Source organism: Paenibacillus uliginis N3/975, assembly GCF_900177425.1.
In the GTDB taxonomy this organism is placed as follows: Bacteria; Bacillota; Bacilli; order Paenibacillales; family Paenibacillaceae; genus Paenibacillus_AQ; species Paenibacillus_AQ uliginis.
Genome location: NZ_LT840184.1, coordinates 2,161,580 through 2,219,250 on the forward strand (window position 1 = coordinate 2,161,580; position 57,671 = coordinate 2,219,250).

Here is a 57,671-nt window from a genome sequence, read left to right on the forward strand (position 1 = left end):
TCGTAAATTATATTGAAGGACTTCATTTCACAGAAGAAGACATCTTCTACCTCTCCAAACAGGAAGAGAAATATGACAAGGCTTTTCTGGATGAACTGCGTCGCTTCCGGTTTGGAGGCAGTATTCATGCCATGAAAGAAGGTGCACTCGTATTCCCGAATGAGCCCTTAATTACTGTGGAAGGTACCATATTTGAAACCCAGCTTGTCGAAACAGCGATACTTAACTTCATGAACTTTCAAACGTTGATCGCAACGAAAGCTTCCCGAATCCGTCAGGTGGCAGGTAATGATATTTTGCTGGAGTTTGGTACACGCCGGGCTCAGGAAGCAGACGCTGCGGTCTGGGGAGCAAGAGCGGCCTATTTAGCCGGATTCCATGCCACTTCCAATATGCTCGCAGGTGAAAAGTTCGGAATTCCGACGAAAGGTACTCATGCGCATTCATGGGTTCAAACGTTCCGCAGTGAACAGGAGGCCTTTGACATTTTTGCCAAGGTGATGCCGGATCAGGTGACTCTCTTGGTTGATACCTATGATACATTGGGGAGCGGTGTTCCCCATGCCATTATGACAGCGAAAAAGCTGGAAGCGCAAGGCAAGCGGATGAATGCCATTCGCCTCGATAGCGGCGACTTGGCTTACTTGTCCATTCAGGCACGTAAAATGCTAGATGATGCCGGACTCCATTATGTTCAAATTGTTGCATCGAATGATCTGGATGAAGGTACGATCCTTGATCTAAAGGCACAAGGAGCTCGGATTGATACTTGGGGCGTAGGCACACAGCTTATCACTGCTGCGGACCAGCCGGCGCTTGGTGGAGTATATAAACTGGTGGAACGTGAAGTAGATGGTGTTATGGTACCGACAATCAAGATCTCCGGAAATCCTGAAAAGGTGTCGACACCAGGGAAAAAAGATGTGTATCGTATTGTTTCCAAGGGTAGCGGTAAAGCAATTGCTGATTATATCAGCTTTCCTGAAGAAAAAATGCCGCCGGAAAACGGAAAGTTAAAACTCTTTAATCCGCTACATCCTTATATGCGCAAAAACGTGCGAGATTTTGATGCTGTTCCTTTGCTTGCACCTATTTACGACAATGGAGAGCTGGTCTATGAGCTTCCAACCTTGGAAGAAATTCGTGCTTACCACAACAGCCAGTTGAACCAGTTCTGGCCGGAATATTTGCGAAAGCTCAACCCGGAGATTTACCGTGTCAATCTGAGTGAGGCTGTATGGGAAATGAAGCAAAAGCTCATCGCGGAGTATATGGAAGAACATCAAGAAGAAAATCACGACGATTAAATTCAGATAGTGATTTAGGATTGTAAGCAAATCATATGCTAATGGCAGGTCAAGACAGCAGCTCTTGGCCTGCCATTTTTGATTGGAAGACACAATTATTTCTCGGGAAAGCGCAGGAGATGTCAAAAGGTCCTACATAATCACACGCTTCGACAATGGACTTTTTTAATAGCGATGGGATCGGGTAGTATTTATCATAGAATGGTGAAAGAAAGGGGTAAAACTATGAATGCAGACACAATATTTCAGGCGTTTGTTGTCCGTAATGATGATCAGGGTTTTCGTAGCGGCGTAGAAGACTGGCGTATGGATCAGTTGCCGGAAGGGGATGTAACCATACGTGTTCTGTATAGCGGTGTCAATTACAAGGATGGCCTTGCCAGCACTCCGGAAGGAAGGATCGTCAGAAGGTATCCGTTTATTCCGGGGATCGATCTGGCGGGAACGGTAGTGGAATCATCTCATCCGTCTTTTAAAGAAGGTGATGAGGTACTCTGTACCGGCTATGAGCTGGGGGTTTCTCATGAAGGAGGATATAGCCAGTACGCACGAGTTAAAGGAGACTGGCTGCTGCCGTTGCCAAAGGGGCTTAGCCATAAAGAAGCGATGGGTATCGGTACGGCCGGTTTCACTGCCGCTCTATCGGCAGCCAGTCTGCTTCTGAACGGCGTTCAACCCTCGGATGGACCGGTCCTGGTTGCGGGTGCGTCAGGTGGCGTAGGGAGCTTCTCGGTGTCTATTATGTCTAAGTTAGGATTTGAAGTAGTTGCATCTACCGGCAAAATTTCTTCTCAAGGAGATTGGTTGAGAGGAATTGGCGCTCATACGGTTATATCGCGGGACGAAACGTCAGCGGAGTCAAGGGGCGTGCTCGCTGCTGAAAAATGGGCTGCTGTAATTGATCCGGTTGGCGGCGCTCAGTTAACAGGACTGTTGAAACACGTCAAATACGGTGGTGCAATTGCACTCTCCGGTTTAACAGGCGGTGGTGACTTTGCGGCTACGGTATATCCGTTTATATTGAGAGGCGTAAAGCTTTTGGGCATTGACTCCGTCTTTTGTCCGATGAACATACGTAAGGAAATATGGAGCAAACTGGCCGGTGAATGGAAACCTGATACGGCGCTGAAGTCAGGGATACATGTGCATCCTCTACATGAGCTTCCGGAAATATTAGCCAATATACTGAAAGGCGGGGCGACCGGCCGAAGTATTATATCTCTCTTCGAAGAATCTGAAGTCGAATAATCAGCTTCTCCGTCAGGCATTCTATTCCTAAGACGTCATGCAGGCTTTGCGTGACTGGAAAGGATGGATGAAGCTTGGTGAATCGATGGGCGATAGGGCTGCTTTCATTTTCTTTGCTGGCTGTAATCATGGGATGTACGAGAGATGCAGCCAAAGAAGAAATGAAGAAATATAACATGCAAGCGTATCAGGAAGGGAATAAAGAGGCAAAAACGGAAGGATCCGGACTTAACGGGCAGCTTCTGAATACGATGAAGGATTTATTTAAGGACCATAATATTCGTCTGACAAATGACACGTATGCAGAAGATGATGCTGGAAACATGTCGTACCTATACCGAATGAATGATGACTCTAGCCAGTTAATTACAGTGCACATCTTTACAGATGAACAGGCAAGAATTAATGGCATTAAAGAATTATATGGTGCTGGCGGACTGAACGAAACCGGAACAATGGATAATATGATTTTCACGCAACGTGAGGCCGCGCTGGTATATACATCGGCAGGAAAAAAGAAAGACCAATACACGGAGCAAGTGAAAAAAGTAGCTGCTGACGTGCTTAACCAACTGCCACGTCGATCCAATGACAAACCCAAATGAATACACTGAAATAAAGGCGGGCAACTGAGGTTAATCAGTGCTCGCCTTTTTATATATACATCAATTCTGTCTATTCGGAACTTTGTTTTTCATCGCTGCTTGTTCATCTCTCGTACGACATGCCGAAGCTCTGGCAGAAGGATTCGCTCCATCGCAAGCCGGACAGCTCCACGTGAACCAGGCATGGAAAAGACAGCTGTGTTACCGACCGTTCCACCGATGGCGCGGCTCAGGATTGCGGCAGCCCCGATCTCTTCAAAGCTTAAATAGCGGAAAATCTCGCCAAACCCACTCAATTCTTTGTCGAGCAAGGATGACACCGCCTCATAAGTACTATCACGGTTGGAGATTCCTGTTCCCCCGGTTAATAGAAGAGCCTCAACTGTCGGATTGCTGGAGGCCTCATAGATCAACTCACGTATAGCATCATAGTCATCCTTCACAATGATATGTTTAACTACGCTATAACCAGCTTCTTCAAGGGAAGTTTTTATCAATTGCCCGCTCTCGTCAGTTTCGGGCGTTCTTGTATCGGATACCGTAACAATCATGCACGAAATAGTCTCAGGTGATTGCTGGCGATGTTCATCTACAGAGTTCATCATGTATACAACTCCAATCTTTTAAACTTTTGATTTTTCGTTAAGTCTACCCGCTTCCTTGCTGACAGAAGCTTAAGTGTAGTACACTCGCTAACATAGAGCATTGCAGAAAGGACGATTACATATGAAAAACGGAGTTACACCCATATATATATTATCAGGTTTTTTAGGCAGTGGTAAAACAACCCTGTTATCGAGGATGATAGCATACTGGAAACAGCAGGGATTAAAGCCTGCTATCGTGATGAATGAGATCGGCGAAGTAAATATAGATGGAATGATTGCTGGAGAGGATGTACCAACCGCAGAAATGCTAAGTGGCTGTATATGCTGTTCAATCCGAGCTGACCTGTCTTCAGAGATTGCAATGCTGATTCAGAACGAGAAGCCTGATGTCATCGTCATTGAGGCTACAGGGGCAGCCAATCCTATGGAAATTCTCGATGCAGTCGCTGAAGCATCACTGTATATCAAAATTGATGTTAAAAATTTGATCACCGTAGTAGATTCCGCACATCTTCTTCACTTGCATGAAGTGCAGAAAGGGAAGACATACCGTCTGATGCAAGAGCAGATTCGCTGTGCTTCAACATTGATCCTAAACAAAATAGATCGGATTAGCGAAGAAGAACAGCAGGAGGCGGCCCGGATTGTACGAGGATGGAACGCTGTTGCATCCATACTTCCTGCTGTACGCTGTGATGTAAACCCGGATGTGCTTCTCAAGGAAGTATCGGTTATAGCAAAAGATCGAAATTCTGATAATCGAACAGATACTGAAGTCACTGAGAAACATCACGCCCCTGATAACGAGCACAATCATGACCATACACATGATCACGTTATGTCATTCACCTATTATTTTAAGGGACCCGTCAATAGTAATGATTTTGAAGCTTTTGTAGCCGGTCTTCCGAGAGAAATATATCGTGCCAAGGGGATCTTAACATTTAGCGATACGGCCAGTCGGTTCCTTTTCCAATATGCATATCGAGAATCCGATTTCATGAAGATCAATCCTCAAGGTCAACTGTCTGATGTGGTCGTGTTTATCGGTGAGCATTTCAGCAAGACATGGATTAAAGAACAATTAGTTGAGTTGGAAGCAAAAGCGACCTCACAGGGATCAAGATAGAAGTGATTGGTTCAGCCAGCAGCCAAATGGTTTAATACAATGACAGAGCGAAATCGTGCCTAGGAGGTTTACGTAATGAATAACGAACTACAATATAAAGATTGTATTGAAGCTTGTCACCAAACCATGAATGCATGTAATGTGTGCTACGTCTCCTGTCTAAAAGAATATGATATCGCCATGCTGCGTGATTGTATTACTCTAACCCGGGAATGTGCGGGCATCTGTTCTTTTGCAGCTGAAGCTATGACCCGAATGAGCCCATATGTTGCTGATATTTGTGCTCTTTGCATTAAGATGTGCGAGTCTTGCGCGGATGAATGTGAGAAACAAATGCAGGATCACTGTAAACATTGTGCAGAAGTTTGCCGAAAATGTGCTCAGATATGCCGTGGAATGTGTTACGTTGCTTAAATAACCATATACTGTCATTGAACAGCCTTATGATAGACTGCCAATTCGGCATTCTGCTCATCGGGCTGTTTTTAAGAAAAATGAATTACATACGTTACCGTTCAATAGCGATAGATGTTCGCTATTGAGCGGTTTTTTTATTGTTGAAATATGCAATGCTGGACTGAATGGACTGATATCTGATGAAGATCCGGTTTGAAAATGGAGTGAAAGGGATAATATAAGGGATGCTTTTCTAACGAAGAGAGGAGATTACGGGATGCAAGATTCAAAAAGAAATAGCACCCCTTCAACATTTGTCCCATACGTACCCGCTTCAAAATCAATGGCCGAGCTGACTGCTTTTGCGATCGTGTTGGGGATCGTTCTAGCCGTCGTGTTTGCAGCAGCGAATGCCTATCTGGGATTAAAAATCGGCTTGACCGTTAGCGCGTCCATTCCGGCTGCTGTCATCTCTCTTGGTGTATTAAGAGGGATTTTCCGTCGCAAGTCGATTCTTGAGAACAATATCGTACAGACCATGACCACTGCTGGTGAAGCAGTTGCTGCCGGCGCTATTTTCACTTTACCGGCTCTGTATATGTGGGGGCATATCCCTTCCATGGCGACCATCAGCTTTATTGTTCTCGTTGGTGGGTTCCTTGGCGTGGCCATGATGGTTCCTCTGCGCAGATTACTCATCGTAAATGAGCATGCTACTCTCCCTTATCCGGAGGGAACGGCTTGTGCTGAAGTGTTGATGTCCGGGGATACCGGAGGAAAAAGTGCAAAAATGGTTGTGTACGGCTTCTTGATCGGCGGCGCGGTAAAAGCGATGGGTGATGGATTCAAATGGTTTCGAACCGAGATCGAAAGTACCATTTTCCGATTTAAAAATGCGGTAGTAGGCATGGATATATTTCCGGCTTTGCTAGGGGTCGGGTATATAATCGGACCACGGATTGCCGGACAGATGCTCGCTGGGGGTGTTCTTGCGTGGTTGGTCATCATCCCAGTCATCGGATTTATCGGTGCTGGCAGCATTGCTGTCGTAATCCCGTCAGCTAGTCCGATTGGCGAATTGGATGCATGGGGAATCTGGAGTGATTATATCCGTTATATCGGTGCAGGGGCAGTAGCAGCAGGCGGATTGATAACGCTTGTAAAGACGCTTCCTATGCTGTTCAGTTCACTTGCGGCGACGCTGCGAGGTTTACAAAATAAAAACAGCGGCAAAGTGACGCTGGATCGTACTAATTATGACATTCCAGGCATATGGGTATTCTCTATGATCGCTGTGCTGATTGTCATCATCGCGTTTGCTCCATTAACCGATGTGGGGATTGTGGGCGCTTTAGCTATTGCCATCTTTGGGTTTCTGTTTGTGACGGTAGCTTCACGTATCGTCGGACTTGTAGGTAGTTCGTCTTCTCCAGTATCGGGCATGACGATTGCAACACTGCTTGTCGTAACCTTTGTGTTCAAAGTGACTGGTATGACAGGTATGAGTGGTATGATTGCTTCTTTGACTGTAGGGGCCATTGTATGTGTCGCACTTGCAGTATCTGGTGATATTTCACAGGATCTAAAGACCGGTTATTTGGTTGGCGGTACACCATGGAAGCAGCAGATTGCTATGATGATCGGCGTACTCGTTTCAGGTCTTGTGATTGGCTTTATTTTGTCGGTGCTGAATGAAAGTTATGGATTGGGATCAGAGGACCTCCCGGCACCGAAAGCAGTACTGATGCGGATTATTGTCGAAGGGATTATGGCAGGTAATCTTCCCTGGGAACTGATATTTATAGGGGCGGCATCAGCCGTAGTCTTCGAATTGCTCGGTCTGAACTCATTGACGGTTGCTGTCGGCATCTATCTGCCCATCCATGTGAGCACACCAATTATGACGGGCGGTGTTGTCCGGTGGTTCATTGAGAAGATTTCACGTAAAGACGGAGAAATGCTGAAGGCAAGAGTAGAAACAGGGACATTGCTGGCTTCCGGTCTTATTGCTGGAGAGTCGCTGATTGGTGTCATTATTGCTGTGCTAATCTGGATGAATGTGGATATTCCTGGCAGCATATTGATCGAAAACAACTGGCTACCGTTCCTTATATTCCTGCTTGTTACAATAATCTTGACTTGGAGTACTTTAGCCAGTAAGAAATCACCTGTATCCCATAGTCAGGAGTGAGTCTATTGGGTCGAAATCGAAATAAAAAACACAAAGAAGTTCAGAACCTGCTCAGTATGGTACCTTTACTTAAAGATGGTTTGACTATGGATAACGGGAATATGATTGTTTTTGTTCCACGTCAGTCCTGGGTCGAACGCCAAGCCGTTCGATTTCTGAAGCAACCGGCTGTTATTCAGGTGAAGCTTGATGATTTGGGGGCAGCGGTGACCACGATGTGCGATGGAAATCACTCCGTATCCGATATTGCTGCAGCAATCCGAGCCGAATTCGGGGATGACGCAGAACCTCTTTTGCCCCGCCTAGTCAAGTTTATCGAACTCATGGAAGTAAACAACTGGCTCGAATGGAGTTGGAGGCAATGATGACGGGGTATTGTATCTGTCTGTGATACAATAAGCTAAAAAGACGATACAGGAGTAATAGGATCTATGAAGGAACTAATTGTATTAGACAAGGTCAGTAAATTGTTTGGCAGGCATGAGGCGATACGGGATGTTTCCTGGCGCATAAGCCGAGGGGAATGTGTTGCGGTTACCGGTAGCAATGGAGCGGGTAAGAGTACTCTTCTGCACCTGATTGCAGGTCTTGCTGTTCCTTCCCGCGGAAAGAGAATTGTAAGTGTGAGCAACCTGCGAATTGGATATGTGCCTGAGCGTTTCCCGGGTCTGCGCTTTTCCCCTGAAGAATATTTGGTTCATGCTGCAAGGATTCAAGGAATGAGCAGACAGGAAGCACTACGCAATATAGAAGGTGTCCTGTCTTTGTTCCAAATGCAGCAACATGCCAAGCGAAGGATGAATCAATTCTCTAAAGGAATGCTGCAAAAGGTGAACCTCATGCAGGCCATGTTGGGTGCACCTGACTTGTTAATGTTAGATGAGCCGTTGTCGGGTTTGGACGAGCCTTCACAGCATGATATGATCACGGTTCTGGGTGAAATCAAAAATCAAGGGACAGCTATAGTGATGTCTGTACACGAACCGCTGCTGACCGCAGCATTGGCTGATAGAGTTGTTGTCATGAAGCAAGGGTTGATTATACGTGATGCATTTTATGAAAATGGTGAAGTGGCAGCAGGAACAAAACTGGCTTTCCGTGGCATTTCGCCTGAAGCAATGCGGAATCTAGAGATGATGAACGGTTTCTTGTACTGGATATCGAGAGGATCTCCGTCTGAAGCCGTGGTTAAAAAAGAAAGTTCGGATGATTTTTTGTTATATGTGCTTAGGGCAGGCGGTTCCGTGATATCGCTGCAGCCACTGCCTGAGGAACAGGCTAAACGGCTGGAGTATGCACTTCCCGCTTTAAGAGAGGCGGTGGAGGGATGATCAGCTGGCCGCTGCTTCGATATTTGCTGGCGAGTTATACTCGATCAAATCGTTATTTTCCACCGATCGCTTTCATAATTATATCCGTATTGATTTTGTACTCCTATAAGCCAAACCCGGTGATGGACAGTTATGCAGTGACGTCTTCTTTACTGTTTATCGGCTGCGCTTGGTTAGGCACAAATTTTCTCAATCACGATCAAGGCCGGCAGAATGTTCTGCTTATTTTACATACCGGAAGTGCGAAAGTATTTTATGTTACGCAGTATGCTGTGCTTGTTCTGATATGCAGTATCATTAGCACTGCAACGGTTGTCTATCCGATGTTTACAGGCATGTTTGACGAGCCAGTAGGCTGGTCACGTTTCGTCATTGCTCTCATGGCTCATATTTCACTCTCAGGGCTTGGAGCGGCAGTTGCACTGTTTTTTCAGTCCGGGTGGATCGAGAATCAGGGAAGAGCAACAGGACTAATGTTAATTCTTATTGTGCTGTCTATCGCAGGACTATCGCTTGCCGATTCGCTACCGGCTAGCATCAGTATTCTAGTATATTTACTTCCTCCGGCATCGCCGATGATTGATATGCTGATGCATTCGGATCAGCGCGGGATAGCCCGCAGCATATACACGCTTCTTTTTTCATTCGGATATACAGCTGTACTGCTCATAATTTATCTTAAAGCCGCTCTAGCGAAGGATGCTGCGGAATTAATTAGAAAAGCAGGTTGATGAAGGATGAATCTTCCTTTACGATAAAGGAGTAGGAAAGGTGAACACGAAAAAGCAGCCTATTTAACAGGAGGAAATGATGAAACAGACACGACTGCTGGACAGTGACCACTCCAAAGAGCTGTTTGCCTATTTCGGATTGGCGGTATACTACTCACAGGCCTTGGAGCAGCAGCTGGCGAACCTGCTGATGCTTATCAAGCTGTCGAAGGGTAAGGTACCTTCGGAAGAGGACATTGCACAATTGTATCAACGTAAACTGAGCAGCTCCTTAGGTCAGCTGGTTCAGGAAATACAGCATTACTTCCCTTTTTCTGAAGAAGAAACTCTACAGCTGAAAGAAGTATGGAAACAGCGTAATCATATCGTTCATGACTATTTTAAAGAACGGATTCACGAAACATTCAGTCCTGCCGGACGGTCGCGGATGATCCGGGAGCTAACGGCCTTTAAGGATCAAGCCCAAGCTCTGGAACAGAAGCTACAGGGCTACTCCAGAGAAATGTATGTCAAATTAGGATTAGAAGCAGATAAAGAAGGCCCCCTGTTTTAATTGTATTTTTATGAAACAATTTCCATGAACCTTGCGTCAGAGATTATAGGAGGTGTAAGTTATGACAAAAACTACAAAAATAATATCAGCTTTACTCATCACATCTTCGCTTCTTGGCGCAGGGGCTGCCTCAGCATCGGCGTTCTCAGATATCGAGGATAGTGGAAACCAAGCTATTGTGAAATCTCTGCAGGATAAAGGAATCATTCAGGGCATAACCACTGATAAGTTTGCTCCACAAAAAACGATTACGTCAGCCCAGGCTGTTCAAATGGTCGTAAAGGCCACAGGGCTTAAAGAGTTACCCAATTTCAGCGGAAAATCATTCAGCAGCGTTCCGGACGGCGCATGGTATGCGGATGCCGTTAATATTGCCGCCCAGCACGGTCTACCGGTTTCGGCTGATACGAAGTGGAACGAGCCGATGGCCCGTGAGGATTTTGCAAATCTGCTTGCGACTGCGGTTCAGAAGACGGGTAACTATCCTGTTATTATGATGTACATCAATATTGCGGACGAAAGTCAGATGAAAGAAGAGAACCGCGGTGCTGTGCAATTTTTGCTCCTGACCAAAATTGCTGAGCTGGATAAGGGAGGCAAGTTCCACCCACAACAGAAATTAACTCGTATGGAAGCAGCCAAGCTAACTCATGCGGCAATGCAGTTTATTAAAGATCATAAGCAGGATAACGTCGGTAAGGTAGAGCAGGATGGAGACGATATTTCGACTCAAATTGTCAAAGTCAACGATAAGGTGAACAAGGTTGTCATTACAAAAGACAATCTTCCTAATCCAGGTTACGGAATTGCTGTTACATCGATTGATTTTATAAGTGACAAGCAAGCGATTGTCTACTATAAGGTAGTTCAGCCGGATCCGAATAAAATGTATCCGCAGGTTATTTCTAAATCATCAGCAGAAGTTTATGTGTCATCACAGTACGACATCAAGGTTAAAGGAGTGTCGATGAGGAATCTTTGATTCATCACACATTTAACAGACAGAGGGGGTGACCCAGGTCAATGGACCTTTGGGACACCCCCTTTTTCTTTTTCAATACGTATTAAGCATTTCCGGTTGCAAGGTTTACAGCTGTGCCTGCAGCGACTGCTTCTTTGTCGTCTTTGGGCTGCTGCACAGATCCTTGCTGAAGCTGGTACATTTTATAGTAACGGCCGCGAAGCTCCATGAGATCATCATGCGAACCTTTCTCAACAATTTCTCCCTGGTGGAGGACGAGAATCTGATCCGCGCTGCGGATGGTAGACAGGCGGTGAGCGATGATGAATGTGGTGCGCCCTTTCTTGAGAACTTCAAGCGCATCTTGAATCAGTGCTTCTGTTTCTGTATCGATATTGGCTGTCGCTTCATCCAGGATAAGGATTGCCGGATTAAATGCTAAGGCACGTGCGAAGGAGATCAGCTGCCGCTGCCCAGCGGAAAGCGTGCTGCCTTTTTCGATGACAGGTTCATCAAATCCCTGCGGAAGGTGTGCAAGCAGTCTATCCGCTCCAACATCACTCAGCGCCTTGTTGACCTGTTCACGGGTGATTTCTGCATCTCCGAGACTTACGTTGGAAGCGATCGTGCCGGTGAACAAATACGGGTCTTGCAGAACGATCCCCATATGCTGACGAAGCCACTGCTTCGGAATGTCGGTAACAGGCTGACCGTCAATGGTAATGGTCCCTTTCTGGGGATCGTAGAAACGGAACAGCAGGTTGATGATGGAGCTTTTGCCTGATCCCGTATGTCCTACGAGAGCAACCGTCTGTCCCTGTTTTGCTTCGAAAGAAATATCCTTCAGAACATAGTCTTTTTTATAGGCAAAAGACACATTCTTGAACTCCACATTGCCCAAATAGCGGGGCATAGAGCCGTCGGTAACTCGTTCGCCCGTTTCATCCATCAGTTCAAACACCCGTTTCGCGGATACAATGGATGAATCCAATGCAGCGAGCTGATTGACCATACCCGTAATAGGCTGGAACATCCGGCCCATGAGATCCACGAAGGCGTACAGCACACCGATGGAGACGATGCCTGTGCCATCCAGAGAAGCTGCTCCGAAATACCACAGGATGACAACAAGCGAAATATTGCGAAGTACATTCACCAGGTTGTGAGTTGTTAGCGAGTTCAGATTCAGCATCTTGTTCTGATGAGCCATATAATCTTCGTTTAAAGCTTCAAACTCTTCCTGAGTCGCTTTTTGGCGGCGGAAAACACGTATAATCGGCATTCCTTGAATGGATTCGTTGATGATGGCGTTGATCTCACTTAAGCGAGATCGGATAATGACATTGTATTTTGTTGCAAATTTACGATAGAGGACTGTCCATATGATAAGCATCGGAATGACGAACAAGCTGATCAATCCAAGCTTCACATCCAGAAGGAACAGGGCCGCGTATACTCCAGTGATGTAAATGATGCCAGATGCGAAGTTCGAGAGTACGGCAACAAAAAGATCTTTGACTGCTTCCGTATCGTTGGTTACCCGTGAAACAACCTTTCCAGCTGGAAGGTTATCAAAGAAATGTACGGGCAGCCGCTGAATATGGGCGTACACATCGGTACGAAGCTTTTGGATGACACGGTTGGCGGAAGACTGCAGCCAATAGGTTTTGGCAAACACCGTAATCATGGATACAAGTATGGCGATCAGAAATAGGCCCACCAGCTTGTAAATGTCAGGTAACTCCGGCTCATAAAATGCGAACAATTCGGAGGTGGACAGCTTGCCAGCTGGGTACTGAGCGCTTTCACTCCCATAAGTTATCGTCATTGTCCCGTCACGAAATGTACGTTCACCTTCTGCGCGAACAACTTGTTCATTAATGAAATAAAAGCTTTTTCCGGCTTGAAGAATACGAACTTCCTGGCCCTGAGACTCACCCTCCTTGAAGCGATCCCCCCGTTTATAGTACTTGCCGTTATAGGAGGCAGCCTGTTCGGCGCTCGTTGTTTCGTAATAGGGTTTCTCAATGCCTAAGACATGATTGTCGATCATGTTCTTGGCGATGAAAGGACCAGCGAGTTCAGCCGCCACACCAATGGCAAGCATGATCAATGCGGCAATAAAAGTTCCTTTAGCAGTTAGTGCATACCGGAAAAGCCTTTTGGCAATTCCAGAATCATTCGATATCGTTTGATCGGTCGGAGTCAATTAAGACACCTCCTCAGAGGTCAGATTGTTTTCGACTTGCTGGCGTTCAAATTGCTCACGGTACCAACCATTCATTGCCAGCAGCTGTTCGTGAGTACCCTGCTCAGTAATGCGTCCATCATCAAGCACAACGATCCAATCGGCATGCTGTACAGCGGATAAGCGGTGGGTAGATATTAATGTTGTTTTTCCTGCGCGTTTGCAGCGAATATTCTCGATAATTCTTGCCTCTGTCCGGGCATCAACCGCGGAGAGAGCATCGTCCAGAATTAATATATCCGGGTCGGAAATGAAAGCTCGTGCTAGTGACACGCGCTGCTTCTGACCGCCGGAAAGAGCAACGCCTTTTTCACCGACAAGAGTGTCAAGACCGTCAGAGAGAGTATTTAGGTCCCGGTCAAAAGCTGCTGTTGAAATGGCATCCATAATCACGTCGTCTGAGGCATCTTTTTTACCGAACTGAATGTTTTGTCTTACCGTTTTCGAAAAAAGGATTTGCTCTTGGGGAACATAACCAATCCAACTGTGAAGACGGTCCTTGGACAGCATTTCAATAGGTGCGCCGGAGATGAGAATTTCTCCCGATCCGGTAGGATATTCGTGCAATAGCTGTTTCAGAAGTGTTGATTTGCCGCTGCCGGTACGTCCGACAACTCCGAGTGTCTGGCCTTTCTGGAGCGTAAGTGAAACATCACTCAGATTATCGACTGTTGAGGTCGGATACCGGAACGTTACTTCTTTAAGCTCGATCGAATCCGGCGAGACGATATCAACTGGTTCTGCAGGATCTACAACATCAGGTGGCACGGATAGAGTGTCGTTCACACGATCCAACGAAGCGTTACCACGCTGCATGATATTAATGAGTTCTCCGATGGCGAACATGGGCCAGATCATCATCCCGAGGTACATGTTGAAGGATACGAGATCTCCTAAGGTGATTTGATTCTGGAATACCATATATACGCCATAAGCAAGGCCAATCACGTAACTTAAGCCAATTGAGAAGTTAATGGTGGGCTCGAATAGGGCATCTACCTTGGCGACAGCTAGGTTTTTGCGGTAAACATCATCTGTTATTTCCTGAAAACGTTGCTGATCTTCGCGTTCCTGCACATATGCACGAACAACACGGATGCCGGCTACGGATTCCAACACCTGATCGTTCATAACGCCAAAAGCATCCTGAGCGGCAGTGTAACGCTTGTGGATCGCCTTACCGTAGATAACCATTCCTACTGCGATAATAGGAAGTGGAAGAATGGCAGCTAGCGTCAGCTTCCAGCTGACGATGAATCCCATAGCGAAAAGAATGACAATGAGGTAGACCGTTGAGTCGGTCATAACCAGCATGCCGAAACCGGCGGTTGCAGCAACGGAACGGAGATCGTTCGTAGCTTTTGCCATCAGGTCTCCGGTACGGTTCTTTTCGAAGAATGGTGGAAGCATTCCGAGAAGATGGTTCATATAACGTGTGCGAAGCAGTCGTTCCACAAGGTTGGCACCGCCAAAAATACGGTGCATCCATATGTATGTACCGAGATAGATGACTGCAACGGTTCCCATAATCATCAGTAAATACTTGGCGAGAGATGCCCATGATATCGTGCTGGTTACGATATCATCGATGGCGTTGCCAAGCAGAAGCGGTGGTATCAGTTCAAGCAAGCCGCAAAAGATGAGAAAGAACAAACCAATCAGGTATCTTTTCTTCTCAAGCTTGAAAAACCATCCTAAATTTTTTAGTACAGCGAACAAAATAATCCCTTCCTTTCGTATGCCGGGTTGTAAATGAAGTTCTCCTGTTAAACCCAAAAAAGCATACCATCCCGAAAACGGACGATATGCTTCAATCATTAACTTATCATGCGCGCGGTTATAGTAACGGCAACCGTGCGTTAGAGATACTTACAGTTCAACATCAATCCATGATTACACTTTAGAATTGAGGGTTCACCAGCAGGGTGTCGTCAGTATTCAGTTGTGAGTTATGGCCCATAGGACGATGAGCAAAAACAATAAATTGATTGAACACTTTAACCACCCTTTCGTTTAAATTTACAATTAATTGAAGAAGACTTCGTATGGACTGAATTCTATCATCGCAAACCCGAAAATGTCAAACCTATTTTTTGAAATATCCGGAAAAAGCCGTGCAGCCTGATTTATTCATTTATCGTACATAAAAGATTTGTAACCCCGTTCGGATATGCGTTATGATACATATACAATACAAAATAAAAGACCTGGGAACAGGCAACTAACTCAAAGGAGAGTGTGTTAGCATGATTATAGAGGTCAGCAATGACGCGGCGCGTTGGTACAAGAGAGAACTGGAACTGAACGCCGGCACGTTCATTCGCTTCTATCCACGCTACAGCTCCGGCGGCGGATTGCATCCCGGTTTTTCTCTCGGCATTTCCGTAGAAGAGCCGAATGATCCAGGAATTACGGAGCAGGCAGAGGATCTAACGTTTTACATGGAAGAACACGACATGTGGTATTTACAGGGATTTGATCTTCATGTGGAATATGAAGAATCCTTGGATGATATTTCTTATGTGTATAGAGAAGAAGGCGCAGTAAACTGACGAGTGTTGTGAGCTCGTGGCGCGCTACCCTAGGGGAAAGGAGGTTCCCGGGATGAGCGTATATCACCGTGATGTCCGTCAGTACATCGGCAAGAGGACGACGGTCGGAGTTAAAGCGGCTGTTATCGTGCAAAATGGCGATGGAGAGATTTTGCTTCTGAAACGACAGGGGAAGGAGGAATGGGGCCTTCCGATTGGCAGTATGAAGCCAGGCGAATCTATGGAGGACGCCGCATCGAGAGAACTATGGGAAGAGAGCGGTCTTATTGCGGATGATATGCGGTTAATCGATCTGTTATCAGGTCCACAGTATTTGAAAAAAAATTCAGGCGGAGATGAAGTGTATTATGTCATCGGTGTTTACGCTGCAATTGGGCTGCGCAGCGCCATTGAACTCCCTTTTGAGAGTGAGTTATCTCTAAAGTACTATGATCTGGAGAAACTGCCGATTATGGAACCCATTTCTGTTCATCTGATGGAAAAAATCAAAAAACAGATACGCTGAAGTTCTGTTTGATGGTATTACCATCTGGCGTTGCGATTCCCCGAAAGGGGAATTTTTCGTGTAAAATAGTACCCCTTGCTTTTTCAAAGAGCAAGGGGTACTATTTTATGTTGGTTCTTCTAGAGCGAAGTCAAAGTCATCAATGTCATAAACCTGAACTGGGATAGATGCATCTATAATACGTTGAATCAACTCATACTGATCTGTAAGTATAGGGGCTTCAATTCGCTGTGCTGCCATGATAAGCTCGGTTTCTACGGGATCAAACAATTCCCCATAAGGAGCCGTGTCCAGAGCGTTCAGAATGGTTACGATGGTCATGTCACCAACTGGAATAGAGGGGCTTTTTGCCCAAGGTAGCTGAAGGGCCCGATCAATCTTTTTTTTGTTGAGCGGCTCTTCGAAATATTGGATGAGCTCATTAATCTTCCTCCGGACATGCTGGTCATCCGGACCGGTGTGCATGAGCGGCTCGTCGCTGCTTTTCAACTCGTATAATTCCAGGACTGTTTTATAGGGAATGATGTATTCTACGGGCTTTGTAGGCACCAGAAGTTGTCCATAAATTGCGAGCATAACGGCTTCTGTAACAAATAGTGTACTCATGTTTATCCTCCTGCTGGGCACTGCATTTATAAAGTAAGTTTAAAGATAATAAAGCATTGAAGCGGGCAAAAGTCAACAGCGGGTCTTATTCGGGTAATGAAAGGTGAAGCCTTTGACTTGTGATTATTACATACCGCAGCTAGAAAGATGCACAAGAAAGGGGTCGTTATTGCCTTTGAAATCATGGAAAATTTACTATCCATTCGTTAAGCCTTATCTTAAATGGATCATATTGACACTTATCATCGGGATGATCAAGTTTTCAATTCCGCTGCTTCTCCCAATGATTATGAAGTATGTGGTCGATGATCTTCTCATTAGCTCTCAGATGGACGTGCAGCAGAAGCTGGACCAGCTCATGCTTGTGCTCGGGGGTACCTTGGTGTTATTTATCGTTGTCCGTGGCCCGGTAGAATATTTCCGGCAGTATTTTTCCTCCTTTATTACGAGCCGTATTTTATTTGATATGCGAAATCGTCTATACGCTCATCTTCAGCGCCTGTCCCTGAGATACTATCAGAATACGAAAGTAGGGGAAGCGATATCCCGATTCATTAACGATGTGGAGCAGTCGAAGAACCTCGTTGAAGTTGGAATGATGAACATCTGGCTGGATATGTTCACCTTGATATTTGTCCTTGTTGTGATGTTCTTGATGAGCCCGGTTTTGACGCTCGTTGCGATCTCGGTTCTGCCGCTGTATGCCATTGCGGTTAACCTGCTGTACAAACGCCTTAAAAAGCTGACAAAAGACCGATCGCAGGCGCTTGCGGGAATCCAGGCTTATCTGCATGAGCGAATTCAAGGCATTTCGGTCATCCGAAGTTTTACGCTTGAGCGTTATGATCAGGCAAAGTTCGAAAAGATAAACGGCAACTTCTTGGAAAAAGCGATGGCTCAGACACGATGGAACGCATTGACGTTCTCTATTATTAATACCTTGACGGACATTGCGCCAATACTCGTTATCGGTTACGGGGGGTATCGGGTCATTCAAGGGGATTTGACCTTGGGTACGTTCGTTGCGTTTTTCGGATATTTGGACAGGCTTTATGCACCTTTACGCAGACTTATTAATTCATCTACAGTGTTAACACAGGCAACAGCTTCATTGGAGCGTGTTAAGGAACTGCTGGACGAGCCGTATGATATCGTGGACGCACCCCATGCTAAAAAGATTTCATCCGCAGGCCGGATTGAATTTGACCACGTCTGGTTTCAATATAACGAAGATGCGGGTTGGGTGCTGAAGGATATTAATCTTACGATAGAACAGGGTCAGACAGTCGCTTTTGTCGGGATGAGTGGGGGAGGAAAGTCCTCTTTGATTAGTCTTATACCAAGGTTTTACGATGTCCAGCAGGGCAGTGTGAAAATTAACGGAGACGATGTCCGGATGGTCACCCTTGACAGCCTGCGCGGCTCCATCGGGATGGTGCTGCAGGACAACTTCTTGTTCAGCGGTTCCGTCCGTGAGAACATTTTGTTTGGTAATCCTAATGCGAGTGAAGAAGAAATCGTTGCAGCTGCAAAATCAGCTAACGCGCATGAGTTTATAACCAACTTACCGCAGGGGTACGACACCGAGGTCGGGGAGCGGGGCGTGAAGCTGTCCGGTGGACAGAAACAGCGGCTCGCGATTGCACGCGTATTTCTGAAGGACCCGGATATACTTGTTCTGGATGAAGCTACATCAGCTCTGGATTTGGAATCCGAGCATCTGATCCAGCAGGCGCTTCAATCACTGTCGACGAACCGGACAACATTGATCGTTGCTCACCGTTTATCTACGATTACTCATGCCGATATGATTGTCGTGTTGGAGAATGGGCAGATTACAGAGAAGGGGACTCATAACGAGTTGATGGAAATGAACGGAAGCTACGCAAGGCTGTATAATGTGCAGTATTTGGAATCCTAGAATGAGTATGATGGAATCATATCAATGGTAGTTTTAATAGAATCATGAATATTCATAGAGTTTAATATATGTTAAAACGTGCCGGCCAATGATTCTTGGCCGGCACGTTTGATTTTGTGTTTCACGATTCGTACTCGTAGCGTCTCATAACAATCAAGGATTACTTATCCTGCTGCGTAATGACATCCGTATACGAGGACTGGATAATGTCCAGCGTTGCATTCTGCTTAACGATATTGTTAGCGAGTGTAGTGAGCAGAAAGAGGGCAATCACGCCGAGCATGACTCTTTTGACAGTCACATTTCGAATGCTAGAAATAAAGCCAGCAGCAAGAATAAAGAAAGCAAACAAATAGTGCCCTGCGTATAAATACAGGTCATATTGGAATGTAGTAAGTCCGAATCCGACAACGATATGAAGAACAAACGCGAACAAGATATAAGTAGCAATAGCCCATGTTTCCCGAGTCTTGATTCCTTTTATGAATCCAAGCACTGCAAGCAAGAATAGGCCAATTCCTACAATATGTACATAGAAGGGATAAGGCTTGCTAAGATCGGTTGCAAAAGCAACGATTCCTGGGTCAATCAAGGCAACGTCTGGTGTCAAAACAGGACTCACAACGAGCATATAGAATGCTTTGGCGTGGTGCGCGAATGAGAATGGTGTTACATAACCTAGAGCGCCATTCGATAGTCCGCCAAAAACATTCGATAGCCATGTCTTACCGGAAAACAGCACATATTGCAGCGCTGTAAAACCGATGATCATCAGCAGGGCGCTGATCATAATGGTCATAAACCGCCGGAACGTTGTTTTTTTGCTTCTGAGGTCAAAGAGGCTGAAGAAAAGAGCACCGGCAAACGTGACCACATTCGTTGAGGTGATCCCCAAATTAATCAGTGTAAAAGAAGCATTCGGAATGATTGAGAAAGACTGTTCTGCTCGGCACTTCTGTAAGTATGCAGCTGAGAGTACAATTACAAATTGAGCGTAAGAATAGGAGTCTGGAATTAAGGACGTAAAGATACTATACGAGCTTACTCCGAAAAAGGCCGAGAACAGCAGCGAAACCGATATATCTGAACCGCTTCTGCGCAACATAAAATAAACAATTGTCGTTGTAAGTGCATTGATCCCAGATTGCAGTAGCAGGTATAGCATGTTGCCTATGGAGTGGCTTGATAAGTATGTCAGTGGTGCTGTAAGGAAATTGATAAACGGATGAATGATCGTGGCCGCCTGTTTTCCGTATTCCATAGATGGATCAAAATTAAACAGATTCAGCGGAAATGGTGCACCGTAAAAGGGGCTGTAAGTACCTAACATCTCCGCGTTATCTTTAATGTACTGCACATAAGGCATATTTAAAAAGATATAAAACAAACAAAAGATGATCCATAAAAATAGGGCTGTATAATTATCTTTCCTGTCCCTAAAAAAATAATTGTTAAAAGTCATGTTAACCACCAATCTTTAAACGATTTTATATTTACCATATCAAGAGCAGCAAACCTGAGATAATAAAGGCAACACCTGCAATCTTGATAATTCCGATCGATTCTTTAAAAATGATTTTGGCAAACAACAATGCCCACAGAAAGGTTAAGGCATTAGCCGGCATAACGATCGTATATGGGAGCTCTTTCAGCAGATATATGTTCAATAGTGCGCCGATTCCATAAGACGCAAAGCCGAAGAACAGCAGGAGGAGTTGTTTTTTTGAGGTGTAGCCTTTAAAGAATACACTGCCGAGGGAACCGAATAAGGTCATCGCGAACAAAAGAGCGTACAAAAGCGGTTCATTTTTCATAAGAGGTTAAAGTCACCCCGATCCCGAGGAGGACAACAGCCGCCGTCTTTTTTATTGTGATAGGCTCTCCAAGAAACAGGTCTCCGTAAAACAGAGCAACAATATAGCTAATACACATCAGCGGGTAAGCAACTGATAGTTTTTCCAGAGCTAACGACTTAATCATAAAAATAGCGCCCAAACCATAACAAACAAATCCGATAGCCATATATATCAGGTCACTGTGGCCCCATTTCCAAAACAGTTGACCCGTTGCGGTCAGAAATGCGGACACTATCATCAACCATTTACCGATATGGCGGCGATGGCCTTTCTTGTTTATAAGCTCCATGTTAATCCCTCACACCCCGCTGTATGTTTATGACGATTAATCATATACTTTTGGTTCACTAATTGCAGCATGGGCATATCTGAGACGGAATCGGAGTATGCGCAGGATTGATCGTAGTCGATCATGATTCCCTTTTCATTGAGATAGGTTTTAATGCGAGTAACCTTCTCCTCACCCTTGCAGTTGTTTCCTTCAATCATATGGGTAAACTGCTCTCCACGTTTGACCAAATTCGTACCGATCACCCCATCCAGCTCGTCAAACTGGTTAAAAAATTTCATGTAAGCGTAAGGGGAAGCCGTGACCAGGAGGATATGATAGCCGTCCTCTTTTTTGTTTTTCATTTCCATTAAAGCTTCCGGGTATATATAAGGCTTGATCATCGTATTAAAGAAATGCTCCAGATCTTGTTCATTCATGTATTTTATAAAACGAAAATAAGAGCTCTTTGCCCGTTCTGCCTTCATCCATTTGAGTTTATAGAAAACAGAATAGATAACGACTAGAAATATGAGATAAAAGGAAGAAGGTTTTTTTTTCAGGCCAAAAAGCAAAAATTGAAACATCGAATCCTTCTGGATAATGGTCTTGTCGACATCAAATAAGGCAACCTTATGAGTCATTAGTACATACCCCATATCATTTAATTATTCAAAATAAGCTAAAATCCCGATTACACTCGCCACATAAATGAGCACGGTAACCAGTATATGCATATCTTCAAACAGGATACGGTCTGGTGAGCCGCCCTTTTTTTCAATATGAATGAGATAAAGATATCGGAACATCCCATAAATAACGAGCGGTATGGTCCACATCAGATGAATCGTTCTGCCGGATGTAAAGGTGAACAGAGAATAACTGATGATGGTGGCCGTTGTAACAATTCCGCTAAATTGATCCAGTAGCTCCAGGGAGTAGTGATCGAGCACTTTTCGATGGGATCCCTTTTCATTTTGAAGCAATACGAGCTCATGACGTCGTTTTCCAATCGCGAGAAAGAGAGAAAGCAGCATGGTACACAACAAAAACCAAGGTGTAAACGGAACATGAATGACTAATCCGCCGGCGATAGCACGCAGAACAAATCCTGCAGCAATGATCATAATATCGATAATGACAACATGCTTTAACCGTAAAGAATAACCCACGTTCATTACGAAGTACAATCCAAGAAGCCCGGTAAACAAAGGGTTAAGCACATAAGAGATCACCAGAGAAGACGTTAGCAGCAAAGCTCCAAACATCAAGGCTAGTGTAGGGTTTAGTCTACCTGAAGCCATGGGACGATGCCGTTTCACCGGATGATTCCGGTCAGCCTCTCGATCCATGTAGTCATTCACGATATAAACGCAGCCTGATACGAAGCAGAGAAGGAAGAATCCAATAATGCTATCGATCAGAGTAGATGCACTTACCGTTTCGAAAGAAAATAAGGGTGCTGCAAAAATAAGTAAGTTTTTCGTCCATTGTTTCGGCCTCAGCTGTTTAATAAGCAGAATTGGACTTTGTGAGTGAAAAACCGGTTGGCTAGCGTGTTTGTTTTGAGGGTGTTGCACGAGCTTTAGCCTCCTATAAATCTTCTAAATATAGTGGGTCGGTAAAATAGAGATATACTTCCAATATGTTCGTTATCATACCATAAATATACACAACATAAACAAGAGGCTGTCCCATTAGGTTTATTCCCAAGTGGGACAGCCTCTTGTACTCAGTGATTTCTATGACTTGCCAATTAACAGTGATAAAATACCGGCTGCAATGAGTGGTCCTACTGGAACACCGCGGAACAGAGCGACACCAAGGACCGTTCCGATCAATAGGCCGGCAACGATCGTTGGATTGGTTCCCATTAGCGTAGCTCCGCGCCCGCCTAAATAAGCAACCAGCATGCCTATGCCGATTGCGAGGAGGGATTTCCAGTTGAGAAAGGACTCACCAATGACCTGTAGGCTCATTTTTCCACTGGCTAAAGGAGACATGACCCCAATCGTCAGAATGATAATACCGATCGTAAGGCCGTATTTCTCCAGCCACGGAAAAGCTTGCTGGAAGCCGGTAACCCGAAGAAACAGCAGTACCAACATCGCAATGGTTATGGGAGAGTTACTGCTGATGATCCCAAGTGCGGCCATAGCCAGCAGGATGAGTGAGGTGACATCCATGGTGTACGCAAACTCCTTTGGTAAACTAATAATATTTGCAGTTTATGACTTGGTCATGAGGTGCTCGGCGATTAAACGTCCATGCAAACGTCCGGTTTCAATGAAAACTTCATTTGCATTCCGTCCAGATGCAATAACACCGGCAACATACAGTCCGGGAACTGTCGTTTCCATCGTCTCCGGATTGTAGTGCGGTTTTTCCATGTCTTCGTCCAGCTCCACACCGGAAGAAGCAAGTAGTTTACGGTCCGGCCGGAAGCCGGTCAGAGCGAGCACAAAATCATTATCAATCGATTGCTCATTACCATCATTAGAAGTAACGGTAATGGATGTTTCGCGAATCTCCGTAACACTAGACTCCACGTAAACCTTAATCTTTCCTTTAGTGACCAGGCCCTCGAACAGAGGGCGCACCCATGGCTTGATATTCTCGGACACTTCCTTGCCCCGGTAAATGACCGATACGTCCGCCCCGACGCGAATTAGTTCCATGGCCGCATCTACGGCAGAATTGCTACCGCCGATAATCGCTGTTTTCATGCCGGCATAGGGGTGAGCTTCCCGGAAATAGTGGGTCACTTTTTCCAAGTCTTCACCAGGAATGCCGATATAATTCGGATGATCGAAATATCCGGTGGAAATGACGACATTTTTGGCTTCACGATAGCTTTCTACGCCGCTGCGTTTGCGGGTATGTACACGAAAGGATCCGTCAGGAAGCTTCTCAATGGAAGTAGCTTCCTCGTATGGTGAGAGGTTAAGGTTGTAGTGCTTGGCGACTCTACGGTAGTATGCGAGTGCTTCGTCCCGATAGGGTTTGTCATTGGATATGGCAAATGGAATATTTCCGATCTCAAGCATTTCAGCAGTACTGAAAAATTGCATATGAGTCGGATACAGATAAATGGAGTGAACTACATTGTGTTTATCGATAAGTTCAGAGGACAGGCCACGCTTGCCGCATTCGATAGCTGCGGACAAACCACAAGGGCCGGCGCCGATGATTAGAACGTCTTGCATGATGAACCTCCTTAAGAAATAAACGTACATGAACAATCAGCACTAATAATCCTACCGCAATTATGGAGATAAATCCACCTTGAACGGCTGAGTTCGGACGATATTTCATCATAATTGAAGGATGTTGACAGGTTATTCTAATTTTATTATTATCTAATTAGATTGATATCGAATTTCAATGTTTTTAACTATTTTTTTAACCATTATCAGATGTTTGGAAGGAGGCGGATGTGTCAATGCAGCTCGAAAAGATTGTTAATGTCCATAAACTGTTAGGCGATCCTAACCGGATGAAAATATTAATGCTCCTAAATAGAGGAGAAATTAACGGCCAAGCCTTGGCCGAGAAACTGAGCTTATCACAGCCTACGGTTACACACCATGCTACTAAGCTGAGGGAGGCTGCATTAATCCGTGAACGAAGGGACAAGAACACCATTTATTTTTCCCTGAATCCGGAATTTATTGAGCAGGTTCATCAAGCGTCCTTGACGTTTATATTCGGGAAGGAGAGAGGGGATATTCCGATGGAAGATAAAGCATCCTCAGTAAAGGCAACCGTTCTAAGAAACTTTTTTGCGAAAGACGGGAGTCTGCGTCAAATACCGGCACAGTACAAGAAGAAACTGATTGTACTGGAGCATTTGGTCGAGAAGTTGGAATTCGGTAAAGAATATAGTGAGAAAGAAATAAATGAGTTCATCAAACAGTACCATGAAGACTTTGCAACGATCCGTCGCGAGTTTATCATGCATCATTTCATGTACCGGGACAACGGGATCTATGTGCTGAACCCGCGTGAAATGTGGAGCAACTGGGAAGAAGTGAAATAACTGTGCGGGTGATCATTTGTATGAACTAATCAACAAAACACCTTCCTTGGTTCGCTCTAATCGAATGAGGAAGGTGTTTTTCATGGTTATGGTGTTTTCTTAAGGAAGCTTAATATCGATATCGCCAGAATAGGTATCTGCTTTAATGGTATGTTTGCTTTCCTTAGGGGATTCCGGAATATTGACCGAACCGGAAAGAGTCTTCGTCTCATAAAAGCCGTTAAAACCTGGATCTGGTGTGATCTCGACATCTCCTGAGATTGTTGTTGCTGTAATGGATGATACAGCACGCTGACCGATCTCTACATCACCTGAGTAGGTCTCTAAATTTGCGGTACCTTCAATCTGTTTAAGATCAATCTCCCCAGAGAGGCTTGATGCTTGAACAGATGATCTGATATCGTCTCCTATAATATCTCCAGAGTGGGTATCAAGCTTCAATCCAGTTGCTTTAAGGTTTGTTAAATAGATACTGCCAGATAAGGAGGAAATATCGATGTTATTAGAAGTAGCTCCTTCAAGTTTAATATCGGCTGACATCGTCGAGATCGCGAGATCCTCCAGCTCCGTCTCTTTCGGGAGTGCTACATTGATTTTCCCCTTGGGTGATTTCAGATTAACGCTGAGAAACTGAGTGGTAGAAGGGGGAGTCAAGTCAATGGAGAACTCGGGTCCAACCGCAGTCAGCTCCTTCAATCGATCTATGACCTTCGGATGAACATTACCTTGAAACTCCACATAGCCTTCTCCGCCCGTGCTTGAACTGAATGAGATATCCACATCATAGTTGCTTGTAATGTGTAGCTTCTTGATTTCATCCGGATTAAGGGCCCAGGTTTGCTTATGTTCTGGATATTCATCCTCAAATTTGAATTTATGGTACGCCATGCCGACGACGCCTATTAATATAAGAACAAGAGCTGTTCCTACCAGAAATTTATGTTTCATTGTACGGTTCTTCCTTTCAACAGTCGTGTATTCCATCGTAAATAGCCCCTGAGCATAGCAAATAGCCCCAGGAAAATCCAACGTACAAGGTAGGCGAGCAATATTCCGACACCGATAAAGGATATGGACAGAAACAATTTCGCCGGATAAAAGGTACCGTTATATAGATATTCTATGAGCACCAGTACCGGACTAAATATGACGGCAGCTGCACCAGCGGCTATACCAATTCCGCCTGCCCAGAGTCCAATCTGTAAAGGCACGGCTACCAAAGCGCAGAAAAAAAGGCCAATTCCAATAAATAGTTGCCCTACTCCCGAAGGTGACCTCTGTAAATAAACAGGTGCTTCCGTAAAACGGTCTCCAAGCGCCTCACGCGCCATTTCGAACGGATCCCCGAGTTCACGGGCAATTTCCTCTTCGGAGCGGCCATTTTGCAAGCCAAATTGAAAGTGTGACTCCACATCGCTGAGAAGCTCACGTCGTTCGTCCGGATGAAGAGGGGAAAGTCTCGTTTCTAAGATGGATATAAATTGTTTTTTATTCATGCTAGTGTCCTTCCTCTATTAAATTGGTTACGTTACTGACAAATGCTCGCCATTCTTTAATCATGGCGTTCATGTATATCTCCCCATATTCCGTCAGGTGGTAATATTTACGGGGCGGCCCTTCTGATGATTCCTGAAGATAGGTGGTACAATATCCTTCATTAACAAGTCTGCGCAAAAGTGGGTATAGCGCGCCTTCGGCAACTTCGATGTGACGGGATACGGACTGTGCCAGTTCATAGCCGTATTGATCCTTGCGGTGGATGAGCACAAGCACACACAGTTCAAGGACTCCTTTTTTAAATTGAATACTGACATCCAAAACGTTTCCTCCAATCACGATAAGAATTGAACATGAACCGGTACTGATTATTATTCATTAGCTGATATACAGAGAATAACACTAGGTACTGAATAATGCAAGGTACTGATGCGTAATATTTCCAATTTTTATGTGTGTTCACCAAGAAATTATTATCATCGTTTATTGACAGAGTCAGGACTGACGTTGTTTGTAGAGCCAGGTTATCGCTTGTTGAACACAAAAAGGGCTATCTCCCCTTTAAAAGAGAGATAGCGCAAGAGAGTCGTTTTCACTTTTGCTGTGAAGAATTGCCTCAGAGCCCTCGATTTCTATACTTATGAGGGAATTGAGGCATTTTTGCAGCGCCTTTTTACCGTTGTGGATTTTATTGTCCAGCGCGCTGATTAAAAGCTTCAACACCTTCTGTACCGGTTGTTTGTTATCTGTTGTAAAATATACAGGTACCGGCTTGTTTTGAAACATAATGAGTGTTTTCATCAAATCACCTCACGAAAAGTTGTATTTCATGATATTTGCATTATAAACGGCCAATCTTAAAATAACCTTAAAATGAAAAAATTAATCAAGATAGCATTTTAGGAGAGTGACATTTCTGTGAACTCTCTTTTTTTGTGAAATAATTCGTTTTGAAAATGAAAGTAAAGACTATTTCCCTGTTTCAAATGAAATTTAGTCCTTAAGATGCATGCAAAACTATTGAAAAATAGGAAATAGGAAATATGACACAAATTGACAGGATAGACTTAGGAGTGATACAGTTACAATACTGTAACCTATTTTTATAACTTATGATATAGGTGTTCGGCCCTCTCATAGGGAATACTCTAGAATTACGATATTATAGAAGGGCAGGAAAACACAGATGATTCTTACTGTGATCAGTGGACGCAATGAAGGAGATTGGTTTGACATATCGGTGCCGAATGAATGTTCGGTAACACGGCTGAATGAACTGCTGGGACTTCGTCTTTTTCAAGAGCCACCGAGTCCCGGAATACAATATATATTAGAAGCAAAATTTCCGGAAGGTTTATGGTTTACGGTGGACGGGAACTCAGGAGTCGTTGAAGCCGGCCTTAGAGAAGGCGCATTCATTAGACTTCAGCGCGCTTTTTCAACTACAGAAGATGAAGCTCCGGTGTACGGCCGTAGAATGTTGTTTCAAGAAAACTAAAATTGGGTAAATAACCCTTTGATTTCTTCGGGAATCAACAAAAATACATAGTGATTTTACATGATGCTCTGGATAAAGGGGAGGAAACGATGAACGTCTTATATCAGCGTTCGCCAAGAATTAAGCCGGCTCTGCAAAAAGAAGAAATGGAGATACTCAGACCTCCTTCAGAGCCGAGTAAGCCCTCGTTCTCAATGATTTCTCTCATTATTCCGCTCGTAATGACGGCGGTGACGATTGGGTTTTATGTCTACATGAACATGAGCGGGAAAATGGGGCGCACCAATTATTTTTTTATGATATCCATATTTATGATGCTGACATCGTATACTCTGCCATTTTTTATGTATTTAGGCAACAAGAAAACATACCAGCAGAAGCTGGCTGAACGAAACCTCAAATATCGCACACAGCTGGACCTTCACCGTGAAGAGTTGAAAGAAGCGCAGCAAAACCAAGTGGAAATTATGTTCGAGATACATGGGGACCCTGACGTGTGCTTTCAGATCGCTAAGAACAGAAGCAGTAGTCTGTGGGAAAGATCCCCCGAGGATATCGATTTTCTTGAGGTCCGAGTAGGCAAGGGAACCGTTCCCTTTCACATACAAGTTCGAGCTCCGAGAGCAGACGGATACGAGAAGGATCCGCTGATTGAAGCTGCACAGGAGCTTGCAGATGATTTTCAAACTGTTGATGAAGCCTCTATCACACTGCCTTTGTTCCAATCCAAAGTCATCGGTGTAGTTGGTGGAAGAGAGAACGTCTTGAACACACTGCGTGTAATGATGGCGCAAATTGCGGTACGCCATTCTCCGGACGAAGTGAAAGTGGCTGCTTTTTATGAAGAGAAGGAGGCCCATGACTGGGATTGGCTTCGCTGGCTTCCGCACACTTGGGATGATGATCGCTCCACGAGGTATTTGGCTGATCGCCGAAGCAGTTCACATCAGCTCGCAGACGAAATCTTCATGCAGTTGTACCGACGCAGAAACAACCGTTCGGAATACGGCAATAAATCAATTGAAATACCGGCATATATCGTTATTTTATCCAGTAGTTCATTAATAGAGGAAGAGCCGCTTTTGCCAATGCTGCTTGAAGACGGTGAAGCGGTAGATGCTGTAACGATCATCTTATCGGACCGCAAAGAAAACCTTCCGATGCATTGTCAACTGATTGTAGAGGTTGAGCGGGAGCAGGCGAATTACACGATCAAGAAGGACGGCATGGTTTCACAGCAGTCATTTAGAACTGACGGAATGAGTCGTGAACAAATGGAGATCCTTGCTCGTTACATGGCACCTATTCGCTTAAAACGGTCATCTGCATCCGATATTCCTTCGGTATTGACGTTGTTTGAAATGATGGATATTCAAAAAATATCAGAGCTCGATGTGAAACGCCGCTGGCAGAACAACCGTTATCCGGATACACTGCCTGTACCTATGGGGGTTCGAGCGGGGAACAAAAAGATAAACCTGAATCTACATGATAAAATTGAGCGACAAGGTCATGGACCGCACGGACTGATAGCCGGTACAACCGGCTCAGGTAAAAGTGAAGTCATTCAGTCTATAGTAGCCTCACTTGCTGCCGAATTCCATCCGCATGATCTTGCATTTATGCTTATCGATTATAAAGGTGGGGGGATGTCCAACACATTCCTGCATTTACCTCATGTTGTGGGTACGATTACGAACTTGGACAACAACCTGATTGAACGTGCTAAGATTTCCTTAAAGGCTGAACTGGTCCGAAGGCAGAAAATATTGAACGATGCTGGAAATCTGCAGCATATCGATGAATATTACAAGCTTCTTCGCAGCAGACATGAAGAGCCACTCCCACATCTGGTCATCATCATTGACGAGTTCGCACAACTCAAAAAAGATCAGCCGGAGTTCATGGATGAACTGATTAGTATCGCCGCCATTGGCAGAACACTTGGGGTTCATCTTATTCTGGCTACACAAAAGCCGGCTGGTGTAGTCGATGACAAAATATGGAGCAACTCACGATTCCGAATCTGCTTGCGGGTTCAAAGTGAAGGCGACAGCCGGGATATGCTGAAAATTCCGAATGCGGCATGGATAAATAAGCCGGGACGCGGATATTTCCAGGTCGGCAGTGATGAAGTTTTTGAAGAAATGCAGTTTGCCTGGAGCGGAGCTCCATATATAGAAGAACAAGATAATGAAGGTATGATCGTTATTCGTGAAGTGCGTCTGAACGGAAAGACGGAACCGATGCTGACTCCAGTCAGCTTGTCCGGTGTTCACCGCGATGAGGTTCCGAAGCAGCTGCAGGTCTTTATTGACCGACTGGCGGATATAGCACAGGAAGAAGGAATCGAGAGACTGCAGGGACCATGGCTTCCGCCTTTGCCTGAAAGCTTGGACCTAGATGAGGTACTGTCTGCTTCCGATGGTAATTCCGTGTCGGCGTACGGAGATATTACGCTTACTGCACAAGTAGGAATGGTCGATGACCTTCCAAACCAATGTCAAAGGCCGCTCAAGTTAAATATGGAGCAGGGCCATTGGGCAGTGTACGGCATGCCAGGGTTGGGAAAAACGACCTTTGTTCAGACCCTTCTAATGTCACTGGCTAGGAAGTATTCCCCTGATCAATGGCATGGGTATATTATAGATATGGGACGAATGATGCGGGACTTCTCCGGTTTGCCGCATGTGGGCGGTGTTATGACGGCTGAAGAGGAGGATCGGATTAAACGTTTATTCCGATTCCTGACCAAAACAGCAGCGAAGCGGAAGGACCTGATTGCAGATGCGGGTGTGAAGACAATTTCGGCTTACCGCCGTGCTATGTCACTTCACGTCCCTCAACTGGTGATTGTCATCGACGGTTATCTTAATTTTCGGAATACATATCCGGATGAAAATGATATGCTGGAGTATCTACTCCGCGAAGGTGGCAGTTTAGGCATAACTTTTGTTATTTCCGCTAACCGGATTTCTGATATGTTTGAAAAAGTACGGAGCAATATCTCACAAGCAGTTTCGTTTGAACTTGCCGATCCTGCGGATTATTACTATGCTGTAGGTCGCCCGACCCGAGCACCAAGCCAGCTTCCACCGGGAAGAGGTCTTGTCAAGGGACAGGTACCGCCTTTGGAGTTTCAGACGGCATTGCCTGCAACAGGTAAAGATGAAGGAGAACGTTCAGCCGAGCTACGCGTTCTGATTGCCCGTCTGAAGAGCTCCTGGAACGGGGATATTGCCCCGTCTATTGATCCGTTGCCAGAGAAGGTCGGACTTTCGGAGCTTCTGAAAATGGATCAGCCTTACGAACGGATAGCCTGTACGGCAAAGTACCAGGTTCCTGTAGGGCTGTCGACGGATGACCTGTCTCCGTTTTTGGTCAATCTGCAGGAAGGTCCCCACTTTGTTGTGGCCAGCCCCATGGAAGGCGGAAAAACCTCGTTTTTGCTCAGCTGGATGCTTTCACTCGCGTATCATGCCTCGCCCGAGGAACTTGAAATATATACAGTAGACACCCGGTATGGCAGCAGTGGTCTTAGTAGACTTAATCATCTGCCCCATGTCAGAGGTCATGCTGAGAATGAAGAGGACCTGGGCCCACTTATAGCCGGACTATACGAGAAAGTGCAGAGCCGGACGAAAGAGGGGGACGATCCAGTCATTCTGCTTATGATTGATGATGCGGATGTAATGAGCAAGCAATTAAACGATTTTACGATAAAAGATCAATTGTCTTCGATTGTAAGACTGGGCAGGGACCGGAAAGTACATGTTGTGCTTTCCGGTGTTCCGGCTGACTTTCCAACGTACGGTGTGGATTGGTTCACCGACGTCAAAGCGTCACAATCCGGATTTTTATTCGGGACTCTCGATTCGAACGATTTATCGTTCTTTAGAATCCCTTTTTCGGAATCTACGAATAGTCCTGGAGGACTAAAAATACTACCGCCGGGTCAAGGGTACTACGTTAAACGAAAATTTTCCAGAATTAAAGGCGCAGTTCCGTTTGATGAGGTGTGGAACGCCCAAAAATGGGTTGCAGAAATTCGTGACCGATGGCATGTTGTAGTTTGAGGGGAGGTGGCTCATAATGTTGACGATTCATGCTTCCAAACAGGAGACCGTAACGCTGAATGACAAGGAGTTTTTTTTCTTGGCTGGTATTCTTGGTTCAGATCGTCTGCTCGGGGTCGAAGATCCCTTCAGCGGGTATTTAACTGAGGAGATTGCAGATGAGTGGGAAGCGTCGAAAAATTCGCTTCTCGAAAAGCGATATTTAATACGTGAGGAAAGCGGAGAACTGTCAATTCCGCCTGATGTATTTTCCCGTGTGGCAATAGCGGGGCTGGCTGAGCGTGCCTGTTGGTTGAAATACGAGAACAGAGGTAAGTCGTTTGAAGGATATTTACACGTAACCGGCGAACAGGTTATACAAGTTTGCAAGTGTGATGAAAACGATCGATTTTATATGTTGAGTGAACTTGGCTCGATTGAAGATACATGTAATAAGTTGATAGAAGAGTTGGCTCTCAGTGATCAGTCTCTAGGGGAATTACCAGCTCTGCTGCTTAGCCGTAAGGAATTTGCGGATATATACACCTGTGCTTCCGATATGAACTGTGATGAGATCAGCGACAGGTTAGCCAGATTAACGGGCGATGCCGAAGGTTCGATTGCACTGGCAAAATGTTTGAAAAACCGGGTTTCTTCGGGGGAGCTTCAGCTGTCAATATGGAACGGGTATAACTGGGAGAGTCAAAATGCAGCGTTTGTTGTGAATGAGTCCATGAACTGGCTGCTGCGTATGAGTCTTCAGGGCGATCAGGATTGGCTGACCGCAGCACCTGCAACAAAGGAGCAATTTCATCATATGCTCCTCATGTGGCTGAAACAGTAACGGAGCCCGTATGAAAGGTGAGGACCTATGCGTATATCTGTCGAACCGGAGTTGCTCCGGACATTAAGTCGTCAGCTTCAGCAATCCGGCGAACAGTATGTTGCCATAACTAATCAACTTCATCAGGCAATTAGTTCGCTTGTCTGGGAAACTTCAATGAAAGCGGCGGTTATTGATGAGTGGCAGTCTGCCCAGAGGCTTGGAGAGAATTTGGGAGCTCTTTTGGCACAAATGGGCAAGCATTTGCAAATGAAAGCCGATCAGTTTCAGGAAGCTGATCATCAATATCAGAGTATTCTTGAGCATGCCATTATAGGTGAGGTTTCACCTACTGCTTTGTTTGCGGCCTCCAAGCAAGAAGGAGGAAACTCCATTTTGCCGGAGTCAGGCACTTCCGGTTCCATTATTTCCAATCCTAGCTCGGCTGCTGCCGCGGTGGGGATGAATAGCAGTGATGGTGGCGATTCAGCCAAACAAGCTGCTCTAAATGGCCAGGGATGGACTTTTACCGATCCTTCTAATCTAAGTATTGCAAATTAATACGCTAAATTATGGAGGGAACGTGTTTCATTACTGGGTCATTGGGGGTAATTGGAATTTAGGTCTGAGGACATTTTGTAAATCTTACCAACATAAGCTAAGATGACAATTGTTAATCAGAACCGAAATTTCAAAGGAGGTACATACATGGCAGGACGCATTTTAATTACGCCGGAGCAAGTTGAACAAGTAGCAAACCAATTTAAGCAAAGCGGTGAACAGAGTCAACAAATCGTTAACAGTCTGACTCAATCTGTAAACGGTATGGAAGGTCAATGGGACGGTATGACGAAGCAGCGCTTCTTCCAGGAGTTCCAGGAAGCCAGCCGTTTGATGAACTCTTTTGTACAGACGCTTGATAGCATCAGCACAGAGCTGAAGGCGATCGCTCAAAAGTTCCGCATGGCGGACGAATCTCGTTAATTTTCATTTGGGTTTTATTGGTATATAATAAGTGCATAAACCAGAAAACCGGGTGTTCAAGCTGACTCCCGGTTTTCTTGCAATCCTAGAGAATTCATCTATTAGGAGTTAGTATTATTAAATTTTGAACTAAGAAGAGAGGGGGATATTCATGACTTTTCAGCCGAATCCGGGCGATGAGATCATCATAAACGGAACGGCCTATACGGTGGGACAGCATCCTGCGGCCCCAGGATTGGCCTATGCTCAAGCTGGAAGGCAGGGCATCGTATATCAACTGCTGCCCATTAACGGAGAATTGCACGAGGCAAAAGCCCTAAAAGTGTTCTTTCCAAAATTCAGGATTCCAGCCATGGTGTATCAATCGGAACATATGGCTAATTACCGGGAAGTTCCCGGCTTACAAGTGTGCAGTCGCGATGTGCTCACTCCCGAAAGAAACGGAGACTTGATTGCAGAATACTCGGACCTGCTGTACGCCGTAGTGATGCCATGGATTCATGGGGTCACATGGTTCGATTTAATCAGCGACCAGCGTACGCTCGGACGCAGCGAAAGCCTGATGTTGGCGAAGGCGCTGGCTGCCATTGGCTCAAGCATGGAGCAGCGTGGTCTGGCACATTGTGACCTGTCTGCGCCAAACGTCATGCTTCCGTTTTTTTCGGAAGTGAAGCTGCCAGAAGGCTCGGCAGCCGTTGAACTTGTGGATGTTGAGCAGATCTATAGTCCCAAGATGGACCGGCCTGATGTGCTGCTTGCAGGATCGCCCGGCTATGCTGCACATCGAACAGTGCACAGCGGACTATGGAGTGCGTATGCCGACCGCTTTGCAGGTGCCGTTATTATCGCTGAAATGTTAGGATGGAGCGATCAAGCCATTGTGGCTAAGGCATGGGGTGAAAGTTATTTTGACCAGCATGAGATGCAGACTCCATGTGAGCGGTACTTTCTTCTTAAGAAATCATTAGGACAGCGCTGGGGGACCGGGATTTCAGATCTATTCAACCGCGCTTGGGATAGCCAGGACTTGAGTAGCTGTCCAACCTTCGGAGAATGGTTGGTTGCACTCTCAACATTGTCTGAAGAAGAAGCTGCAGTTGAAATTGCGGAGGACTCGACCGCTGCAGCACTTTCTGTTGTTGGATCGGAGGGAGCAGAGTCCCCTAAACCGATCGCCAGCCCAGAGCCTGATGGTGAAATGTTAGGCATTATTCCTGGTAATCGGGAAGTAAATGACAATGTGGTAGGCCGCCTGTTTCATCAAGCCCGTGATCTGGAGAGTGCAGGAAATCTGTTAGGAGCGCTTGAAATATTCCGATCAGCGTATCACTTTGTCAAGAAAGACAGTCCGCTTGAGGTGGAACTGGCAGCTGCTATTCAGGGGCTCGAACAGCAGTTATATCCGCCCGATCCAGGGAAACAGGGCTGGCAGGCACTTATCAGCTCCAAGAAGTTTATGATTTCTACGGCAGTCGCTGTTGCTATTCTCGCGGGATCCGCTTTTACCGTGAACAGTATTTTGGCAGATAAAGCGGAAAGTCGTCAGCAGGAGGAAGCGCGCTTGGCTGCAGCCAAGGAAGCCCAGCTGGCGGAAGATGCCCGCAAGCAGCAGGAAGCGGAAGAGAAGAAAGCTGAAGAAAAGAAAGCCGAAGAGGCTCGCCTCAGAGAACAAGCCAAGCAGAAAGAGGAAAGTAAAAAGGCAGAGGCAGCTGCTCTAGCAGCTGAAAAAGCTAAGAAGGAAAAACTTGCTGCTGATAAAGCGGAACTTGAAGAGAAGTATGAAAAGCAAGCGAAGTATGAAGCGTATTTAGCGCAAGTCGAGGAGAACAAAAAGAAGAAACTTCTTCAGGAGAAATACGATAAGCAAGCGAAGTATGAAGCACATCTGGCAGAACTTGAAAAGAAGAAGAAGCAGGCAGCCGCTGATGCAGCAGCAGCTAAGGTAGCAGCAGACAAGGCAACTGCAGCTGCCAAAAAAGAAGAAGCACGCAGAGCGCAAGCAAAAATTGAAGCGGCAAAGGCAGAGCGGTTAAAAAAGCAACGTGCTCAAAATGTTGTAGAGCTTATCGCTATGTATAACAAAGCTTATAACGCTCAGGTTGCGGGAAATAAGGACAGAGCCAAAAACTTTGCATACGATTTTGCCAGCATGTATCAAAAAGATGCGGCTTATTACAACACTGTAGGCAAAATGAGAACTCGTTTAAATAACATTAATATTTTTATCAACGACAGCAGTTATTGGATGCCGAATCTATGACATAATGGAATGCAGGGGTGTTATATGTGAATTACACGATACAAGCATCGCAGCGCACGCCAGCGCTCATTATATACTTAATTGATATTAGTGCTTCGATGAATATGCTAATGGAAGGGCGTAGACGGATTGACGTCGTCTATGAAGCTCTGTCTTTGGCCATCCGGCAGATGGTGTTCCGTTCCACGAAAGGCAATCGTCTTACCCCCCGCTACCGGATAGCCATACTCGCTTACAGTGACGATGTATACGATTTGTTGAATGGGATTAAAGGAATTGATGAGATTGCAGCCATCGGTTCTCTGCCGGACCTGACGCCGATACGCTTTTCAGATTCTGCTAAGGCCTTCCTTCAAGCCGAGAGAATACTGCAGGCAGAAATACCGAATATGCAGGATTGTCCGGCACCGCTCGTATGCCATATGACGGACGGTGTTGCCACAGGTGAAGACCCTGAACCTATCGCCCGACGGATTATGAGTATGAGTGTGCCTGACGGAAATGTGCTCGTTGAGAATATTTTTATCTCTGATCACCTGATGAGCCAGCCGGTGAATGAACCAAGACGCTGGAAGGGAATACTGCCGGACTCAACGCTTGAGGATGAGCACGCCCGCAAATTAAAAATGATGACATCGGTGCTGCCTGAAAGTTATCGAGAAATGTTGGTGGAAGCTGATTATCAGTTAAGTCCCGGTGCACTAATGATGCTTCCGGGGACGTGTGCTGAATTGGTCTCCATCGGTTTCCAGATGTCAGCAGCGACACCGGTCAGGTAGAGCCTATGAAATGTTCCAGTGCGAGTCAAGAGCAGAGAACAGGTGGCCGCTTAAAATCACTAGATTCGTATTTCTATGAGTGCAAGCAGTCGGGAGAACAGCCTGTGTCAAGCATTAAGCAGAATTTCACCTGCAGGTATGCTTATGGCCGGGCGGCAGAAACCGTCATGCTCTCAGAGAAAGGCCAGGATTATATGGCATTTGCTATAGATGGCGGGGTGTGCAGCTTTGTTCTGTGCGACGGTGTTGGATTGAGCTACAGGGGGGATTTTGCATCCCGATTTCTGGGCCGTGGTCTGCTAGCGTGGCTCCGAAACGGCAGTGAACTTTCACAGCATCACCTTGAACGTGAACTGCAAGCACTTGCAACAGCCTCCTCTCAAGAGTCTGACCGTTTCGAGGTGAAAGACAACACACCCCAGCTGCTGAAGGAGGTGCTGCAAGAGAAACAGCGTCTCGGCAGTGAAGCGATGTATATATGCGGACGAATTGAGCAACCTGGCCGTTTTCAGCGAAAAGGGAAGCTGTGGCTCGCTTGGCAGGGGGATTCTCGGTTGCGGTTGTTTAACCAGCATATGGAGATGTCATCCCGTTTCGGAGACAACTTCCGAACAGCAGAGCGCTGGTCTACGCGCAGTGGACCGATCGGTGGCAAACCGCATGTGTATGAATGCAGATTAGATGACCTTACAGGATACCGATTATTAATGTATAGTGATGGACTAAACGATCTGGATCCGATATGTGATTGGGTGCCGGATGATCAAGTGCAGGTGTTAATGAATGCACTCCACACGGGCGGACTTGAGGATGATGCTTCATTTCTCGAAATCGTGTGGTAAAAGTAGTGGCATGATCCAAAAAATTTATCCGATTGATTATAAACATCCGCCTTTTGGGTAATCTTGTGACAGATGAGTTCACATTGTTACGGAAAAGGAGATGGGTATGATGAGTTATGGAAATGTTCGATTTCAAGGGAAAACGGCAATCATTACGGGGGCAGGCTCCGGTATTGGCAAAGCGGCAGCTGTAAAACTCGCAAAGGAAGGCGCAAACGTCGCATTGTTTGATTTGTTGGATGATCGTACGAATGAAGTGGAGCAGGAGTTGAATGCGATCCGTGAGGGCTGTGCACGTTCTTTCGATGTGGATACGTCGAAACCGGACCGTGTAGAAAAAGCTGTCCTCGAATCCGTAGAAATATTCGGTGGCATCGACATCGTGTTCGCTAATGCGGGAATAAACGGTGTTCTGGCTCCTATCGAAGAGATGAAGCTCGAGGACTGGGAGAAGACGCTGAACATCAATCTGAACGGTACCTTCCTGACCGTCAAATACGCACTTCCTCACTTGAAAAAAAGAGGTAAGGGCAGCATTATTATTACTAGCTCCGTCAATGGCACACGCGTGTTTACAGGCTTTGGTATGATAGCCTACAGCACGACGAAGGCCGGTCAAGTCGCATTTGCTAAAATGGCAGCATTGGAGCTCGCTCAGTTTAAGATTCGCGTGAACGTCATTTGTCCCGGTGCTATTTCGACCAATATTGATCAAAGCACAAAAAAACAAGGGGATCTCGATAAAATCATCATTCCGATTGAGTATCCAAAAGGCGGACAGCCCCTTGCAGAAGGACCGGGCAAACCGGAGGAGGTTGCTGATCTGGTAGCGTTCCTTGCTTCAGATGAATCCCGGCATATTACAGGCTCTCAAATCTTCATCGATGGTGCGGAATCACTTCTCCGCTGAAGAGGGTGAACCGACCGTTCAACGGGAGGTTGTAAACTTCACTTTTAAAAAAAGGAAACTGCTACTACAGCGGTTTCCTTTTTTTGTCTTCGTATGATGTGGTAAATGAGAGGAAATTTGAAAAATTCACATTGAGTTCATTTTCCGTTGCTATACTGCATCCATACAAAAAGTGTGGAGGGTTTAGTTGTATGAATAAGAAAAAGATCAACAATGGTATTGCCGAATTTATCGCACTTTTGATGAGTGTGCTGATCTTTACCGCTTTTTCTGTCCCCGCTTACGCAGAAAATGCAAGCACAAGCATTGAACGAACACCATCAGGTATTCCCTATGTCCAGCTTGAACAAGAAATCGATAAGCTTGTGAATTCGTATATCGGAACATCAAGTCCTGGTGCTGCAATTGTAGTTACGAGGGACAATGAGATGATTTTTTCCAAAGGATACGGTTACGCCAATATCGAGAAACAAATCCCAGTAGATCCCGCAAGCACGGTCTTTGACTACGGTTCTATCAACAAGCTGTTTGTTTGGACCTCAGTTATCCAATTGGCTGAAGCAGGGAAAATAAAGCTGGATCAAGACATCAGGTCGTATTTCCCTGAAGAATTTGCTGAGAAGCTGCGTTATGACAAACCGATTACGATGCTGGATATTATGAGTCATACCGCAGGTTTTGAGCAGCATCCGCTCCCCGCATTTATAAAGTCACCGGAGGGGTTGAAATCATTGGAGGAAACGCTGTTATCTCCCCAACCAGAGCAAATATTTGAACCTGGGAAAGTCATTGCCTACTCCAATTTCGCTACAGCACTTGCCGGATTGGTGGTGGAGAAGATAAGTGGAGAACGTTTTTCCGATTATGAGATGAACCGGATTTTACGTCCTTTGGGGATGAATCATAGCTCCGGTCATCCAAAGTTGGCCGATCATCTCGATTTACTGGATTCAGCAGCAGTAGGCTATGCGATTGCAACGAAAGGGAAGGGGGATTTTGAACCTAGGGCACGTTATTATGTCCCTTTATATCCTGCGGGAGCCATGAAGGGAACGGCGGAAGATCTGGGGAAATTCGCTATAGCCCTCACGTCTACTGACACCCCCCTTTTCGCGAAGCCGCAGACGCTGCAAACCATGCTGACCCAAAGCTATACACCACATCAAGGGATTCTCTCCAATGCACATGGGTTTTGGGAATACAACGCACAACCTCACGCCGTTGGACACAGTGGAAATACGATAGGCTTTTCAAGCAATTTCGTTGTTGTTCCTGAAGAAAAGCTTGGCATTGTCGTATTAACCAACGCTGAAATCGAACAAGGTATTACCTCTGGTGTGATTGACCTCCTGCTTCAGGACAAAGCAAAGGAAATGCTGACGCCTAGTAGTAACTTGCCGCTATCAAGTGAAGTGGCCGGACATTATGTGCTTTCAGGTAATACTTTTAGTACAATTCAGGAAATTATGACTTACTTGGGGTTAATTAAGCTAGAAGCAAAGGGCGAGCATGATCTCATCTTAACCGTGATGGGTATGTCGGGTGAGTATAAGCAAACCAGTCCATATGTATTCATGCTAGATAAAACAGATGATCCTTCTATTCATAAACTTGCGCCTTACTTGTATGCTGAAATGTCAGATGGAAAAGTGGTACGGTTGAGTAAAGGGAAAGCGACGGATGTACTTCCGCTCGAGCCAAGCCGTTCTGTCCCGGTATTAATTACCTATCTTGTCATTGCCTCAATCACTATTGTATTCTTTCTGATTGCCCCACTTGTAATGCTCATTCGTTGGTTCCTACGGAAGAGAAAAGGAATATCGTCTTCAAGTACAGCGAAGCGGTTATTCGAAGCCGCTATGGTATGTGGAACTGCCTTAGTATTAAACGTCATGTTCTTGCTCTTGAACGTCATCAGCAATCAAAATGTGACTGCTAATCAAATGAATGTTGAAATTAAAATGAACTGGATATTGGCAGCACTTGCAGTTCTGCTGCTTGTAATGTCCATTCTAAAAGGTAGACAACATCCGCAATCCAAAGGCCAGAAAATATTTCAAACAGCAGCAGCAATACTTCTTATCCTCTTCGTCTTTTTGTTGGCTGATTGGAACTTCTTTCATCTTATAATTTAAATGACTGTCACAGCCATTGATGGGCGGTATCGACTCCTTGTGTTTTGTGGTCTTCCATAAGCACATTATGGTATGTGATAATACGGTGAAGACCAGGGGAGTTGGCTTGCGGATCTCATTTATCGTGAATCGCGAGACATTCTGATTGATGTTCAGTGTAACGTGTAAAAGCGGGCAGAAGATGGCAATAGCCGGAAGCTGCAGAATGGAGAAATGTATGATTCAAGTACTTGTGGTAGAGGACGACAAGAATCTTAGAAAACTTATCGCTGCTTCTTTGGAACAGTATAACTACCAGGTCCTACAGGCCGCCAGCAGTAAAGAGGCACTATACCTTTTGGAAAGCAGCCAAGTGGACCTGATGATAAGCGACATCATGATGCCGGAGGTAGACGGTTATGAATTAACCCAGATGCTAAGGAATGCGAATTACTATTTTCCCATTCTTATGGTGACCGCTAGGGAGGATTTCGAAGACAAGAAACGCGGATTTATGGCCGGGACGGACGACTATATGGTGAAGCCACTGGATTTGAATGAAATGCTGCTCCGGGTTGCAGCGCTGCTAAGACGGGCGAAGATCGCTAACGAACACCGGATTGTGATCGGCCATAGCATTCTCGACTCCAATACGCTCACGGTAACGGTGAATGAAGCCAGCATTGAACTGCCTAAGAAGGAGTTCTACTTGCTATTCAAATTATTGAGCTATCCAGGCAAGATTTTCACCCGGCAGCAGCTGATGGACGAAATCTGGGGCATAAATTCGGAAGCCGATGAGCGGACGGTGGATGTCCATGTTAAGCGATTACGGGAAAAGTTGGAGCCGATGAGTCCATTTCGTATCATAACCGTGCGAGGATTGGGATATAAAGCGGAGAAGATGACATGAAAAAGCTCGGATTCACCTCTATCCGCTTGAAATTGATACTTATTTTTATAGGGATTATGCTTGGAGCCTGTCAGCTGGCCATTATTAACTTCGTCAATTATTATTTCGACAGGGTTGTGAATGATCTGGAGACTCAACTGATGACGGAGTCCCGTTTAATTAAGCAACTGGCTGCCCAGACTGACTTAAGCGCGGAGGAATTTATCCGGTTGAGCAGTAGCTCATTTTATGAGATGAATCACTATGTGAAGGTTCTGGACATTCCAGTAGAAATAGATGAATCAAAACAAAATATGTTGGAAAACGGGGACAGCGTTTATGTGATGGTTGAGCGGGAAGATCGGAAGATTCATGCAACCTTATTCAAGATTGAGAAGTATTATGTGCTGCTGATCCCATATGTCGCTGCGCATTTCAACACCATCGAAAAGCTGGTGGTGATAACCTTACTTGTGTGTGTAGCTATAGGTTCTATCATGATACTGATTTCCGTCCGGAAGATCACCCAGCCCCTGAAGAAGCTTACGGCTGCCACCCGTGAGGTAGCCAAAGGGAAGTTCACCGTACAGGTCCCTTATTCCGGCAAGGATGAGGTAGCCATGCTCGCCCAGTACTTCAATCAGATGGTGCAGGAGCTGAAGCATATTGAATACCTGCGCAAGGATTTTGTTAACAGTGTCTCCCATGAATTCAAGACGCCGGTCTCATCCATTCATGGATTTGCCCAGCTGCTGAAAACCGAATCCTTGCCAAAGGAGAAGTTCCAAGAGTATACGGATGTGATCATCGAGGAAACGGAACGTCTCAGTAAGCTGTCTTCCAACATTTTAAAGCTGTCACGTGTGGAAAATCAGTCCATGATCACCCAGCGAACCTCGTTCTCCCTTGATGAGCAGATCCGAAAAACTATTTTGCTGCTGGAGAGGGAGTGGCAAGAAAAAGAGCTGGAATTTGATCTACATCTGCAGAAAATCGATTATTGGGGAGACGAGGAATTGATCCAGCAAATCTGGATCAATCTGATTGGCAACGCCATCAAATATTCTTACACCGGCGGCATAATTACGGTGATGTTAAGCCACATGGGCCATGTCATCCGCATACAGATTAGAGATGAAGGCAATGGAATTCCGGAGACTGCGCTGAAGCGTATATTTGAACAATTTTACCAGGCAGAAGGTTCCCATAGCCAGGAAGGCAATGGTTTGGGACTGGCTATTGTCAAGCGGGTGGTGGAGCTGTGTGGCGGCTCCGTATCTGTTCAAAGCGAAGAAGGGAAGGGAGCGGTTTTCAACGTTGAGCTTCCCTTGTCCTCACTGGAATAACAGCTTATTTCTTTTGATACCGTAATCATTTATGATAGAAATAAAAATGATTGAGGAGGCTTCAACCATGAGTATGTTTTCCCGGTTGGCTGAACAAAAGATTGAGGAAGCCGTCCGAAACGGTGAATTCGATAATTCGGCATATGCAGGCAAGCCGCTGCCCGTGGATGATCTGTCGCATATTCCAGAGGATCTCCGGATGTCCTACCGTATGTTGAAAAATGCCGGATTCGTGCCGGAGGAGGTCAGTTTGCGCAAGGAATGTGTCAGACTATTTGACCTCATGAACGCATGCAGCAGTGAAGGGGAAAAGGAGCAGCACAAAAAGCTGTTCAATGAGAAGAGCCTGCGACTGCAAATGCTGATGGAGAAGCGAGGATTGGGGACAAGTGGAGCTTTTCTAGAGTATGAATCACAGATAAAGGATCGGCTGACATAATGAAGTTACCGGTACTGATCACTAGTAACGATCAAAAAACAAACAAGCGCCCGTGCGTACCTGATTAAACGGTAAGCTTGAGGCGTTTTTTGATTCATAACTGCACGGATGGATGTGACGCCTTTCCAGTACCTCCTAGATTGACGGCCCATCGTTGTACCTTATAATAAAAAGAACGAAATCCAAATGACAGGAATAGATATATGAACAGAAATGAGCTTCCTATTCAAGAAGTATTACCGATGCTAAAAGAGACGTTTCGAGAACAGGATTCAGCTGTTCTGATCGCTGAGCCGGGAGCGGGGAAAACGACCCAAACACCGCTTGCGTTTCTGGATGAACCATGGCTGGAGGGGAAAAAGATCATTATGCTGGAACCCCGAAGGCTCGCAGCCCGCTCAGCCGCTTCATATATGGCGTCATCCCTCGGTGAACCGGTCGGAAAAACCGTCGGGTACCGTGTACGCATGGATAGCCGGGTAAGCGCGGAGACGAAGATTGAGGTCGTTACTGAAGGCATCCTTACCCGGATGCTGCAAAGTGACCCGGAGCTGTCTGGTATCGGTATGATTATTTTTGATGAGTTTCACGAAAGAAGTATTCACGCTGACACAGGGCTGGCATTAGCTCTGGAGACTCAATCTGTGCTTCGCAATGATTTAAAGCTGCTTGTTATGTCGGCTACATTGGAAGCTGAACCGGTCGCAGCTCTTCTTGGTGATGCACCGGTGATCCGATGTGCCGGAAGAACCTACCCCGTCGAGACCATATATGCGCCTGTACCTTCATCACAACCGTTGGAACAGGGGGTTGCTGCTGTTATTTGTCGTGCGCTTTTTGAAGGCGAAGGTGATGTGCTGGTCTTTTTACCAGGGGTGCGTGAAATCCGTCGTACAGCTCAAGAACTCGAAAGTGCCGGATTGCCTCGAAATATCATCATACGTGAGCTATATGGCCAGCTGTCTTCAGACAAGCAGGACGAGGCGATACGGCAGGACAGTGGAGGGTGCCGGAGGATTGTGCTGTCAACTTCCATAGCAGAGAGTAGTCTGACATTGGAAGGTATCCGTATCGTTGTGGACAGCGGGTATATGCGAACAGAAGTATTCTCGCCAAGAACAGGCCTGCCACAGCTGATTACCCGCCGGGTGTCGAAGGCGTCAGCTGATCAACGCCGTGGGCGGGCGGGCAGACTTGCGTCTGGGAGATGTTACCGGGTATGGACTGAGGTGGAGCACATGCATTTGTCCGAAACGAACACCCCGGATATCCGGCAATCCGATCTGGCACCGTTGGCTCTTGAACTGGCTGCGTGGGGAGTAAGAGAGCCGGAGGAGCTGTCGTGGTTGGATACACCACCGTCTGCCGCTTTTCAGCAGGGACGGGAATTATTGCAGCAGCTGGGAGCATTGGATGCTGGTGGATCAGTCACATCCCATGGCCGCAAGATGGCTGAGCTAGGAATGCACCCTAGACTGTCTCATATGCTCCTGATGGGTAAAGAGCTTGGGCATGGCGCATTGACCTGCAGGCTTGCGGTACTTCTACAAGAGAGGGATCTCATCAGCAGCAGCGAAGCTGCCGCTGACTGTGATGTGAGGACGAGAGTCGAACGGCTGTTGTTAATGGAACAGGGTCAGATAACAGCACATGGTGGAATGGATGTCAAAGAAGGTACCGTGAAGCGTTTGATCCAGGAGATCCGTCATTTGTCTCAACAGCTTCATCTGAATAGAGAGAGCAAGCTGGACGTTACTTTGTGCGGACTGTTGCTTTCCTTTGCTTACCCCGACCGGATTGCTAAAAACCGCGGAGGTGGCAGCTTTTTGCTTCGCAGCGGACGGGGCGCCGTATTGAAATCGGTACAGCATTTAAGTAGGGCGGAATATATTGTTGCAGCTACGGTGGATGACAAAGGGGCGGAGGGCAGTATTCAATTGGCTGCATGGTTAGATTCGGATGTCATCGGCCGTTATCATGGTGATGACATGTTTGATATGAAAGAAGTACTATGGGACTCATCGGCAGGCGCTGTTCGTGCACGGATAAAGAGAATGCTCGGAGCCATTATGGTTAAAGAGCAGGTTTACGCTCAGCCTACGGATGAAGAGATTTCAACAGCAGTACTGGAAGGTATCCGCAAAGAAGGTCTGTCACTTCTTTCATGGAACAAACAGGCGGTCCAGATGAGACAACGTATGTCATTTATGAAACGTTATCACTCCGATTGGCCGGACGTTTCGGAAGAGGGCCTGATGAACACCCTTGAGGCATGGCTGGAACCATACTTAGAAGGTGCCCGTAGCCGCCATACGCTACAGCGGCTGCAGACAGCAGTGCTTCTCGAGAATCTTTTGACCTGGGAGCAGCGTCAGCAGCTTCACAAGGAAGCACCGACACATATCAAGGTACCGAGCGGCTCCTCTATACCCGTAGACTATCAGGATCCTTTGAACCCCTTCTTAGCTGTTCGGCTTCAAGAAATGTTTGGTTTGCCGGAAACGCCGCGTATTGCGGGCGGAAGAGTTCCGTTAACCATCCACCTGTTGTCTCCGGCCCAAAGGCCAGTTCAGGTGACTTCAGACTTGTCCAGCTTCTGGAGCAGCGGTTATTTTGAAGTGAAAAAAGATCTGAAAGGGCGTTATCCGAAGCATTACTGGCCCGATGACCCGCTTCAGGCGATCCCGACGAACCGGACGCGAGCGAAGATGTAGTGTGACGATGATAATAATTCTGCTTGTGAGGGGGATTTTGAATGGGAAATGAACATCCAAAACACACTGTTTCCGTTTCTGCTTTAGTGATGAATGAAAAAGGTAATGTTCTATTGCTTAAGACTCATTGGCGTTCCGATACGTGGGAAATGCCAGGGGGAAATGTTGAAGCAGGAGAAGCTTTAGATAAAGCAGTTTGTAGGGAGTTTCTAGAGGAGACTGGAATTGTAATTCGTCCAATTGGTATAACAGGTGTGTATTATAATACAACGAAGCAGGTATTATCGGTTGTTTTTAAAGCAGAATACGTTAGTGGAGAGATAAAAATTCAACCAGAAGAAATTAAAGAAGCTAGGTATATTGAATTAAACGAATCTAATATAGACCAATACATAACCCGTCCACAACAAAAATCTCGTACGCTTGATGCAATGAAAGCTGAGTGTTTTATTCCATATGAAACATGGGAAGTAAGTCCTATGTATAACTTAACGTCTAGGTTGTACAACGAAACTTGAATATGTTGATCCAATGAATGGAAAAGGATAAGGTGTTTACGGTCAGTTGAGTATTATCCGATGATTGCAGGATCGATTTTGTAATTTTGTACAACGGGGCTCATAGAACAATAACAGTTTGGTCCGGTTCCTGCCAGGAACCGGACTTTTTACTTTAAGCGGCAAATTGGCAGCTCTGGAATAAATGACGTATGTCGTTACTGCATCTCTTTCATTTATAATGGGATGACAGTTTAATAGGATCGGAGAGAGAAGGAATGCGGAAAGAGAGAATACTAGAAATTGAACGTCTTCGAGGAATGGCGTTCCTGGCTGTCGTTATGCAGCACTCGATTGCCCATTATTCGGTGGCTGAAGGGATGACAGAACCTGACGGCATTTTGATGGCTGTACTGCTTATGGCTACCAAATTTGCCGTTCCTGCATTTATTTTTATTACAGGAATGGTTCTTTTTTATAATGATTCGGGACAACTTCAATATGGTAACTTTGTCAAAAGACGTATTAGTGATATTTATATACCGTTTGCCATCTGGACCATCATTCATGTTGCGATTAATGGGAAACTCCACCTAGATTCTATGGAGGGATGGACTGAACTGGGAAGTATACTCATTACAGGAAAGGCAAGTTCACACCTGTGGTATATTATAATGCTGTTTCAATTTTATCTTCTCTACCCGGTGTACCGTTCAGTAGTACGTGGTATATCCAACCGGTTAACACACCGTGTCAATGTGATACTTTTAGTTGCGACGGGTGTACTGTTTATTGTTATGACAGCTTACATCTCTGATATTGGTCGCTTTATGGGCGGACTTCATATTCCTGTATGGAGTGAATTATTTACGGTCTATGCCGACCGAAACGCACTGAATTTCTCGTTCTATTTTATTTTGGGAGCTGCTGCGGGAATGAATCCGGAGATGTGGTCTAAGTGGATTCATCGGGCAAGACCTGTGTATTGGACCATCTTTGTATTCATGTTCGGTTTTCTTCTGATGCAAGGAATAAATGAGATCCGTCTGGCGGATGGAGCGCGGATTACGTTCTATTCGCTGTCACTCCTAAGACCATGGATGGCGTTGTTCCTTATCAGCTCTATTCTAGCGATGTATGATCTCGCAGGATGGATATGCCGGAGATCTGGAAGATCTGTTAACGCTGGATTATCCAGTCTAGGTCTCTACTCTTTCGGCGCTTACCTTATGCATTTACTGACACTGCGCATTAGTTATTTGCTGGATGAGAGCCTTATGGTTTCAACGCCATCTTTAATCCGGATCATCTCCTCGTGGATAATTAGCGTAGCGCTGGCTTATATGGGCGCGCGGTTGTTCGCACTGATGCCATTTGGTAAATGGCTGGCAGGAGTACCAGGCGGAAGAGGCCGGAAGCAGGCGGTAGCCAAACGAGAATTAAACACATCGGTGAAAATGTAACATCAAGAGTTGAGGACAACTGACAATATACTGGTTTCCTAAAGCAACTAAAACCGCCTAAAAGGCGGTTTTTTCTATATGAATACCTAAATATTATATAATTTCAACATATGAAAAATTCACAATAATAAACCTTTCGATCATCATACTTAGGTACGGTCACCTCAATTCTATACTTATTCCCTATCTACATACACCAACCTGTTAAAAGGAGCAGGTTTTCCCCTGTTGTGCAAAATGGGAAACGGTGGTTTATAATGGAATATAAAGCGAATTCAAGATTTCAAGGAAGGAGGCGGCAGGATGGCTTTTATGGTCGCTCAAAGGGCATTTATCAAAGTTTATCTTATTACGATGGTTGAGCAGCAGCGGGGATACGGGTATCAGATGCTGGAAGAAATGCGGCAAGAATTTAAAAAATACGGTTATTCACCCCCGCAGAGCGAGATTTACCGGGCGCTTCATGAGCTGGTACAGGAGGGTGTTTTTTATCGGACGAAGCAATTGAAGGGCAGCGACCCGAGAGTCGACTTTCAGGAAATCGTACTTTATCATTTTACCGATGATGGGGTCGAAAAAGCCAAGCTTTACAAAAAACAAGTGAAAAGTGATCTCGATCGGTGTTTAGGTATACTTAATAAAGCGGTAATAGATAATTATTAAGGAGACCAAAGGAGGAATCACTTCATGGGTAATAAACTGCGTTTTGGTATTATGAGTACAGCCAAAATCGCTAGAAATTCTATGATACCTGGCATACTAAAATCAGAACGCTGTGAAGCAGCCGCCATCGCCAGCCGAGATAAGAAAAAAGCTGCAGAAGTTGCCGAACAGTTTGATATTCCAACAGCTTACGGTTCCTATGAAGAATTACTCGATGATCCTGATATTGATGCAATCTATATACCGCTGCCTAATCATTTGCACAAGCCTTGGTCGATCAAGGCGATGAAGGCTGGTAAGCATGTGTTATGTGAGAAGCCTGCTGCTCTTTGTGAAGTAGATGTGCGTCAAATGGTTGCTGCTGCACGGGAGCACAAGGTTATTTTTGCCGAGGCGTTTATGTACCGTTATCATCCTAAGCATGCTCGTGTTCGAGAACTCATCGATCGTGGCGAGATTGGGGAAATCCGCGGTATACATGGCAGCTTTACCTTCAACAATGTGGCAGACAAGAATAATGTAAGGTACAGCAGAGAAATGGGTGGAGGTTCGATTTATGATGTGGGTTGTTACCCGATCTCAGCGGCTCGGATGATATATGGGATGGAGCCAAAGGCAATTACCGTACATGCATCTTTTTCCGAAGATCATGATGGAGTCGATATGATGGCACATGGGCTGCTGGAGTTCGATCATGGCCTTGGGCTGACTTTTGAATGCGGTATGTGGACTTACTCGCGATGCTGCTTAGAGATTTCCGGGACTGAGGGAAGAATCGAATTGCCATCTGCATTCGGGTGGGAGCGAATGGAGGATCAGGTTCAAATATTAATACACACGGCTAAAGGAACCCGAGAAGAGAAGCTTGGAGCACATAATCATTTTGCACTTCAGGCTGATGCAGTGGCTGCGGCAGTACTGGATGGCGCTCCCCTTCCGTTTAGTCCGGAGGATGCCATTTATAACATGAGGGTGATTGATGCTTGTCGTGAATCTGCCCGCACATCAACACGAATTGTGATAAGACAACCTTGATCGTATATCAAGCATTATTAATTAGGGAACTTGAGTGAAACTTGCGAAATAAACCGCCAAAATTAAATGGAGGTTTATTTTTTTTGCCTATTGCAATGTGAAGAAAAATCGTTAAAATAAAATTAACGTAAAAATAAATTTAACGTTATAAATATTTTATAGAAGAGGAGAAGTGACATGCAAAACACAGCCGTCATTGAAAAACAAGGATTTCGGCAGTTGATCAAGATCAGGCCTTATATGATGTATATGTTGGCACAAATCATATCCAGATTCGGGGATTCGGTTGATTCCATCGCTTACAGTTGGATGGTATATACAATAACAGGGTCAGAGCTGTTAATGGGATCACTATTTGCTTTTAATTATCTGCCTGGCTTGATCTTCAGTTTGTTCACAGGTGTGTTCGTGGATCGATGGTCTAAAAAGCTGGTTCTCATCGTCACGTATACCGGTCGAGGTATCATTGTAACGCTGACAGCGCTTATGTACGCAACAGACCAAATCCAGGTATGGCATTTGTTTCTGTTTACATTTATGAACTCAACACTGGAATGCTTCTCGCGGCCTGCCGAAGTGTCACTTGTTCCCAGACTCCTTCCGAAAGAAAAACTGTTAGCAGGCAATTCTTTCTCCTCTTCTGTCAGCAAAACCTCTGAACTTATCGGCATTTCAATTGCGGGAGCTCTTATTGCTTTCATTGGTATAGCCGGTACGATCGCCATTGACGCACTGACGTTTATCCTGTCTGCTGTCATTATCGGTTTTATCCCAAATCCGGAGGCAGATGAAAAACGTGTATTAGATCAAGAAACGTCACAACAGCCACAACCCAAAAGTGTGCTGGGGGATATGAAAGAAGCACTTTCCTTTATACGCAAACATTCTCTTCTTCTAACAACAACTTTTCTGGCAACGTTTATTAATTTTTGCCTAACTCCACTTAACGTACTGCAGCCAATATACGTACGGGAAACGCTGGGCGGTGGAGCCGGAGGAATGAGTGTGCTGGGGACCGCTCTTATGTTAGGGATGATTGCCGGCGGAATTTGGATGGGTAATTACGGGAGTAAATTTAGAAAAAGCTCGTTGATTCTGACGGGTACATTGCTGCTTGGCACTGGATATGCGTTAATGAGTCTGCCCGCAGTTTTGCCTTACTTCCAGATGGAGGTGGCCTCGGTAAGTTTCCTCATAACAGGTTTTGCAGTTACATTGGCGAGTACTCCTGTTTCTACTTATTTAATGGAAGTAACGCCACGGGAGATGCTCGGGCGTATTGGATCACTGCTTGCTGTGATGTGCACCGCTGCAATGCCTCTTGGCAGTTTCCTGACCGGATTGGCAGCCAAACATAGTTCACCACAGATACTCTATTTGGTTATGGGCCTGCTAGTAATCATTCCGATATTTTTCCTTTTTGGCAAAAAAAGCTTCCGTGCCATTTAGCAGAACTTTGTATTTTATACCCATCCGGCCTATAATGGAATAATATACGTTGAATCGTGAAACTGAGGTGTACGGATGTGGAAACGAAAGTTCTAACTACGCTGGAAGAAATTAAGATTTATTCGGATCCCTACCGGCTGCAAATATTAAATGCTTTTTATAAATTGGACCGGGCAGCAACTGTGAAGGAAGTAGCTGATGAACTGGGGGAAGTGCCTGCTAAAGTTCATTATCATGTGAAAAAGCTGGAAAAAATCGGGCTAGTGCAAATCGTATCGACCAAAGAGATCAATGGCATTGTGGCCAAATACTATTTGCCTTTCTCAGGGACGATTGAAATCAAGCGGAAAGACACTAATAATGAACCATCGGCCAATGAAATGATGAGGTCTGAAACTTATAAGCTTTTGTCAGAGTTGTATGAACAAAATAAAGAGCGTTTTTTCAAACAGGTCAAAAGCACAGATAAACCTTATGCGAGTATGATCAATGATACCCTCTATATGTCAGATGAAGAGGCACGTTATTTTTTTCAAGAAATTTCACAAATGTCTGAGAAATACAAAAGTAAGAAAAGAGGCGAAGAATACCGCGCTTATGAATTCTTTGCAACCAATATCCGTAATGATTCGGATTCATGAAAAAAGCCGGTACCGATGTTCATCGGTCCGGTTCTTTTCATCTTAGATATAGGAATCTCTCAAATTCGTTGATGAACTACAAGGTATTCAAAGTGATTTTGGAACTTTCTCCAAAAAAGTGTCAAACGGTTTTAATAACAACCTTGAATATGATATAAAAAAGAAAGGAGAAGGACCAGAATTAGGTGATGTACCAATATTTGGAGGTATACGACAATGGATGAACACATGAAACGCCGATTGGATAAACAAAAGAAGCTTTTCCGACAGCTGGGCATTCAACTGGACGCTTTGTCTATCCATGAAAAAGATTTTTCCAATAAATTGCGGGGTTATGATGCAGAAGAGGTTGATTCGTTCCTGGACGATGTTATAAAGGACTATGAACGTTTCTACGCTACGATCTCCGATCTGATGGATAAGTGGCAGGAACAGCAGATCATTATTCGTGATCTGAAAGCAGGAGTAAGGCCTGAACCGGAACGACCAGTTATTGATCCAACAGCGGTTGAAGAAGTCGTCGTTAAGCTGGAAGCAGATCTTGCATTGCTCAAGAAAAGAATTCGTCCGGAACAGCAATTTTACATCGATTAAATCATATTTTATAAGTTTTTGTGAAGATTTACATAAAAACCACGATTCGCCCATTGCGGTGAATCGTGGTTTTGTTATTCCTCACGACTTGATGGTGAGGAGAGGCGGAGAAGGAACAGCTGCTTTTTTTGAGTCTTTTTTATTCCTTTCGCGGTTTGCGCTAGTTTGGTCAGGGGCTTTTTCGTGAAGTATACCTAGGTTGAATACGGGTCGTACAGGTAAGTCATTCATTTTATGTTCTTCCTTATTGATCGTGCTCCATGCAACTAACGCTTCGATGATGTGGGGCTCGTCCGTGCTATAAATGGAGATCAGGCGGGCATCATCACTGAGTGACGTTATGTCATGATACCATCCAGCAGGTATAAAAATAGCACAGCCGGGAACAAGTACGAACGCTTGATGGCTTTCAGACAGTGGCTCAACAACCGTTACAGAGAACTCCCCGTTTATGACATAACAGAGTTCATTGGAATCTGGATGCCAATGGGGGGAGACCCGTTGTCCGCGATTCAATACCTGGTCGGTCATTGACATGGAATTCATTAAAGGAATCATCGCTGAAGTCAGATCCGATTGTGATCCAGTGGTGGTTGTTCGGGTGTGCTGTGATAAATTCCATACGATTCTGTGATTGAGACTGTTAGCACGGTTCAGAGATGAATAGACCATATCAGACAACCGCCTTTCCGTTATATTTCAGACAGTTTGTCTTATTCTATGCAGGAATGCCTAGTAATCTGCTTCAGAAGCTACATTTCTTTATCTCACGAATTTTGACGAGTTCTGTCCTGGAATTGTGTGTGATGGCCTACGACAAAAGTCACGAAGAGGGACAGGGAGCATGTTTTACCTTGTAAACCATTTTCATTACAATTACTATATTGTATAAGAAAGAATTCGAAGTAACAGGGAGGTTAGCAGTTTGCCTAACAGCCTGAAAATAAAAATCCGCACCAAGATTATTTTTGGATATGTGCTTGTTCTATTATGTCTTGGTGTGTTTCTGTGGGTTGTTTCCGGTCGCCTGACTTCTCTCCAGCAGGAAGCTGATTTCATTGAACAACATGATATTGAAGTTAACAGTCTAACCCATGAAATCGAAAAAAACATGCTTGAACTGGAGACCGGGCAGCGTGGATTTGTCATTACCGGAGACCCTGTGTATCTGGAGCCATTCGAAATGGCCTTGTCGACATGGGAGATGAATTATAACAAGTTACATCAGTTAATCGCAGATAATGCGACTCAATTGACCAACCTGTCTAACATTAAGGATAACATTAATAAATGGATTGAGGTTGCTGGTCAGCCAGCGGTTCGAATTAAGCAGGCAGGGCAGGATGAAGAAGCACTGCAATTTTTTATTGATGATCCCGGCCAGCAAGCGATGAATATGATCCGCAGCCAGTTCACCGAGTTTCGTGACGCAGAAAGACAGTTGACCTCGCAGCGTATCGATGACATGAAAAATAGCAATACCAATCTGCTGATCAGCATGTATTCACTCTGGGCAGCAGTTGCGTTAGCTACAATTCTTGCAGCGATTGTTATATCCAAGAGTATCGTTAGGCCTATTCGCCAGGTAACTGAGATGATCTCGAGTATAGCGGACGGAGTTGCCGATGGTGGCAATCTTAGCCGGAGAATCAAGGTGAACACCCGTGATGAAGTACTCGATCTGGCTGAGAATACGAATAAGCTATTGTCCAATGTTAGCCGTCAAGCTTGGGTTAAAGATCAGGTTACCGTCATGTCTACACTGCTCCAAAGCGCAGACCGGCTGGATACATTATCTCGATTCTTTATTCATAAAGCTGCCGGAGTGATGAGCGTCCCTTACGCAGCACTTTTTATTAACCGAAATGATACTGAGCTGGTTAAGGCTGCAGCCTTTGCTGATCCGGACGGTGAACCGTGGGACAAGGTGCGTGATCGTTTTTCCCCGGGAGAGGGACTTGTTGGTCAGTGCATGATTGAGAAGCGGATCATACAGTTTGACGATATACCACCTAACTATGTACGTATCGAGTCCGGTCTGGGAGATGCAGAACCCTCCAGCTTGGTAGTTGCACCTGTTATGTTTGAGGGCAAAGTGCTGAGCGTGATCGAACTGGCGATGTTCAAACCTATGGATGATGAAAAAAGGCAGCTTCTAGAGCAGCTCCTTCAGGTGCTCGGTGTTGCACTGAATTCCATGTTGAATAAAATGGAAATACAGCAGCTGTACCGTGAATCCCAGGCTTTGAACGAAGAGCTGCAGGTCCAGTCGGAGGAGTTACAGGCACAGACAGAAGAGCTTCAGGCGCAGACGGAGGAACTCCAAATGCATGCGTCCGAATCACAAGTGTTGAATGAACGACTGGAAGCGCAAAAAGATGCTGCAGAACAAGCCGCGAAGGAATTGGAAAAATACGCAGAGCAGGTAGAGCAAAGCTCGACGTATAAATCGCAGTTTCTGGCCAACATGTCACATGAGCTTCGTACGCCGCTCAACAGTATGCTGATTCTGTCGCAGATTTTATCAGAGAACAAAGAGGGGCATTTAACGGAGGAAGAACGGAACTATGCGTCTGTTATTCATAAATCGGGTAGCGAACTGCTGAATTTGATCAATGATATTTTGGATCTGTCGAAGGTGGAGGCAGGAAAAATGGTGATCGAAGTGGATTTGGTCAATCTGACGGAGCTTCCAGAAATCATGCGAGGATATTTTGACAAGTCAGCGGAAAGTAAACAGCTTCGCTTTGAGATCGAAATGGATCCAATTGTTCCTGACATCATATACAGTGACGGGATGAGGCTGCATCAGATAATACGTAATCTGTTGTCGAACGCTATTAAATTTACCGATGAGGGTAAAGTGAAGCTATCTATTGGCAAAGTGGATTCCATGAATAAAGATGATTATTGTTCAGAGAAAGAGATGATTACTTTTACGGTCGAAGATACAGGGATTGGAATATCAGATGAGAATTTGAAACCGATCTTCGAAGCATTCCGTCAGGGAGATGGGGCTACGGCACGCAAATTTGGCGGTACAGGTCTGGGCTTGTCCATATCCCTGCAGCTTGCGAGATTATTGGGCGGTCATATCTCAGTTGAGAGCAAGGAAGGAGTAGGTAGTAAGTTTACTCTTTATCTTCCTGCGAATACCGATGGAGATCATAATGAGAGATTGTTTGTCGTACCGGAGGTTGCAGCAACAATAGAGAAGAATCCTCGTTGGAACATTAATTCACTGCTTGAGGATGATGTTCAGGAATGGGATGAAACCCTCCAACTGGAGGGAGTAACGGTATTACTTGTCGATGACGATATACGTAATGTTTATGGGCTTACGAATGCGCTCGAGAAAAGGAATATGAAGGTGCTAACTGCTCAAAACGGTTATGAATGCCTTGAAATACTTGACATGGAACAAAATATTGATGTGGTGCTTCTAGACATCATGATGCCTGAAATGGATGGATATGAAACGATGAAAAGGATTCGTGAGAATTCTGTACTACAATCTCTGCCCATCATTGTATTAACGGCAAAGGCGATGAAGGAAGACAAGGATAAATGTTTAGCGGCGGGTGCGAGCGGTTATTTCAGCAAGCCAGTGCAGTTGAGCGATGTAATCGCGGCAATACGTGTATCGTTGATGGATGTTAAACATGGATAGGAACAAAAGCTCCTGCAACAGCATCATTGGCAGACATTTATATCCAATATGAAGAAGGGCATTTTGTGACTTTTAACAAAAAAGAGTGGGAAGTGCTTGCTTAACGACGATAAGTTGACGGTGTTATTGATATGGATTATGATGGATTTATATCATCCACATTGAAGTGGCGTGTTACCGTTTGCGGGCATGAGCCAAGGAGAGCCTTTTTCTTAAGGCCTTTTCTTGGCTTTTCTATTTTTAGTGAATCCTTCTGCCAAAATCGGTTTAAGCTTATAAGAAAGGGGGATGCGCATGAGCGGGACGGAAACGTTTAAGGTCATCCGGGTTATCGGCAATAACGTCGTAATGGTTCAAGGCGGCAAAAAAGAACTCGAGTATGTAATACTTGGCAAAGGAATCGGATTCGGGACCAAGACGGGTGATGCGATCACTTCGGATGATCCCCGCATCGAGAAGCTGTTTAAGCTGGAAGATCGGGAACAGTGGAGTCAGTATCATCATCTGCTGGAGGATTTCGATCCTAAAGTGCTCGAAATTACTGATGAAATTTTAAACAGCATCACTACAGAATTTCCGGGTAAACTGAATGACAAAGTGTATCTTGCGCTGCCTAGTCATATTCAGTTTACGATTTACCGTATCCGGAAAGGGATGGATATTATCAATCCGTTTCTGGAGGAGACCAAGATCAGCTTTCCAAAAGAATATGAAATAGCATTGAAGGCCGCAGAAATGATTGGCCGGGCTTTTAACATAGAGGTTCCGGAGGATGAGGTAGGCTTTCTTACGTACCATGTGTATTCAGCTGTAAGTCATGTTCCCGTTGGTCAGCTAGTCAAAGCTTCCAATATGGTGGGACGCCTTGTAAATATCATCGAGCAGGAACGCGGGATACAATTTAAAAATGGCAGTATGGACCATGTTCGGCTCCTCATGCATTTGCGGTTCTCCGTTGACCGAATATTAAACCAATCTGTTAACGTGGATAACCCGTTTGCAGAGCAAATCAAAAGTAAATTTACGAGTGAATACGGGCTGGCCAAACATCTTGCTGAAGTTATGGAACAAGATCTTGGCAGTCCTATTCCGGAAGCTGAGGTATGCTTCTTGGCCATGCACTTATACCGATTGTTTAGAGGACGTACACAACAAAGCAGCCAAGCTAAGGAGGAATTTTAATGTTTGAACGTTGGAAAAAGAAAACTGTGAATAAAGTCGAGGTTAAAGCCCCTCTTACAGGTCAAGCTGTACCTCTGTCTCAAGTACCAGATGAAGCATTTGCCGCAGGACATATGGGCAAAGGTATCGCTATCGAACCGTCGGAAGGACGTCTGGTTGCTCCTTTTGACGGCACCGTTGCGCATGTAATCAAAACCAAGCATGCCGTTATGCTTGAGGAGAAAGCTACAGGACTGCAGTATCTGTTCCATATTGGGATTAATACGGTA

The 57,671-nt window shown here is 45.3% G+C and carries 55 protein-coding genes (2 of these 55 running past the window's edge); 39 read left to right on the top strand and 16 right to left on the bottom strand.

What is annotated here, in order from left to right; translation table 11 throughout:
• The 3 genes from B9N86_RS10225 to B9N86_RS10235 form a co-directional block, all read left to right on the top strand.
• Positions 1-1,307, top strand: partial view of a nicotinate phosphoribosyltransferase gene (locus B9N86_RS10225; RefSeq protein WP_208918964.1) — the 3' portion only. Its footprint begins 163 nt before the window's first position; 1,307 of the gene's 1,470 nt are visible here — the last part of the coding sequence; its start codon lies beyond the left edge, outside the window; its stop codon occupies positions 1,305-1,307.
• Between the two features lie 225 nt (positions 1,308-1,532).
• Positions 1,533-2,555 carry an acrylyl-CoA reductase family protein gene (locus B9N86_RS10230; RefSeq protein WP_208918967.1) on the top strand — a complete coding sequence of 341 codons (1,023 nt, stop codon included), beginning with the start codon at positions 1,533-1,535 and terminating at the stop codon, positions 2,553-2,555.
• Between the two features lie 74 nt (positions 2,556-2,629).
• Positions 2,630-3,160: a hypothetical protein gene (locus B9N86_RS10235; RefSeq protein WP_208918969.1), complete on the top strand. Its 531-nt coding sequence runs from the start codon at positions 2,630-2,632 to the stop codon at positions 3,158-3,160.
• 89 nt (positions 3,161-3,249) lie between these two features.
• On the opposite strand, the gene B9N86_RS10240 is transcribed toward B9N86_RS10235, so the two are convergent.
• Complete coding sequence (locus B9N86_RS10240; protein ID WP_208920196.1) at positions 3,250-3,762, bottom strand: MogA/MoaB family molybdenum cofactor biosynthesis protein; 513 nt, start codon at positions 3,760-3,762, stop codon at positions 3,250-3,252.
• A 124-nt stretch (positions 3,763-3,886) separates the two neighbouring features.
• Between B9N86_RS10240 and B9N86_RS10245 the strand changes: the two genes are divergently transcribed.
• The 8 genes from B9N86_RS10245 (at position 3,887) to B9N86_RS10280 (ending at position 11,081) form a co-directional block, all read left to right on the top strand.
• On the top strand, positions 3,887-4,897 hold the full coding sequence (locus B9N86_RS10245) for a CobW family GTP-binding protein (RefSeq protein WP_208918971.1): 1,011 nt from the start codon (positions 3,887-3,889) through the stop codon (positions 4,895-4,897).
• Between the two features lie 75 nt (positions 4,898-4,972).
• Positions 4,973-5,311: a four-helix bundle copper-binding protein gene (locus tag B9N86_RS10250; RefSeq protein WP_208918973.1), complete on the top strand. Its 339-nt coding sequence runs from the start codon at positions 4,973-4,975 to the stop codon at positions 5,309-5,311.
• Between the two features lie 259 nt (positions 5,312-5,570).
• Positions 5,571-7,484, top strand: coding sequence for an OPT family oligopeptide transporter (locus B9N86_RS10255; RefSeq protein ID WP_208918975.1), 1,914 nt, complete (start codon positions 5,571-5,573; stop codon positions 7,482-7,484).
• Between the two features lie 5 nt (positions 7,485-7,489).
• Positions 7,490-7,849, top strand: coding sequence for a PqqD family protein (locus B9N86_RS10260; protein ID WP_244563022.1), 360 nt, complete (start codon positions 7,490-7,492; stop codon positions 7,847-7,849).
• A 66-nt stretch (positions 7,850-7,915) separates the two neighbouring features.
• On the top strand, positions 7,916-8,815 hold the full coding sequence (locus B9N86_RS10265; protein ID WP_208918977.1) for an ABC transporter ATP-binding protein: 900 nt from the start codon (positions 7,916-7,918) through the stop codon (positions 8,813-8,815).
• The gene (locus B9N86_RS10270; protein ID WP_244563023.1) at positions 8,812-9,546 is read left to right on the top strand and encodes a hypothetical protein; all 735 of its coding nucleotides are present in this window, start codon (positions 8,812-8,814) and stop codon (positions 9,544-9,546) included. Before B9N86_RS10265 ends, B9N86_RS10270 begins: the two co-directional genes overlap by 4 nt.
• Before the next feature lie 76 nt (positions 9,547-9,622).
• Positions 9,623-10,099 carry a hypothetical protein gene (locus B9N86_RS10275; RefSeq protein ID WP_244563024.1) on the top strand — a complete coding sequence of 159 codons (477 nt, stop codon included), beginning with the start codon at positions 9,623-9,625 and terminating at the stop codon, positions 10,097-10,099.
• A 61-nt stretch (positions 10,100-10,160) separates the two neighbouring features.
• Entirely contained in the window at positions 10,161-11,081 is a 921-nt protein-coding gene (locus tag B9N86_RS10280) for an S-layer homology domain-containing protein (RefSeq protein ID WP_208918979.1), read from the top strand.
• Positions 11,082-11,163: 82 nt separating this feature from the next.
• Here the strand turns inward: B9N86_RS10280 and B9N86_RS10285 are convergent, their stop codons facing one another.
• Together B9N86_RS10285 and B9N86_RS10290 are read right to left on the bottom strand one after the other, a co-directional pair.
• Positions 11,164-13,269, bottom strand: a complete 2,106-nt coding sequence (locus B9N86_RS10285; protein WP_208918981.1) for an ABC transporter ATP-binding protein — start codon at positions 13,267-13,269, stop codon at positions 11,164-11,166.
• Positions 13,270-15,027, bottom strand: a complete 1,758-nt coding sequence (locus tag B9N86_RS10290; protein WP_208920200.1) for an ABC transporter ATP-binding protein — start codon at positions 15,025-15,027, stop codon at positions 13,270-13,272. It abuts the gene before it with no gap.
• Between the two features lie 527 nt (positions 15,028-15,554).
• Here B9N86_RS10290 and B9N86_RS10295 point away from each other — a divergent pair.
• Both B9N86_RS10295 and B9N86_RS10300 read left to right on the top strand, forming a co-directional pair.
• A complete protein-coding gene (locus tag B9N86_RS10295) occupies positions 15,555-15,860 on the top strand; it encodes a HesB/YadR/YfhF family protein (RefSeq protein ID WP_208918989.1) in 306 nt (101 codons plus the stop codon).
• 52 nt (positions 15,861-15,912) lie between these two features.
• A complete protein-coding gene (locus B9N86_RS10300) occupies positions 15,913-16,365 on the top strand; it encodes an NUDIX domain-containing protein (RefSeq protein WP_208918991.1) in 453 nt (150 codons plus the stop codon).
• A gap of 105 nt (positions 16,366-16,470) precedes the next feature.
• On the opposite strand, the gene B9N86_RS10305 is transcribed toward B9N86_RS10300, so the two are convergent.
• Complete coding sequence (locus B9N86_RS10305) at positions 16,471-16,971, bottom strand: ADP-heptose synthase (RefSeq protein WP_208918993.1); 501 nt, start codon at positions 16,969-16,971, stop codon at positions 16,471-16,473.
• Between the two features lie 175 nt (positions 16,972-17,146).
• On the opposite strand from B9N86_RS10305, the gene B9N86_RS10310 reads away from it, so the two are divergent.
• Entirely contained in the window at positions 17,147-18,892 is a 1,746-nt protein-coding gene (locus B9N86_RS10310; protein ID WP_208918995.1) for an ABC transporter ATP-binding protein, read from the top strand.
• 160 nt (positions 18,893-19,052) lie between these two features.
• Here the strand turns inward: B9N86_RS10310 and B9N86_RS10315 are convergent, their stop codons facing one another.
• The 7 genes from B9N86_RS10315 to B9N86_RS10345 form a co-directional block, all read right to left on the bottom strand.
• Complete coding sequence (locus B9N86_RS10315) at positions 19,053-20,258, bottom strand: DUF6080 domain-containing protein (protein ID WP_244563025.1); 1,206 nt, start codon at positions 20,256-20,258, stop codon at positions 19,053-19,055.
• Positions 20,259-20,385: 127 nt separating this feature from the next.
• A complete protein-coding gene (locus tag B9N86_RS10320; protein WP_208918999.1) occupies positions 20,386-20,706 on the bottom strand; it encodes an EamA family transporter in 321 nt (106 codons plus the stop codon).
• A complete protein-coding gene (locus tag B9N86_RS10325) occupies positions 20,696-21,037 on the bottom strand; it encodes an EamA family transporter (RefSeq protein ID WP_208919001.1) in 342 nt (113 codons plus the stop codon). Before B9N86_RS10325 ends, B9N86_RS10320 begins: the two co-directional genes overlap by 11 nt.
• Complete coding sequence (locus B9N86_RS10330; RefSeq protein WP_342193780.1) at positions 21,025-21,675, bottom strand: HAD-IB family hydrolase; 651 nt, start codon at positions 21,673-21,675, stop codon at positions 21,025-21,027. The genes B9N86_RS10325 and B9N86_RS10330 overlap by 13 nt, the downstream gene beginning before the upstream one ends.
• A 9-nt stretch (positions 21,676-21,684) precedes the next feature.
• Complete coding sequence (locus tag B9N86_RS10335) at positions 21,685-22,596, bottom strand: decaprenyl-phosphate phosphoribosyltransferase (RefSeq protein WP_208919005.1); 912 nt, start codon at positions 22,594-22,596, stop codon at positions 21,685-21,687.
• A 162-nt stretch (positions 22,597-22,758) separates the two neighbouring features.
• Entirely contained in the window at positions 22,759-23,202 is a 444-nt protein-coding gene (locus tag B9N86_RS10340; protein ID WP_208919007.1) for a DUF441 domain-containing protein, read from the bottom strand.
• Between the two features lie 42 nt (positions 23,203-23,244).
• Positions 23,245-24,222, bottom strand: a complete 978-nt coding sequence (locus B9N86_RS10345; RefSeq protein WP_208919008.1) for a YpdA family putative bacillithiol disulfide reductase — start codon at positions 24,220-24,222, stop codon at positions 23,245-23,247.
• A gap of 236 nt (positions 24,223-24,458) precedes the next feature.
• Here B9N86_RS10345 and B9N86_RS10350 point away from each other — a divergent pair, with 236 nt between their 5' ends.
• Positions 24,459-25,055 carry a DUF2087 domain-containing protein gene (locus B9N86_RS10350; protein ID WP_208919010.1) on the top strand — a complete coding sequence of 199 codons (597 nt, stop codon included), beginning with the start codon at positions 24,459-24,461 and terminating at the stop codon, positions 25,053-25,055.
• Positions 25,056-25,154: 99 nt separating this feature from the next.
• Here the strand turns inward: B9N86_RS10350 and B9N86_RS10355 are convergent, their stop codons facing one another.
• From B9N86_RS10355 to B9N86_RS10370, 4 genes are all read right to left on the bottom strand, one after another.
• Complete coding sequence (locus tag B9N86_RS10355; RefSeq protein WP_208919012.1) at positions 25,155-26,003, bottom strand: DUF4097 family beta strand repeat-containing protein; 849 nt, start codon at positions 26,001-26,003, stop codon at positions 25,155-25,157.
• Positions 26,000-26,551 (bottom strand): HAAS signaling domain-containing protein, encoded by a 552-nt coding sequence (locus B9N86_RS10360; protein WP_208919014.1) that lies wholly within the window; start codon positions 26,549-26,551, stop codon positions 26,000-26,002. Before B9N86_RS10360 ends, B9N86_RS10355 begins: the two co-directional genes overlap by 4 nt.
• Position 26,552: 1 nt before the next feature.
• The gene (locus tag B9N86_RS10365; RefSeq protein ID WP_208919024.1) at positions 26,553-26,873 is read right to left on the bottom strand and encodes a PadR family transcriptional regulator; all 321 of its coding nucleotides are present in this window, start codon (positions 26,871-26,873) and stop codon (positions 26,553-26,555) included.
• A 240-nt stretch (positions 26,874-27,113) separates the two neighbouring features.
• On the bottom strand, positions 27,114-27,353 hold the full coding sequence (locus tag B9N86_RS10370) for a hypothetical protein (RefSeq protein ID WP_208919026.1): 240 nt from the start codon (positions 27,351-27,353) through the stop codon (positions 27,114-27,116).
• A gap of 385 nt (positions 27,354-27,738) precedes the next feature.
• Here B9N86_RS10370 and B9N86_RS10375 point away from each other — a divergent pair, with 385 nt between their 5' ends.
• The 21 genes from B9N86_RS10375 to B9N86_RS10475 all read left to right on the top strand — a co-directional run bounded on the left by B9N86_RS10375 (position 27,739) and on the right by B9N86_RS10475 (position 52,550).
• On the top strand, positions 27,739-28,050 hold the full coding sequence (locus B9N86_RS10375; RefSeq protein ID WP_208919028.1) for a hypothetical protein: 312 nt from the start codon (positions 27,739-27,741) through the stop codon (positions 28,048-28,050).
• Between the two features lie 89 nt (positions 28,051-28,139).
• The gene (gene essC, locus B9N86_RS10380; RefSeq protein WP_208919030.1) at positions 28,140-32,126 is read left to right on the top strand and encodes a type VII secretion protein EssC; all 3,987 of its coding nucleotides are present in this window, start codon (positions 28,140-28,142) and stop codon (positions 32,124-32,126) included.
• A gap of 16 nt (positions 32,127-32,142) precedes the next feature.
• Positions 32,143-32,949 carry a hypothetical protein gene (locus B9N86_RS10385; protein ID WP_208919032.1) on the top strand — a complete coding sequence of 269 codons (807 nt, stop codon included), beginning with the start codon at positions 32,143-32,145 and terminating at the stop codon, positions 32,947-32,949.
• A gap of 27 nt (positions 32,950-32,976) precedes the next feature.
• The gene (locus B9N86_RS10390) at positions 32,977-33,489 is read left to right on the top strand and encodes a WXG100 family type VII secretion target (RefSeq protein ID WP_208919034.1); all 513 of its coding nucleotides are present in this window, start codon (positions 32,977-32,979) and stop codon (positions 33,487-33,489) included.
• A gap of 147 nt (positions 33,490-33,636) precedes the next feature.
• The gene (locus B9N86_RS10395) at positions 33,637-33,912 is read left to right on the top strand and encodes a WXG100 family type VII secretion target (protein ID WP_208919036.1); all 276 of its coding nucleotides are present in this window, start codon (positions 33,637-33,639) and stop codon (positions 33,910-33,912) included.
• A 151-nt stretch (positions 33,913-34,063) separates the two neighbouring features.
• Positions 34,064-36,172, top strand: a complete 2,109-nt coding sequence (locus B9N86_RS10400; protein ID WP_208919038.1) for a serine/threonine-protein kinase — start codon at positions 34,064-34,066, stop codon at positions 36,170-36,172.
• A 26-nt stretch (positions 36,173-36,198) separates the two neighbouring features.
• A complete protein-coding gene (locus B9N86_RS10405; protein WP_208919040.1) occupies positions 36,199-36,951 on the top strand; it encodes a vWA domain-containing protein in 753 nt (250 codons plus the stop codon).
• 104 nt (positions 36,952-37,055) lie between these two features.
• A complete protein-coding gene (locus B9N86_RS10410; protein WP_208919042.1) occupies positions 37,056-37,793 on the top strand; it encodes a hypothetical protein in 738 nt (245 codons plus the stop codon).
• A gap of 109 nt (positions 37,794-37,902) precedes the next feature.
• Positions 37,903-38,703 (top strand): SDR family oxidoreductase, encoded by an 801-nt coding sequence (locus B9N86_RS10415; RefSeq protein ID WP_208920201.1) that lies wholly within the window; start codon positions 37,903-37,905, stop codon positions 38,701-38,703.
• Between the two features lie 191 nt (positions 38,704-38,894).
• Positions 38,895-40,838 carry a serine hydrolase domain-containing protein gene (locus B9N86_RS10420; RefSeq protein WP_208919044.1) on the top strand — a complete coding sequence of 648 codons (1,944 nt, stop codon included), beginning with the start codon at positions 38,895-38,897 and terminating at the stop codon, positions 40,836-40,838.
• 217 nt (positions 40,839-41,055) lie between these two features.
• Complete coding sequence (locus tag B9N86_RS10425; RefSeq protein ID WP_208919046.1) at positions 41,056-41,730, top strand: response regulator transcription factor; 675 nt, start codon at positions 41,056-41,058, stop codon at positions 41,728-41,730.
• Entirely contained in the window at positions 41,727-43,055 is a 1,329-nt protein-coding gene (locus B9N86_RS10430; protein WP_208919048.1) for a HAMP domain-containing sensor histidine kinase, read from the top strand. Before B9N86_RS10425 ends, B9N86_RS10430 begins: the two co-directional genes overlap by 4 nt.
• A 67-nt stretch (positions 43,056-43,122) precedes the next feature.
• The gene (locus tag B9N86_RS10435) at positions 43,123-43,494 is read left to right on the top strand and encodes a DnaJ family domain-containing protein (protein WP_208919050.1); all 372 of its coding nucleotides are present in this window, start codon (positions 43,123-43,125) and stop codon (positions 43,492-43,494) included.
• A 203-nt stretch (positions 43,495-43,697) separates the two neighbouring features.
• On the top strand, positions 43,698-46,208 hold the full coding sequence (gene hrpB, locus B9N86_RS10440) for an ATP-dependent helicase HrpB (protein ID WP_208919052.1): 2,511 nt from the start codon (positions 43,698-43,700) through the stop codon (positions 46,206-46,208).
• Between the two features lie 41 nt (positions 46,209-46,249).
• Complete coding sequence (locus B9N86_RS10445; RefSeq protein ID WP_208919054.1) at positions 46,250-46,726, top strand: NUDIX hydrolase; 477 nt, start codon at positions 46,250-46,252, stop codon at positions 46,724-46,726.
• A 257-nt stretch (positions 46,727-46,983) separates the two neighbouring features.
• Complete coding sequence (locus tag B9N86_RS10450) at positions 46,984-48,168, top strand: acyltransferase (protein ID WP_208919056.1); 1,185 nt, start codon at positions 46,984-46,986, stop codon at positions 48,166-48,168.
• A gap of 303 nt (positions 48,169-48,471) precedes the next feature.
• Complete coding sequence (locus B9N86_RS10455; RefSeq protein ID WP_208919058.1) at positions 48,472-48,831, top strand: replication termination protein; 360 nt, start codon at positions 48,472-48,474, stop codon at positions 48,829-48,831.
• Between the two features lie 24 nt (positions 48,832-48,855).
• Positions 48,856-49,866 (top strand): Gfo/Idh/MocA family protein, encoded by a 1,011-nt coding sequence (locus B9N86_RS10460; RefSeq protein WP_208919060.1) that lies wholly within the window; start codon positions 48,856-48,858, stop codon positions 49,864-49,866.
• Between the two features lie 177 nt (positions 49,867-50,043).
• On the top strand, positions 50,044-51,315 hold the full coding sequence (locus B9N86_RS10465) for an MFS transporter (RefSeq protein WP_208919062.1): 1,272 nt from the start codon (positions 50,044-50,046) through the stop codon (positions 51,313-51,315).
• Between the two features lie 77 nt (positions 51,316-51,392).
• Positions 51,393-51,956 (top strand): ArsR/SmtB family transcription factor, encoded by a 564-nt coding sequence (locus B9N86_RS10470; protein WP_208919064.1) that lies wholly within the window; start codon positions 51,393-51,395, stop codon positions 51,954-51,956.
• A gap of 216 nt (positions 51,957-52,172) precedes the next feature.
• Positions 52,173-52,550 (top strand): DivIVA domain-containing protein, encoded by a 378-nt coding sequence (locus B9N86_RS10475; RefSeq protein WP_208919067.1) that lies wholly within the window; start codon positions 52,173-52,175, stop codon positions 52,548-52,550.
• An 81-nt stretch (positions 52,551-52,631) separates the two neighbouring features.
• Here B9N86_RS10475 and B9N86_RS10480 read toward each other — a convergent pair whose 3' ends face one another.
• On the bottom strand, positions 52,632-53,222 hold the full coding sequence (locus B9N86_RS10480) for a cupin domain-containing protein (RefSeq protein ID WP_208919069.1): 591 nt from the start codon (positions 53,220-53,222) through the stop codon (positions 52,632-52,634).
• Positions 53,223-53,475: 253 nt separating this feature from the next.
• On the opposite strand from B9N86_RS10480, the gene B9N86_RS10485 reads away from it, so the two are divergent.
• From B9N86_RS10485 to B9N86_RS10495, 3 genes are all read left to right on the top strand, one after another.
• Complete coding sequence (locus B9N86_RS10485; protein ID WP_208919070.1) at positions 53,476-56,220, top strand: CHASE3 domain-containing protein; 2,745 nt, start codon at positions 53,476-53,478, stop codon at positions 56,218-56,220.
• A 294-nt stretch (positions 56,221-56,514) separates the two neighbouring features.
• Positions 56,515-57,402: a PRD domain-containing protein gene (locus B9N86_RS10490; RefSeq protein ID WP_208919071.1), complete on the top strand. Its 888-nt coding sequence runs from the start codon at positions 56,515-56,517 to the stop codon at positions 57,400-57,402.
• Positions 57,402-57,671: the 5' portion of a PTS sugar transporter subunit IIA gene (locus B9N86_RS10495; RefSeq protein ID WP_208919072.1), read on the top strand. 228 nt of this gene lie beyond the right edge of the window; only the first 270 of its 498 coding nucleotides appear in the window; the start codon lies at positions 57,402-57,404; its stop codon lies beyond the right edge, outside the window. The genes B9N86_RS10490 and B9N86_RS10495 overlap by 1 nt, the downstream gene beginning before the upstream one ends.

Bases quoted from the DNA above. Each gene is read 5' to 3' on its own strand.
- B9N86_RS10475 (WP_208919067.1), top strand. From the start codon at position 52,173: ATGGATGAACACATGAAACGCCGATTGGATAAACAAAAGAAGCTTTTC.
- B9N86_RS10295 (WP_208918989.1), top strand. From the start codon at position 15,555: ATGATTATAGAGGTCAGCAATGACGCGGCGCGTTGGTACAAGAGAGAA.
- B9N86_RS10250 (WP_208918973.1), top strand. From the start codon at position 4,973: ATGAATAACGAACTACAATATAAAGATTGTATTGAAGCTTGTCACCAA.
- B9N86_RS10345 (WP_208919008.1), bottom strand. From the start codon at position 24,222: ATGCAAGACGTTCTAATCATCGGCGCCGGCCCTTGTGGTTTGTCCGCA.
- B9N86_RS10445 (WP_208919054.1), top strand. From the start codon at position 46,250: ATGGGAAATGAACATCCAAAACACACTGTTTCCGTTTCTGCTTTAGTG.
- B9N86_RS10270 (WP_244563023.1), top strand. From the start codon at position 8,812: ATGATCAGCTGGCCGCTGCTTCGATATTTGCTGGCGAGTTATACTCGA.
- B9N86_RS10300 (WP_208918991.1), top strand. From the start codon at position 15,913: ATGAGCGTATATCACCGTGATGTCCGTCAGTACATCGGCAAGAGGACG.
- B9N86_RS10230 (WP_208918967.1), top strand. From the start codon at position 1,533: ATGAATGCAGACACAATATTTCAGGCGTTTGTTGTCCGTAATGATGAT.
- B9N86_RS10325 (WP_208919001.1), bottom strand. From the start codon at position 21,037: ATGGAGCTTATAAACAAGAAAGGCCATCGCCGCCATATCGGTAAATGG.
- B9N86_RS10350 (WP_208919010.1), top strand. From the start codon at position 24,459: ATGCAGCTCGAAAAGATTGTTAATGTCCATAAACTGTTAGGCGATCCT.
- B9N86_RS10255 (WP_208918975.1), top strand. From the start codon at position 5,571: ATGCAAGATTCAAAAAGAAATAGCACCCCTTCAACATTTGTCCCATAC.
- B9N86_RS10415 (WP_208920201.1), top strand. From the start codon at position 37,903: ATGAGTTATGGAAATGTTCGATTTCAAGGGAAAACGGCAATCATTACG.
- B9N86_RS10265 (WP_208918977.1), top strand. From the start codon at position 7,916: ATGAAGGAACTAATTGTATTAGACAAGGTCAGTAAATTGTTTGGCAGG.
- B9N86_RS10490 (WP_208919071.1), top strand. From the start codon at position 56,515: ATGAGCGGGACGGAAACGTTTAAGGTCATCCGGGTTATCGGCAATAAC.
- B9N86_RS10355 (WP_208919012.1), bottom strand. From the start codon at position 26,003: ATGAAACATAAATTTCTGGTAGGAACAGCTCTTGTTCTTATATTAATA.
- B9N86_RS10395 (WP_208919036.1), top strand. From the start codon at position 33,637: ATGGCAGGACGCATTTTAATTACGCCGGAGCAAGTTGAACAAGTAGCA.
- B9N86_RS10245 (WP_208918971.1), top strand. From the start codon at position 3,887: ATGAAAAACGGAGTTACACCCATATATATATTATCAGGTTTTTTAGGC.
- B9N86_RS10390 (WP_208919034.1), top strand. From the start codon at position 32,977: ATGCGTATATCTGTCGAACCGGAGTTGCTCCGGACATTAAGTCGTCAG.
- B9N86_RS10330 (WP_342193780.1), bottom strand. From the start codon at position 21,675: ATGGGGTATGTACTAATGACTCATAAGGTTGCCTTATTTGATGTCGAC.
- B9N86_RS10240 (WP_208920196.1), bottom strand. From the start codon at position 3,762: ATGAACTCTGTAGATGAACATCGCCAGCAATCACCTGAGACTATTTCG.
- hrpB (WP_208919052.1), top strand. From the start codon at position 43,698: ATGAACAGAAATGAGCTTCCTATTCAAGAAGTATTACCGATGCTAAAA.
- essC (WP_208919030.1), top strand. From the start codon at position 28,140: ATGAACGTCTTATATCAGCGTTCGCCAAGAATTAAGCCGGCTCTGCAA.
- B9N86_RS10460 (WP_208919060.1), top strand. From the start codon at position 48,856: ATGGGTAATAAACTGCGTTTTGGTATTATGAGTACAGCCAAAATCGCT.
- B9N86_RS10340 (WP_208919007.1), bottom strand. From the start codon at position 23,202: ATGGATGTCACCTCACTCATCCTGCTGGCTATGGCCGCACTTGGGATC.
- B9N86_RS10425 (WP_208919046.1), top strand. From the start codon at position 41,056: ATGATTCAAGTACTTGTGGTAGAGGACGACAAGAATCTTAGAAAACTT.
- B9N86_RS10280 (WP_208918979.1), top strand. From the start codon at position 10,161: ATGACAAAAACTACAAAAATAATATCAGCTTTACTCATCACATCTTCG.
- B9N86_RS10320 (WP_208918999.1), bottom strand. From the start codon at position 20,706: ATGAAAAATGAACCGCTTTTGTACGCTCTTTTGTTCGCGATGACCTTA.
- B9N86_RS10275 (WP_244563024.1), top strand. From the start codon at position 9,623: ATGATGAAACAGACACGACTGCTGGACAGTGACCACTCCAAAGAGCTG.
- B9N86_RS10375 (WP_208919028.1), top strand. From the start codon at position 27,739: ATGATTCTTACTGTGATCAGTGGACGCAATGAAGGAGATTGGTTTGAC.
- B9N86_RS10465 (WP_208919062.1), top strand. From the start codon at position 50,044: ATGCAAAACACAGCCGTCATTGAAAAACAAGGATTTCGGCAGTTGATC.
- B9N86_RS10455 (WP_208919058.1), top strand. From the start codon at position 48,472: ATGGCTTTTATGGTCGCTCAAAGGGCATTTATCAAAGTTTATCTTATT.
- B9N86_RS10435 (WP_208919050.1), top strand. From the start codon at position 43,123: ATGAGTATGTTTTCCCGGTTGGCTGAACAAAAGATTGAGGAAGCCGTC.
- B9N86_RS10450 (WP_208919056.1), top strand. From the start codon at position 46,984: ATGCGGAAAGAGAGAATACTAGAAATTGAACGTCTTCGAGGAATGGCG.
- B9N86_RS10305 (WP_208918993.1), bottom strand. From the start codon at position 16,971: ATGAGTACACTATTTGTTACAGAAGCCGTTATGCTCGCAATTTATGGA.
- B9N86_RS10430 (WP_208919048.1), top strand. From the start codon at position 41,727: ATGAAAAAGCTCGGATTCACCTCTATCCGCTTGAAATTGATACTTATT.
- B9N86_RS10400 (WP_208919038.1), top strand. From the start codon at position 34,064: ATGACTTTTCAGCCGAATCCGGGCGATGAGATCATCATAAACGGAACG.
- B9N86_RS10370 (WP_208919026.1), bottom strand. From the start codon at position 27,353: ATGAAAACACTCATTATGTTTCAAAACAAGCCGGTACCTGTATATTTT.
- B9N86_RS10315 (WP_244563025.1), bottom strand. From the start codon at position 20,258: ATGCCTTATGTGCAGTACATTAAAGATAACGCGGAGATGTTAGGTACT.
- B9N86_RS10480 (WP_208919069.1), bottom strand. From the start codon at position 53,222: ATGGTCTATTCATCTCTGAACCGTGCTAACAGTCTCAATCACAGAATC.
- B9N86_RS10420 (WP_208919044.1), top strand. From the start codon at position 38,895: ATGAATAAGAAAAAGATCAACAATGGTATTGCCGAATTTATCGCACTT.
- B9N86_RS10360 (WP_208919014.1), bottom strand. From the start codon at position 26,551: ATGAATAAAAAACAATTTATATCCATCTTAGAAACGAGACTTTCCCCT.
- B9N86_RS10385 (WP_208919032.1), top strand. From the start codon at position 32,143: ATGTTGACGATTCATGCTTCCAAACAGGAGACCGTAACGCTGAATGAC.